Annotated in this window: 47 protein-coding genes and 1 other annotated feature (1 of these 48 running past the window's edge); of the genes, 25 read left to right on the forward strand and 22 right to left on the reverse strand. The window is 40.6% G+C overall.

Features of this window, described 5'->3' with window-relative positions:
• Positions 1–289 precede the first annotated feature (289 nt).
• Positions 290–1,078, forward strand: coding sequence for a pyruvate formate lyase 1-activating protein (gene pflA / locus M998_RS04860; protein WP_068442143.1), 789 nt, complete (start codon positions 290–292; stop codon positions 1,076–1,078).
• A 369-nt stretch (positions 1,079–1,447) separates the two neighbouring features.
• A complete protein-coding gene (locus M998_RS04865; RefSeq protein ID WP_068442140.1) occupies positions 1,448–2,293 on the forward strand; it encodes a BPSS1780 family membrane protein in 846 nt (281 codons plus the stop codon).
• Positions 2,294–3,177: 884 nt separating this feature from the next.
• Here M998_RS04865 and serS read toward each other — a convergent pair.
• The 5 genes from serS to lrp form a co-directional block, all read right to left on the reverse strand.
• A complete protein-coding gene (serS, locus tag M998_RS04870; RefSeq protein WP_068442132.1) occupies positions 3,178–4,470 on the reverse strand; it encodes a serine--tRNA ligase in 1,293 nt (430 codons plus the stop codon).
• A 206-nt stretch (positions 4,471–4,676) separates the two neighbouring features.
• Complete coding sequence (locus M998_RS04875) at positions 4,677–6,020, reverse strand: replication-associated recombination protein A (protein ID WP_068442128.1); 1,344 nt, start codon at positions 6,018–6,020, stop codon at positions 4,677–4,679.
• Positions 6,021–6,040: 20 nt separating this feature from the next.
• Positions 6,041–6,655 (reverse strand): outer membrane lipoprotein periplasmic chaperone LolA, encoded by a 615-nt coding sequence (gene lolA, locus M998_RS04880; RefSeq protein WP_068442125.1) that lies wholly within the window; start codon positions 6,653–6,655, stop codon positions 6,041–6,043.
• 107 nt (positions 6,656–6,762) lie between these two features.
• Complete coding sequence (locus tag M998_RS04885; protein WP_068907976.1) at positions 6,763–10,443, reverse strand: DNA translocase FtsK 4TM domain-containing protein; 3,681 nt, start codon at positions 10,441–10,443, stop codon at positions 6,763–6,765.
• A gap of 410 nt (positions 10,444–10,853) precedes the next feature.
• Positions 10,854–11,348: a leucine-responsive transcriptional regulator Lrp gene (lrp, locus tag M998_RS04890; protein WP_004918089.1), complete on the reverse strand. Its 495-nt coding sequence runs from the start codon at positions 11,346–11,348 to the stop codon at positions 10,854–10,856.
• Positions 11,349–11,884: 536 nt separating this feature from the next.
• On the opposite strand from lrp, the gene trxB reads away from it, so the two are divergent.
• The 6 genes from trxB (at position 11,885) to infA (ending at position 19,727) form a co-directional block, all read left to right on the forward strand.
• The gene (gene trxB / locus M998_RS04900; RefSeq protein ID WP_068442118.1) at positions 11,885–12,844 is read left to right on the forward strand and encodes a thioredoxin-disulfide reductase; all 960 of its coding nucleotides are present in this window, start codon (positions 11,885–11,887) and stop codon (positions 12,842–12,844) included.
• A 374-nt stretch (positions 12,845–13,218) separates the two neighbouring features.
• Positions 13,219–14,799 (forward strand): DUF7057 domain-containing protein, encoded by a 1,581-nt coding sequence (locus M998_RS04905; RefSeq protein ID WP_232007513.1) that lies wholly within the window; start codon positions 13,219–13,221, stop codon positions 14,797–14,799.
• A gap of 328 nt (positions 14,800–15,127) precedes the next feature.
• Positions 15,128–16,894, forward strand: a complete 1,767-nt coding sequence (gene cydD / locus M998_RS04910; protein WP_068907857.1) for a heme ABC transporter permease/ATP-binding protein CydD — start codon at positions 15,128–15,130, stop codon at positions 16,892–16,894.
• 2 nt (positions 16,895–16,896) lie between these two features.
• Complete coding sequence (gene cydC, locus M998_RS04915; protein ID WP_068907859.1) at positions 16,897–18,639, forward strand: heme ABC transporter ATP-binding protein/permease CydC; 1,743 nt, start codon at positions 16,897–16,899, stop codon at positions 18,637–18,639.
• An 8-nt stretch (positions 18,640–18,647) separates the two neighbouring features.
• Positions 18,648–19,352, forward strand: a complete 705-nt coding sequence (aat, locus tag M998_RS04920) for a leucyl/phenylalanyl-tRNA--protein transferase (RefSeq protein WP_068442108.1) — start codon at positions 18,648–18,650, stop codon at positions 19,350–19,352.
• Positions 19,353–19,508: 156 nt separating this feature from the next.
• Positions 19,509–19,727 (forward strand): translation initiation factor IF-1, encoded by a 219-nt coding sequence (gene infA / locus M998_RS04925; RefSeq protein ID WP_004244560.1) that lies wholly within the window; start codon positions 19,509–19,511, stop codon positions 19,725–19,727.
• 73 nt (positions 19,728–19,800) lie between these two features.
• On the opposite strand, the gene clpA is transcribed toward infA, so the two are convergent.
• Positions 19,801–22,086 (reverse strand): ATP-dependent Clp protease ATP-binding subunit ClpA, encoded by a 2,286-nt coding sequence (gene clpA / locus M998_RS04930; RefSeq protein ID WP_068442105.1) that lies wholly within the window; start codon positions 22,084–22,086, stop codon positions 19,801–19,803.
• Between the two features lie 31 nt (positions 22,087–22,117).
• Positions 22,118–22,438, reverse strand: a complete 321-nt coding sequence (gene clpS / locus M998_RS04935; protein WP_068442101.1) for an ATP-dependent Clp protease adapter ClpS — start codon at positions 22,436–22,438, stop codon at positions 22,118–22,120.
• 387 nt (positions 22,439–22,825) lie between these two features.
• Between clpS and cspD the strand changes: the two genes are divergently transcribed.
• On the forward strand, positions 22,826–23,077 hold the full coding sequence (cspD, locus tag M998_RS04940; RefSeq protein ID WP_068442098.1) for a cold shock domain-containing protein CspD: 252 nt from the start codon (positions 22,826–22,828) through the stop codon (positions 23,075–23,077).
• 83 nt (positions 23,078–23,160) lie between these two features.
• On the opposite strand, the gene M998_RS04945 is transcribed toward cspD, so the two are convergent.
• The 5 genes from M998_RS04945 to M998_RS04965 form a co-directional block, all read right to left on the reverse strand.
• Positions 23,161–24,105 carry a DUF1177 domain-containing protein gene (locus tag M998_RS04945; protein ID WP_068442094.1) on the reverse strand — a complete coding sequence of 315 codons (945 nt, stop codon included), beginning with the start codon at positions 24,103–24,105 and terminating at the stop codon, positions 23,161–23,163.
• A 186-nt stretch (positions 24,106–24,291) separates the two neighbouring features.
• The gene (locus M998_RS04950) at positions 24,292–25,038 is read right to left on the reverse strand and encodes an IclR family transcriptional regulator (protein ID WP_068442091.1); all 747 of its coding nucleotides are present in this window, start codon (positions 25,036–25,038) and stop codon (positions 24,292–24,294) included.
• Positions 25,035–25,868, reverse strand: a complete 834-nt coding sequence (locus tag M998_RS04955; protein WP_068442087.1) for a nitrilase-related carbon-nitrogen hydrolase — start codon at positions 25,866–25,868, stop codon at positions 25,035–25,037. Before M998_RS04955 ends, M998_RS04950 begins: the two co-directional genes overlap by 4 nt.
• 10 nt (positions 25,869–25,878) lie before the next feature.
• A complete protein-coding gene (locus M998_RS04960) occupies positions 25,879–27,225 on the reverse strand; it encodes a purine-cytosine permease family protein (RefSeq protein WP_068907861.1) in 1,347 nt (448 codons plus the stop codon).
• Between the two features lie 462 nt (positions 27,226–27,687).
• Positions 27,688–28,383 (reverse strand): FadR/GntR family transcriptional regulator, encoded by a 696-nt coding sequence (locus M998_RS04965; RefSeq protein ID WP_068907863.1) that lies wholly within the window; start codon positions 28,381–28,383, stop codon positions 27,688–27,690.
• A gap of 200 nt (positions 28,384–28,583) precedes the next feature.
• On the opposite strand from M998_RS04965, the gene M998_RS04970 reads away from it, so the two are divergent.
• From M998_RS04970 to M998_RS04980, 3 genes are all read left to right on the forward strand, one after another.
• Positions 28,584–29,267, forward strand: coding sequence for an RraA family protein (locus M998_RS04970; protein WP_068907865.1), 684 nt, complete (start codon positions 28,584–28,586; stop codon positions 29,265–29,267).
• 72 nt (positions 29,268–29,339) lie between these two features.
• Positions 29,340–30,602, forward strand: coding sequence for an MFS transporter (locus tag M998_RS04975; RefSeq protein ID WP_068907867.1), 1,263 nt, complete (start codon positions 29,340–29,342; stop codon positions 30,600–30,602).
• 29 nt (positions 30,603–30,631) lie between these two features.
• Positions 30,632–31,696 carry a mannonate dehydratase gene (locus tag M998_RS04980; protein ID WP_068907869.1) on the forward strand — a complete coding sequence of 355 codons (1,065 nt, stop codon included), beginning with the start codon at positions 30,632–30,634 and terminating at the stop codon, positions 31,694–31,696.
• A 69-nt stretch (positions 31,697–31,765) separates the two neighbouring features.
• Here the strand turns inward: M998_RS04980 and macB are convergent, their stop codons facing one another.
• The 3 genes from macB to M998_RS04995 form a co-directional block, all read right to left on the reverse strand.
• On the reverse strand, positions 31,766–33,709 hold the full coding sequence (macB, locus tag M998_RS04985) for a macrolide ABC transporter ATP-binding protein/permease MacB (protein WP_068907978.1): 1,944 nt from the start codon (positions 33,707–33,709) through the stop codon (positions 31,766–31,768).
• Between the two features lie 2 nt (positions 33,710–33,711).
• Entirely contained in the window at positions 33,712–34,818 is a 1,107-nt protein-coding gene (gene macA, locus M998_RS04990) for a macrolide transporter subunit MacA (RefSeq protein ID WP_068907870.1), read from the reverse strand.
• 307 nt (positions 34,819–35,125) lie between these two features.
• On the reverse strand, positions 35,126–36,787 hold the full coding sequence (locus tag M998_RS04995) for an ATP-dependent nuclease (protein WP_068442079.1): 1,662 nt from the start codon (positions 36,785–36,787) through the stop codon (positions 35,126–35,128).
• Between the two features lie 457 nt (positions 36,788–37,244).
• Here M998_RS04995 and M998_RS05000 point away from each other — a divergent pair, with 457 nt between their 5' ends.
• The 6 genes from M998_RS05000 to artM all read left to right on the forward strand — a co-directional run bounded on the left by M998_RS05000 (position 37,245) and on the right by artM (position 42,734).
• Entirely contained in the window at positions 37,245–38,144 is a 900-nt protein-coding gene (locus M998_RS05000) for a LysO family transporter (protein WP_068442074.1), read from the forward strand.
• A gap of 51 nt (positions 38,145–38,195) precedes the next feature.
• A complete protein-coding gene (locus tag M998_RS05005; RefSeq protein WP_068442073.1) occupies positions 38,196–39,677 on the forward strand; it encodes a DUF2867 domain-containing protein in 1,482 nt (493 codons plus the stop codon).
• Between the two features lie 97 nt (positions 39,678–39,774).
• Entirely contained in the window at positions 39,775–40,503 is a 729-nt protein-coding gene (gene artP / locus M998_RS05010; protein ID WP_068907872.1) for an arginine ABC transporter ATP-binding protein ArtP, read from the forward strand.
• 69 nt (positions 40,504–40,572) lie between these two features.
• Complete coding sequence (gene artJ, locus M998_RS05015) at positions 40,573–41,316, forward strand: arginine ABC transporter substrate-binding protein (protein WP_068442067.1); 744 nt, start codon at positions 40,573–40,575, stop codon at positions 41,314–41,316.
• Positions 41,317–41,328: 12 nt separating this feature from the next.
• Positions 41,329–42,069: an arginine ABC transporter permease ArtQ gene (artQ, locus tag M998_RS05020; RefSeq protein WP_068442063.1), complete on the forward strand. Its 741-nt coding sequence runs from the start codon at positions 41,329–41,331 to the stop codon at positions 42,067–42,069.
• On the forward strand, positions 42,066–42,734 hold the full coding sequence (artM, locus tag M998_RS05025) for an arginine ABC transporter permease ArtM (RefSeq protein ID WP_068442060.1): 669 nt from the start codon (positions 42,066–42,068) through the stop codon (positions 42,732–42,734). Before artQ ends, artM begins: the two co-directional genes overlap by 4 nt.
• Positions 42,735–42,786: 52 nt before the next feature.
• Here artM and rlmC read toward each other — a convergent pair whose 3' ends face one another.
• From rlmC to M998_RS05040, 3 genes are all read right to left on the reverse strand, one after another.
• Entirely contained in the window at positions 42,787–43,920 is a 1,134-nt protein-coding gene (gene rlmC, locus M998_RS05030; protein ID WP_068907873.1) for a 23S rRNA (uracil(747)-C(5))-methyltransferase RlmC, read from the reverse strand.
• Between the two features lie 176 nt (positions 43,921–44,096).
• A complete protein-coding gene (locus M998_RS05035) occupies positions 44,097–44,612 on the reverse strand; it encodes a YbjN domain-containing protein (RefSeq protein WP_068442054.1) in 516 nt (171 codons plus the stop codon).
• A gap of 181 nt (positions 44,613–44,793) precedes the next feature.
• Positions 44,794–45,126: a YbjC family protein gene (locus tag M998_RS05040; protein ID WP_068907875.1), complete on the reverse strand. Its 333-nt coding sequence runs from the start codon at positions 45,124–45,126 to the stop codon at positions 44,794–44,796.
• Positions 45,127–45,349: 223 nt separating this feature from the next.
• On the opposite strand from M998_RS05040, the gene M998_RS05045 reads away from it, so the two are divergent.
• Positions 45,350–45,613, forward strand: a complete 264-nt coding sequence (locus tag M998_RS05045; protein ID WP_068442049.1) for a GrxA family glutaredoxin — start codon at positions 45,350–45,352, stop codon at positions 45,611–45,613.
• A gap of 281 nt (positions 45,614–45,894) precedes the next feature.
• Here M998_RS05045 and M998_RS05050 read toward each other — a convergent pair whose 3' ends face one another.
• Positions 45,895–46,314, reverse strand: a complete 420-nt coding sequence (locus M998_RS05050; protein WP_068442046.1) for a secondary thiamine-phosphate synthase enzyme YjbQ — start codon at positions 46,312–46,314, stop codon at positions 45,895–45,897.
• 308 nt (positions 46,315–46,622) lie between these two features.
• Between M998_RS05050 and ybjG the strand changes: the two genes are divergently transcribed.
• The 3 genes from ybjG (at position 46,623) to M998_RS05065 (ending at position 50,848) form a co-directional block, all read left to right on the forward strand.
• The gene (gene ybjG, locus M998_RS05055; RefSeq protein ID WP_068442044.1) at positions 46,623–47,231 is read left to right on the forward strand and encodes an undecaprenyl-diphosphate phosphatase; all 609 of its coding nucleotides are present in this window, start codon (positions 46,623–46,625) and stop codon (positions 47,229–47,231) included.
• Between the two features lie 856 nt (positions 47,232–48,087).
• On the forward strand, positions 48,088–49,404 hold the full coding sequence (locus tag M998_RS05060; protein ID WP_068442041.1) for a serine/threonine transporter: 1,317 nt from the start codon (positions 48,088–48,090) through the stop codon (positions 49,402–49,404).
• Between the two features lie 76 nt (positions 49,405–49,480).
• A complete protein-coding gene (locus M998_RS05065) occupies positions 49,481–50,848 on the forward strand; it encodes an L-serine ammonia-lyase (protein WP_068907877.1) in 1,368 nt (455 codons plus the stop codon).
• 58 nt (positions 50,849–50,906) lie between these two features.
• On the opposite strand, the gene M998_RS05070 is transcribed toward M998_RS05065, so the two are convergent.
• Positions 50,907–52,505, reverse strand: a complete 1,599-nt coding sequence (locus M998_RS05070; protein WP_082913000.1) for a coiled-coil domain-containing protein — start codon at positions 52,503–52,505, stop codon at positions 50,907–50,909.
• A gap of 249 nt (positions 52,506–52,754) precedes the next feature.
• Positions 52,755–53,960, reverse strand: a complete 1,206-nt coding sequence (locus M998_RS05075) for a serine hydrolase (RefSeq protein WP_068442034.1) — start codon at positions 53,958–53,960, stop codon at positions 52,755–52,757.
• A gap of 191 nt (positions 53,961–54,151) precedes the next feature.
• Here M998_RS05075 and M998_RS05080 point away from each other — a divergent pair, with 191 nt between their 5' ends.
• Complete coding sequence (locus tag M998_RS05080) at positions 54,152–54,775, forward strand: glutathione S-transferase family protein (RefSeq protein WP_068442031.1); 624 nt, start codon at positions 54,152–54,154, stop codon at positions 54,773–54,775.
• Here the strand turns inward: M998_RS05080 and M998_RS05085 are convergent, their stop codons facing one another.
• Complete coding sequence (locus tag M998_RS05085; protein WP_068907879.1) at positions 54,776–55,603, reverse strand: SDR family oxidoreductase; 828 nt, start codon at positions 55,601–55,603, stop codon at positions 54,776–54,778. It abuts the gene before it with no gap.
• A gap of 247 nt (positions 55,604–55,850) precedes the next feature.
• Positions 55,851–55,978: a sequence feature (His leader region), on the forward strand.
• A 40-nt stretch (positions 55,979–56,018) separates the two neighbouring features.
• Here M998_RS05085 and hisG point away from each other — a divergent pair.
• Both hisG and hisD read left to right on the forward strand, forming a co-directional pair.
• Positions 56,019–56,918 (forward strand): ATP phosphoribosyltransferase, encoded by a 900-nt coding sequence (gene hisG / locus M998_RS05090; RefSeq protein WP_068442026.1) that lies wholly within the window; start codon positions 56,019–56,021, stop codon positions 56,916–56,918.
• A 5-nt stretch (positions 56,919–56,923) separates the two neighbouring features.
• A protein-coding gene (hisD, locus tag M998_RS05095) for a histidinol dehydrogenase (protein ID WP_068907881.1) crosses the window boundary here: on the forward strand, positions 56,924–57,671 show its 5' portion. 569 nt of this gene lie beyond the right edge of the window; only the first 748 of its 1,317 coding nucleotides appear in the window; its start codon is at positions 56,924–56,926; its stop codon lies beyond the right edge, outside the window.

The following is a 57,671-nucleotide window of genomic DNA, read 5'->3' on the forward strand; positions in this document are numbered from 1 at the left end:
TACAGCCCGAAGAATTAATGAGTCATATCCTAAATAATTCGAGTTGTAGGTAGGCGGCAAGTGAAGATATCTTGGGGAGCATACATAAGTATGTGACCCAAGTAGCTAAATGTAGCCAACACCCCTACAGCTCGAAGAATTAATGAGTCATATCCTAAATAATTCGAGTTGTAGGTAGGCGGCAAGTGAAGATATCTTGGGGAGCATACATAAGTATGTGACCCAAGTAGCTAAATGTAGCCAACACCCCTACAGCTCGAAGTATGACGGATATTTTGGAGTACCTGCTATGTCGACAACAACAATTCCTACTACTAATATTTCAACCACATCGCCTCCCGCAACGCTCGGTCGAATTCACTCATTCGAATCCTGCGGCACTGTTGATGGTCCTGGCATACGCTTTATTGTTTTCTTTCAAGGCTGCTTGATGCGCTGCCTGTATTGCCATAACCGCGATACATGGGATACACATACAGGTAAAATTGTTACTGTTGATGAATTGATGCAAGAAGCTGTCACCTATCGCCATTTTATGAATGCCACAGGGGGTGGTGTTACTGCGTCCGGTGGTGAGGCGATTTTACAAGCTGAGTTTGTGCGTGATTGGTTTCGTGCCTGTAAAAAAGAGAATATCCATACCTGCTTAGATACCAATGGCTTTGTCCGCCGTTATGATCCCGTCATTGATGAATTACTGGATGTCACTGACTTAGTGATGCTTGATTTAAAACAAATTGATGATGAAATACATCAAAAATTAGTTGGCGTCTCTAACCATCGCACTCTTGAATTTGCACGCTACATAGCAAAACGCAATCAAAAAACATGGGTACGGTATGTTGTTGTTCCCGGTTGGAGTGATGATGACCACTCCGTGCATTTACTCGGCGAATTCACCAAAGAGATGAGTAATATCGAAAAATTCGAATTATTACCTTACCATGAGCTTGGTAAACATAAATGGGAAACCATGGGTGAAGAGTATAAGCTCGATGGCGTGAAACCCCCATCAAAAGCGGTGATGGAGCGCGTTAAAAGTATTCTTGAAAGCTACGGCCATAAAGTTATTTATTAATAAACTTCATACTAATAGTAAAACTGCAATCATTAATGGTACGAATATACCCCCCATATTTGTACCATTATTTGATTTACAGTAATTACCAAACATAGAACCGCCATATAAATAGAATATAAAGCTAGCTGTCCCGCCATAGTGTTCATAAAATCTCCATTTCTATATAAACAACCTGAAGAAATTGTTTATGTAGAAATATTTAATCAAAAATACCTTACCAGAATAGTCTGCTTTATAATGTGTCGCACTTTCTGCATAATCGCGTCTATAAATCGATTATTGATAAATTTATTAAAAATATTGATATCTAGAATAATTACATTGTTTTTACACTACAACTCATTACTTATAGGTTCCTTCTCTATCATGAATAACGAAAATTTTAATGCGGGTAACACACCTGCACCGACAAACAATGCACCATTAGATACGCTTACCTTCCTTAAAGAACCTCGTGCCGTTGATGCCGGCGAAGGTGTTAACTGGATTAGCCAATCATGGGCGCTGGTTAAAGAAAAGCTAGGTATGTGGATCCTGATAAACATCGTGTTATTTGCATTGATATTTATCATTTCAATGATCCCATTTTTAAATCTACTAATCACTTTTATTACCCCAATTTTTCTTGGTGGTATTATTGCGATTTGTGAAAATCAACGTAAAACAGGCCAAGCTGAAATTGGACTACTGTTCGCTGGCTTTCAACAAAAATTTAGTACGTTATTTGCCGTCGGTGCAATTAACTTTGCCGCTAATCTTGTTGGTATGATCATTGCCTTTATTATTGGTGGCTCTGCTATTTTCGGTCTATTAATGGAAAATAACCAATATGGTGGCCCATCTGATGCAGCAATATTAGCGTCTTCAGGTACATTCATCTTGGCGGGTATTGTAATGGCAATTGCAGCCCTTGTCGGTACTGCGCTAACTTGGTTTGCACCTGCACTGGTTATGAACCATGAATTCAAAGTAGGTGAAGCTATTTCAGCAAGCCTTCAAGCCGTTAAGAAAAATATTCTTCCTGGTATTTTATTCTTTATTGTGATTGCTATTCTACTTGTTGTTTCAGCGATTCCTTTAGGCTTAGGTTTACTTATCTCTATGCCAATTATGTATGCAACATACTACAGCACTTACCGCAGCTTGTTTTTTTCTGAAGTAAAACAGAATCAAAATACGCAAGCACCACAAAATAATTCTATTATTCAATAAGTGTTATTTGGTTCGTAAAAACCAATCACTCAATTAAATAATATTGATTAAAAAGCGGGTGAAAATTTATTTTCCCCGCTTTTTCTTATCAAAAACTGAGTCAAAATAACTACCGTCTATTTTAGGATCGAGTAGGAGACGGGATCGCTCCCGTCGTCCTCTCACACCACCGTACGTACGGTTCCGTATACGGCGGTTCCTGTCTGTATCGAACGTGTTCAATACATGAGTCTGTTTCGTGCATCGTGTCGCCGGTTAACGTTGAGAACACCGCAAACATCGCCCAGGTTTCCGACCCTTCTTGTTTATTTGTCGGCACAATGATTATTCATTGCCTTGTGTTCCGATAACTCGAGAGCACGCGTGACTTGCCGCTCGTGACAGGTTCAGCCCTTCATGATGTCGGTTTTACATCACTACTACGGCCTCTGCTGACTTCTGTTGCCCCATTCCGACACTTCACAGCGCCAGTAGCTCTTGGCAGGGCTACAGATCTCCCGAGGTAATTCGCGCGACCTTCCTGCCTATGTCTGTCGGCTCTACGTCACAGCGTTCCGTATAAGTATTGGGCGTTGACGATATTGGCCGCCTTACCCCGCTGCACCGCCTAAACCGCTTCCTGTTCGTCAGACCGGCATTTTGCTTTCAGCTTCCTTCAGATTTCACCTCGCGATGAACACCCTTGCCGTTCAGCTAACACTTCCCCTTATCGGGCGTGTAGAGGACTTTCACCTCCAAGTCGCCTGTTTGCCACCACAGCGAACAGACAGAGCCAATCAAGGCGCTACGCGCCATGCTCGGCGCACCAAAAAAAACCGCCACTAAAAGTGACGGTTCGATTCGGATTAGACAATTAACAGGCAATGATTCAATCATTACTTCTATTAACCGATATATTCTAACCCTTTCATGTATGGACGTAATACTTCAGGCACTTCTATACGACCATCGGCTAACTGATAGTTCTCCAGTACCGCAACCAGTGTACGACCAACCGCAAGACCTGAACCATTCAAAGTGTGAACCAGTTGAGTCTTCTTATCGTTCTTACCACGGAAACGTGCTTGCATACGGCGAGCTTGGAAATCCCACATGTTTGAGCAAGAAGAAATTTCACGGTAAGTATTTTGAGCTGGCAGCCAGACTTCTAAGTCATAAGTCTTACGTGAACCAAAGCCAATATCACCAGTACACAAAATCACTTTACGGTATGGAAGATTCAGCAATTGCAGTACTTTTTCTGCATGGCCAGTTAACTCTTCCAGTGCATCCATTGATTTTTCTGGGTGAACAATTTGTACCAACTCGACTTTATCGAACTGGTGCATACGGATAAGACCACGCGTATCGCGACCATAAGAACCCGCTTCAGAACGGAAACACGGTGTATGCGCCGTCATTTTAAGAGGAAGCGTATCTTCATCTAAAATTTCATCACGTACCAAATTAGTGACTGGCACTTCTGCTGTTGGGATCAACGCATAAGTACTGCTATCCGCTTCTTCTTCAAGAGGCTTAGTATGGAAAAGATCTTCACCAAATTTAGGCAGTTGACCTGTACCATACAGCGTATCGTGATTGACCAAATAAGGCACATACAGCTCTTGATAGCCATGTTGTTCGGTGTGCAAGTCAAGCATAAATTGAGCCAATGCACGATGCATACGCGCTATTTGCCCTTTCATGACAACAAAACGTGCGCCAGTCAATTTCACCGCGGCGGCAAAATCTAAGCCACCCGATAACTCACCTAAGCTTACATGGTCTTTAACATCAAAATCGTACTGACGAGGCTCACCCCAGCGTGCGACTTCAACGTTATCAGAATCATCTTTACCGTCTGGTACTTGGTCATCAGGCATATTCGGGATACTCAATGTAATATCGCGAATTTCTTGTTGCAACTTATCTAGTTCTGCCTTGGCAGAATCCAATTTCTCACCCAGCTGATTAACTTCCAGACGTAATGGCTCAATGTCTTCACCACGAGCTTTAGCCGCACCGATAATTTTCGATCGCGAATTACGGTCTGCTTGCAGGGTTTCAGTTTCAACTTGTAAAACTTTGCGGCGTTCTTCTAATTCACGCAGCTTTTCCACATCTAGGGTAAAACCCCTGCGAGCCAGTTTTGCAGCAACCGCGTCTAGCTCCGTACGCAGTAAATTGGGATCGAGCATTGCTTATCCTGTGATTCTTGTGAGTTAATGATACACCCTTAATCCTTCAATTTTCTTGAGCATTGTATTCACTCAGCTACCTGAATCACACTGTTTATGGTGGTTTTCAGCTATTTTCTCGCTTTGTATCTACAAGCAAATTGAATTACTTCGGGTATAGATAAATATAATCTATTTGATATTACAACCTTACCGCATTGCCCACATTAGCGATAGCGTTTTGTGGCGCTAATTTGATCCTGTTGGGCTAACCAGTCGAGTTTTTCTGCAATTTTAGTTTCAAGCCCACGGCGGGTTGGATAGTAATATTGCGTATTTTTCATTGATTCAGGAAAATAATTTTCACCCGCCGCATAAGCATTTATTTCATCGTGGGCGTAGCGATACTCTTTTCCTGCGCCAAGCTCTTTAAGTAGCTTAGTCGGTGCATTTCTTAAGTGCTCTGGCACGTCGTAATCAGGCTGCATTTGTGCATCTTTAATTGCTGCTTTATACGCGGTATAAACCGCATTGCTTTTTGGTGCGCAAGCTAGATAGACAATCGCTTGGGCAATAGCGCGTTCACCTTCGGCTGGTCCAACTCGCGTAAAACAATCCCATGCAGAGATTGCAACTTGCATTGCACGTGGATCAGCATTCCCCACATCTTCGGATGCAATCGCTAGCAAACGGCGAGCAACATACAAAGGATCGCCGCCTGCGGTAATTATTCGAGCATACCAATATAATGCAGCATCCGGTGCTGACCCTCTCACCGACTTATGCAGAGCAGAAATCAAATCGTAATAACGATCGCCTTTGTTATCAAAGCGCGCAGTACGTTCCCCACTCACTTCTTTAAGTAAATCAGCTGTTAAGATACGTTGCCCTTGGCTATCTGCTTCGGCCATATCGGCCATCATTTCCAGCAGATTGAGTGAACGCCTTGCATCACCATTAACCAGTTGTGCAATCATTTTTCGCGTACTATCGGGTAGGATTATGTTTTGCCCACCCAAACCACGCGCTGTATCTGACATGGCTTGCAGCAATACTTCTTCAATATCACTCTCTTCCAATGATTTCAGAAGATAAACTCTAGCGCGAGAAAGTAATGCTGAATTTAATTCGAAAGAGGGATTTTCTGTCGTGGCACCAATAAAAGTAATAGTGCCATCTTCGATATGCGGTAAAAAAGCATCTTGCTGGCTTTTATTGAAACGATGGACTTCATCAACAAATAAGATGGTTCTGCGTCCTGCACTTCGATTTTGTCGTGCCTTTTCTATCGACTCACGGATTTCTTTAATACCCGATGTGACTGCGGATATTCGTTCAATATCCGCCTGTGCATAATTGCCAATGATTTCAGCTAATGTTGTTTTACCTGTCCCTGGAGGTCCCCACAGAATCATTGAGTGTAAGTGGCCTGCTTTAATCGCTCGTGGTAATGGCTTACCTTCGGCAAATAAATGCTTTTGACCAATATATTGCTCAAGAGACTCAGGCCGCATACGTGCAGCCAAAGGTTGAAATTCATTCTGTGAAAAATCGAGCGACAGATTACCCACGATACCCTCTTACGGCTTAATTACTTAGCGCGTTGATCATCTAAGGTGACACCTTTTGGCGCTGTAAACTTAAATTTGTTTGCATCCACCTTGCCATTTTTTTGCTCTTTTAATTGATAGGCACTGGTTTGCCCATCTTGCTCCACCGCAGCAAATTTTTCGATTGTGCCTTGTGGTGAAACGGTAATAGAGAAACGTTTTAAGGTTCCATTTGTCTGCTTAGGCTTTAGATCAAACGTATTGCCTTGCTGAATAATCGAGTACTGCTTCCAGTCTTGTGGATTATTCCGTGTAATTAATAAAAATGGCGTGTCTTGTGTGGCGTCCGATAGATTTGTTACTGTTACTTGCTCAACAAATGGGTTATAAAACCACAGATTTTTACCATCAGAAACTAAAACACTTTCGTCCGGAGAGGTCATATTCCAATTGAATAAATTCGGGCGCTCAAGCCATAACTCACCAACACCCTCTTGGATTAGATCGCCTTCAGGACTGGTGACTTTTTGTGAAAAACTGGCTTGAAAACTATTGACCTTATTCAGGCGTTCTTGAAGGTCTTGGCTCGCATCTGCTAGCACTTGTCCGATACTTAAACTAAAGGCTAATGCGCCTAATAACATCATTTTTTTCATTGAAAAAAGACCTTAAATTTATACCTCAAGAGGCGTTACGACTTTATACACTGCTTAAATTAAGCCGGCAATTAGCACATTAATTTATTAATGTGCTAATTGTATTTTTAGTGCCCCATTGAAGGTGGAGCAAGTACCTCGCGATTACCATTGTGTCCCGGTTCGCTAACAATTTGTTGCGCTTCCATCTGTTCGACAATGCGAGCCGCGCGATTATACCCAATTCGAAATTGGCGCTGAACACCTGAAATTGACACTCTTTGTTTTTCAACCACAAACTCTACGGCTTGATCAAATAGTGGGTCGAGCTCTTCTTCTCCGCTATCATAGCCACCACCGCCTTCGCTATCATCGCTACAGCTCGTGATGCTATCAATATATTGAGGTTTACCCCGTGCTTTCCAATCATTAACCACGGCATGAACCTCTTGGTCACGCACAAATGCACCATGTACACGCACTGGAATTGAGGAGTTTGGTGGTAGATAGAGCATATCCCCCATTCCTAATAACGATTCTGCACCGCTTTGATCAAGGATAGTACGCGAGTCAATTTTGCTGGAAACGGTAAACGCGATACGTGTTGGAATATTGGCTTTAATCAGCCCAGTAATAATATCGACTGAAGGTCGTTGAGTCGCCAATACCAAGTGAATACCTGCCGCACGAGCCTTTTGTGCCAAGCGAGCAATCAGCTCTTCCACTTTTTTACCCGCAGTCATCATTAAGTCTGCGAACTCATCAACCATAACCACAATGTAAGGTTCTTTTTTCAGCATTGGATGTTCTATTGCCATGCTGTCACTTGGTTTCCAATGTGGGTCTGGAATTGGACGCCCCATCTCTTCAGCCGCTTTAATTTTTTCATTGTAGCCGGCAAGATTACGGACACCAAGCGCTGACATTAATTTGTAGCGGCGTTCCATTTCATTGACACACCAGCGCAAAGCATTTGCCGCATCTTTCATGTCCGTTACAACATCAGTCAATAGATGTGGGATACCTTCATAAATAGAAAGTTCCAACATTTTCGGATCTATCATGATAAAACGAACATCTTCAGGTTTCGATTTATACAAAATACTCAGGATCATGGCATTGACCCCGACTGATTTACCCGAACCGGTCGTACCTGCAACTAATAAGTGAGGCATCTTAGCTAAATCAGCAACAACAGGATCCCCTTCAATATCTTTACCTAAAACGATAGTTAGTGGGGATGGATTTTTCCTGAAATCATCACAATCTAAAACTTCGCTTAAATAAACCGTTTGGCGCTTATCATTTGGTAGCTCAAGCCCAACATACGGTTTACCTGGTATGACTTCAACAACCCTGACCGCCGTGGTAGAAAGTGAACGGGCAAGGTCTTTGGATAATGTTGAAATACGCGCTGCTTTTACCCCTGGTGCTAAATCTAGCTCAAAACGCGTGATAACAGGTCCCGGAGAAAAACCGACCACTTCAGCTTTGACGCGATAATCATTTAAACGCGCCTCAATAAGACGGGCAGTTTGCTCTAATTTGAACATATCTACCGGCTCTTCCTGCTCTGGTGGGCTGGCGAGCAAGTCCAAAGAAGGCATAGGTGTTGTTGGTTTAGGTAATGGCTGATCATTACGCACCAAAAATGGATGGAATAGACTATCCTGCTGTGGCTGCTGTGGCTGCTGTGGCTGCTGTGGCTGCTGTGGCTGCTGTGGCTGCTGTGGCTGCTGTGGCTGCTGTGGCTGCTGTGGCTGCTGTGGCTGCTGTGGCTGCGCAAAAGTATGAGACGGAGTAGAAACATTGCCAAGCTCTGTTTCAACTTTATTTGTTGTATTCACAGACTGTGATTGTTCAGGCACCGCATTAAATGATGGCATAAATAGTGGTGTTGCTGGTTCATCATTCACTAGATCGTCGACGGGTGAGAAGCTATCTAACACGGAAAATTCTTTGCTCAAATCGATTCTAGGTTCGAAATCATGAATATCATCATCAGATTGAGCTGAAAATGTGAGATTATCGACAGTGTCTGAGTACTCAATTGGCGCCGCTGGTGGGATTGTATGTGTCGTCGTTGAAAACGCAGAGGTTGCCGATGGCCAACGATGTTCAATTTGCGGTTGGTTCAGTCGTGTATCCGGTGCTTTTTCGGGTTCTATTGGCTCATTTTCCGTTGCCTGTACTGACGTTAAGGGTTGAGCTTCATAGTCAGTTTCATCTATCTCACCATAGCGACCGCGCTGCTGCTCCATAAACTGAGCCCGCAGCATGTCATCTTGTTCATTTTCATCAACCTGCTGCTGTTGATTATCATCACTTGAAGACCATTGCTGATAAGTTTGCTCACGCAGTGAGGCTTCTTCTTGGCGTCGTTGCATTTCTGCATCGCGTTGTGACGGAATGTGGATCCCATACAGTTCTCGACGTGTTGGTAAGCGCACCGGATTTGGACGTGGTAATTCCGGCTCTGCATTTTGTTTAACTTGCGCATGACGTTCAAGAGCAGAAATAGAAATACCCGCAGCGGCTAAAGCGGCGGGATCTGCAATTCGATCCGTCACTGAAGGTATACTCATTTCTGGGATGACATCATTGACCATTGGCGCAGGGACAAATGCTGAAGGTACTCTTGGCGACTCGATTGTATTTGGCTGAGAGACCTCATTGGAAAAATGATTTTGTTCAGGGTGTATTACCGGCTCAGTCGTAGCGTGTGGCTGAAATTGCTGATTAAACTCATTTTTTTCTGTAAATAATGGCGGCTCAGTAAAATCATTATGCGGTTTAACTTCAGCATTTTCACTGTAGTGATTATCCGCTTGTGACTGGTGAGCTTGTTCAGCGCGATAATCATCTGGAACTTCAAAATGGTAGGTACTTTGTTCTTCTACTGCAGAGAATGCGGGTATTTGTTCTTCTGATGCAGTCCACTGCGGTTGAGTTTCTGTTGCTACTTGAGCAAGTGACGACTCGTTGGGGATATTTTCACTGACCACAGATTGTGTATTATCGACTTGAGAAATGACTTCATCATTAACAAGTTCCGCAACCGTAGGTGCAGAAAATAGCACATCATCTTCATCAATAAGATGTGCATCGTGATTAGCTTGGCGTTCCGCCTCTTGAGCACGTTGCAGCGCATCTTCCGTTTCCTCTACATCGTAATCGTCGAGGTCATCCCCTCTCGCACGGTTCGTTATTAAGGTGATAGGAAGCAAAATAGCAGCACCGATTTTTTCAGCGATGGTGAGCCATGACCACCCTGTAAACAATGTAAAGCTGATTGCCCATAAAAATAAGAGCGCTAACGTCGCACCTAACGAATTAAACCAAGGCATTATAGCGTTACTAAAGACACTACCAATAACGCCACCAGAGGCAAAGTTAGGCAGGTCATCAAAGTTAAGAGCCGCTAAACCACAAGAGGATAGGATCAGGGCTAAGCCACCAATTAAGCGTAATGATAACGAGAAAAAATCAATATAACGGCGCTGGCTTTCATAATGGTAAATCGCCCAACAACCGAGTAGCAACAACGGCGGGATAGCAAAAGCAAGAATACCAAACGCTGAAAATAGGATATCTGCACTCCAAGACCCTACACTACCCCCTAAGTTTTTAACTGGCGCATTCCATGTTGTTTGTGACCAGCTTGGGTCTGACGGGCTAAAACTCATCAAAGCAACCATTAAAAAGATGGCACAGAGGCAAATCGCGAGCAAAATAACCTCTAATAGCCGTCTTCCGCTACTTAGCTTTTTAAATTTAATGTATTTATCTTCTGTATATTCTTGGCTCATTATTGCTTCTTTACTGACTAATGTTCTTTGTTCTCTTGGGGTTATTCTAGCATTAATCACCGTCATATGCGTACTTTGCAGCAATTAAGGTAAATTCCCCTACCCGAGACACGATTGGATTCAGTATTTCATCTTACGAATGATGATTCAAATTCTATTTGTCATCAAAACTCCTAAATATTTATAGCTTTATAATCAATAAATTGAAATGAAAATTTATTGATAGCCATAAGATAAACGTAAAAAAACGTCAATCATACTAAGTTTGTCGTCTAGATAAGGGTTCAGTAACAAATACAATAGGAAAAAACGGGGACTTAAAACGGAACAACGCTGAGTAAACTCAGCGTTGAAACTGCAGTGCGACAACAAATTGGATTGCTGTGCTGAAAAAGGTTATCAAAGTACGATTAGCGAGTTTTGATCACTAAACGGTTGCTTTGTTTAACTTCTTCCATAACGACATAGGTACGAGTATCGTTGACGCCAGGCAGACGTAACAATGTTTCACCTAGCAGTTTACGATATGCGGACATATCAGGCACACGCGTTTTCAACAGGTAGTCAAAATCACCAGAAACAAGGTGACATTCTTGAATTTCTTCAAGCTTTTGTACCGCAGTGTTGAATTGTTCGAAAACATCAGGTGCGCCACGGTTTAGTGTGATTTCAACAAACACTAACAGTGATGCATCAAGGTAATGTGGATTTAATAATGCCGTATACCCAGAAATAAATCCTTGTCTTTCCAAACGACGAACACGCTCTAAACACGGTGTTGGTGAAAGCCCTACACGCTTAGATAATTCTACGTTAGAGATACGCCCGTCTTTTTGTAATTCGTTTAATATATTCCTGTCGATACGGTCAAGGTCTTTGCCAGGACGCTTTTTATTGTCAATCATCTCTTTAATCTCTCTTTCTCTAATTGTTATTTTCTACATCTATATAAAATAGCACCATCCAAGCTCATACTTTTGTATAGATGTTCAGGCGCAAATTTTATTTGTAATGCTGAAACACACGTGAATGTCATTAGCGTTCACAATTAATACTTATTATTTAAGTTTGTAAGTAGTGTAAAATTAACTTTCCAGTAAGAACAAAAATGCGCCATTTCCATTGACCTGCTAGATAATTAACTCTTACATAGATGTTTTCGCAAATGCGCAGCCGATTGTCAAAGTAAATGAATAAAAATCAGTACAAGATTTCGCTTTTTTTCCAGTAAAACGTTTCGCAGCAACAAATCAAGATAATTCCTAAAAATTATATTCCGTGACTTACTCTCTTTTTTAACCCATTTTTTAACATTTAGTAGGTATTGCCTATTACAGCAATTAATGGCATGGAATGCACTCAGCATTTAAATCACTTTTGTTAACTATCCATTTCTCCTACAATCGTGGCAATGCTTTTTTTTAGATTAAAAGAGGAATTCATGAGCACAACCACACATCGCAAGCTAATTATTTTAGGTTCAGGTCCCGCAGGTTATACTGCCGCGGTTTACGCTGCACGTGCAAATCTAAGCCCTGCGCTGATTACTGGAGTGGAAAAAGGCGGTCAATTAACAACCACAACAGAAGTGGAAAACTGGCCAGGCGACCCGGAAGGACTGACAGGTCCAGGACTCATGGATCGCATGCATGAGCATGCTGCTAAATTTGAAACTGAAATTATTTCTGACCACATCAATAAAGTCGATTTGCAGCAACGCCCTTTCCGTTTATTTGGCGATGAAAGTGAATATACCTGTGATGCCTTGATTATCGCAACTGGCGCCTCAGCACGGTATATTGGTCTACCCTCTGAAGAAGCCTTCAAAGGCCGTGGTGTCTCTGCCTGTGCAACTTGCGATGGTTTTTTCTATCGCAACCAAAAAGTTGCTGTTGTGGGTGGCGGTAATACTGCCGTTGAAGAAGCGCTCTACCTATCAAACATCGCGTCTGAAGTTCATTTGATCCACCGCCGCGATAGCTTCCGCGCAGAAAAAATTCTGATCAACCGTTTAATGGATAAAGTACAAAACGGCAATATCATTCTACATACTGACCGTACCCTTGAAGAAGTTTTAGGTGATGATATGGGTGTTACTGGGGTTCGCCTAGGTAATACTAAAAGCGAAGAAACAGAAGAGCTTGCAGTAATGGGTGCCTTTATTGCAATTGGACACAGTCCCAATACCGCTATTTTTGATGGTCAGCTAGATTTAGATAATGGCTACATTAAAGTGCAATCAGGAACGCAAGGCAATGCGACCCAGACCTCCATTGAGGGCGTTTTTGCTGCCGGTGATGTTATGGACCACATTTATCGCCAAGCCATTACTTCCGCAGGTACAGGCTGTATGGCAGCATTAGATGCAGAACGTTATCTCGATGGTCTAGCCTCTAAATAATTAGACTCATCATACTTCAGTTGCATGGTTGTTGACCGCGCACAACTCGCCGATGAACATCGTTATCTATGTTCATCGGACTATCTTTGTTTATTACCTACTTTCACCTTGAATGATTAAGTGTATGTCACTCCCCCCTCAATAATTTTTACCCATCCCCCTTAATATTGAGTTTAAAGCCTTTTTTGCTGCCATTTTTCAGAGCAAGTTTATATTTCAGGATGCTTATGCCGCTTATACTCTTTTTATCATAATGAGAAATTAAGCAAGGAAACTTTATGGGTCAGCCGTTACAGTAAGAATCTATTCGTGGCTATTCCTACCTAATTGTTGTCATATTATCTATCATCCAAGGCATTGTTATTTATGCCTCAATGGATTATTCCATTCGTGTAACGAGTGAGTTCGGACCTGCCTTTATTTATTTGCCAATGATGCTGGCTATTTATGTTCCTGCAATCGTGAGTTATTTAATCACTGATGCAAAATCTCTCGCTTTTTATATCAATGTTTTTATTGCCATTGCACTAACCGCATGGGTCACTATATGGAATGCGTTGGGTATCGAAGATGCTGCCGATGCCAGCCCAGTTGTCGCTTTTGCTACTTTAACTGTTTTATTTTTCTTTTTGTTACCCTGGATGCAAATGCGCCAAATAACAGGAACATGGAAGATTGATTACAGTTGTCTGATGGGTTTCTACATTAAAAATACGTTTTTAGGTATTTTAGCGTGTTTTATTGGTGGGTTACCGACTGCCATTATCAAATTAGCCAGCTTCCTGTTTGGCATTGTTAATCTAGAATATCTCAGCAATCTACTTGATAGCGAGATGACCTATTGGGTTGGGTTTACACTCGGCTTTAATATTAGCCTTGTTTTTTTACGCTCAGTTCTTGATATTCAACTTGGAAATTTCGCCAGCTATATTGCACGCTTTTTCTTACCGTTACTCAATATTGTTGGCGCTATATTCTTAGTTGGATTTATCATTTCCTTAGTTTCAGGCATACAATCTGCGGGACTTGGTTCTGGCGTTATGCTTTGGTTCCTCACATTAAACATTGTTTTTATTAATTTTGTTTATGGTGATGGCAGCAATCAGTATCAGTTTCGCTCTTGGTTAAATAGTTTTGTCTTGACCAGTATTATATTGCTTAATGCGTTTTCTGCCTTATCACTGTATGGAATTCTAACCCGAGTACACCAATACAGTTGGAGTATCGGACGTCTTTATGCATTTGCTATTGCACTATTCTTAGCATTAATTGTTTTGGCATATACTGTCGCCATACTCCGTAAAAGACAGCGCTGGATGTTATCGTTAGGCTCAATCAATAAAGTGGGGCTTCTTGGCCTTATCACCCTTATTTTAGTCATCAACAGCCCTATCGCTAATTTTAAGACAATAACCGTTAACAGCATTCTGTCAGGTATTGAGCAAGGTAAAATAAAAATCGATAGTTCCCTCGCTTATGACTTAAAAAGTTTAGGGGCTCAAGGTAAGGACGCATTCAATAAACTTAGCCAAAACCCAGAATACAAAACATTATTAGCCACAAGCGCATATTCAGAAGATAAACAAAAACCGCTCAAAGAAGTTTTAATTCAAGCCAAAGGCAGCCCGCAAATACCCGATAGCTGGTTCACTCTCGGCAATAATAACAGTAACGCATGGTACTGCACATCTAGCTACAACCCTTATGATTGCCTCGGTTTTATGGCCGATGTGAATCAAGATGGAACCGATGAGGTTGTCATGTGCCATTCATATCCTACAAGTACCTCATTTGAATGCTTTATCTGGCAAGAAACAACAGATAATTGGACATTAGCGGATACACAAGCCAGTTCATTTGAAAGCATCGAAAAACGTGATGAACAATGGACTAAACTGCTAGAAGGAAAGTTTAAGTTAATATCAAAAGAATGGTTACAGGTTAGCCCTAATTAGTCTCATTCATTAACATCTTAAATGATGGAATAATTCATAAAATGCAGATGGCTTAACAATTCTAGGTTAAGCCATCTTGTTATCTGTTAATAAAAACCTCAAAATCACTGCCTTCTACATAGCACACAACTTGTACTATCATTCCGCTTTACCTTTATAAAACAATTTAATAACAATCAGTTGAAGATTTAAATAACCTGCTTTTATTATGTAACATATCGTAAGGAAGCTGCTATGATAGAAGAAAATTCTGTTAGATTTGTCGCTTTAAGAACATAATCTAACTGTACTCAATGACATTAAAACTACACCTGCAAGCTAAATCATTATGGATAAATCAAGACAGACTGAATTGGTACGTTGGTTAAAGCAACACAGTGCCCCAGCGAAACGCTGGCTGCGAATTTCTATGCTCTTAGGCCTTGTTAATGGCTTATTGATTATTGCTCAAGCTTGGATTTTAGCAGTGATCCTACAAGCGCTAATTATGGAGAATGTTCCGCGAGAGCAGCTTCTCACTCCCTTTATTATTTTGATTGCCGTTTTTGTTTTCCGAGCATTAATCATTTATGTTCGAGAACGGGTTGGGTTTCGTTGTGGTCAAGTAGTACGTCAAGAAATCCGCACCATGGTACTTGATAAACTACAGGATTTAGGCCCTGTTTGGGTTAAAGGAAAACCTGCGGGAAGCTGGGCAACCATTATTCTTGAACAAATAGAAGATATGCAAGATTACTATTCTCGCTATCTGCCACAAATGTATTTAGCCGGGATCATACCGATTATGATCTTGATTGCCATCTTCCCATTCAACTGGGTCGCGGCATTAATTCTCTTTGTCACTGCACCATTGATCCCTATTTTCATGGCCTTAGTGGGCTTAGGTGCCGCGGATGCAAACCGCCGTAACTTTATCGCGCTGAGTCGTTTAAGTGGAAGTTTCCTTGATAGGTTACGAGGACTCGATACTTTACGCCTGTTTTTCCGTGAGAAAGCTGAAATACAGCAAATTCGTGAATCGACTGAAGACTTTCGCTCAAGAACCATGGAAGTTCTGCGTATGGCATTTTTGTCATCAGCTGTCTTAGAGTTTTTTGCCTCTATCTCTATTGCTGTTGTGGCCGTTTACTTTGGTTTTTCTTATCTGGGCGAAATTAATTTTGGTAGCTATGGCTTACCTGTTACGTTATTTGCTGGTTTTCTTGCGCTTATTTTATCCCCTGAATTCTTTCAACCACTACGTGATTTAGGGACTTATTACCACGCAAAAGCGCAAGCCGTAGGCGCAGCTGAAACCTTAGTGACTTTGCTCAATAGTGAAGGTGAAGAAAAACCTCAGCAAGGGGATCAGGTTTTAAACGGTGAGTCGATTAAAATCGAAGCTAAACAACTCGAAATTTTCGCGCACGATGGTACCTGTCTTGCAGGTCCTTTAGACTTTAATATTGAGCCTCAGCAACGTATCGCACTTGTCGGCCAAAGTGGCGCAGGTAAAAGTTCATTACTCAATCTATTACTTGGCTTTTTGCCTTACAAAGGTTCGGTTAAAGTTAACGGTATTGAATTAAATGCACTGTGTCCTGAAAAATGGCGTGAATTACTGGGTTGGGTCGGACAAAATCCGCATTTACCTGAGCAAACGTTAGTTGAAAATATCTGCTTAGGTAAGCCTAATGCCACTGAATCAGAAATTCAGCAAGCCATGGACAAGGCCTATGTCTCCGAGTTTTTGCCTATGCTACCTGATGGGTTGAATACTCGACTGGGCGATTATGCTGCGAGGTTATCCGTCGGTCAGGCTCAACGTGTTGCCGTTGCTCGTGTACTTTTAAAGCCATCGCGTTTATTACTTTTAGATGAACCAGCCGCGAGCCTTGATGCACACAGTGAGCAACGCGTTATGCAAACGCTTAATCAGCTATCTGAACAACAAACGACACTTCTAGTGACCCACTTGTTGGAAGAAACCATTGATTACGACCAAATATGGGTGATGGCGAATGGCCAAATCATTCAACGCGGTGATTACAAACAATTGAGTCAGTCTGAAGGGGCATTTGCCCAATTACTGGCGCATCGTAGTGAGGAGCTTTGATAATGAAAGTACTATTACCCTTCTTAGCCCTCTATCGTCGACACTGGTTTTTAATTACCCTTGGGATCATTCTGGCTATTGTCACCTTACTCGCCAGCATTGGGTTATTAACGCTTTCCGGCTGGTTTTTAGCGGGTGCGGCGATTGCTGGGTTTCCCGGTATTTACTTCTTTAATTATATGCTGCCGGCAGCCGGCGTTCGAGGCGCAGCGATTTTCCGTACTGCAGGGCGCTACTCTGAGCGCTTAGTCAGCCACGATGCAACCTTTAAAGTACTCGCGCATTTACGTGTATTTGCTTTTAGTAAAGTATTACCCCTTTCACCGGGCGGGATTAGTCGCTTTCGCCAAGGGGAACTGCTTAACCGATTAGTTGCTGACGTTGAAACTTTAGATCACCTCTATTTACGAGTGTTATCACCGATCCTCACCGCCTTTGCGGTCATTTTTGTTTTGATTTTTGGGTTGAGTTATCTCGATCCTCGCCTCGCATGGGTTCTCGGTGGTGCCATGCTGTTTTTATTATTCACCATGCCCTGGGTGTTTTACCGTGCTGGAAAACCGATTGGCCGTGAATTAACTGAATTACGAGGCAGTTATCGCGCCATATTGACCTCTGCACTGCAAGGGCAAGCGGAATTAACCCTGTTTGGCGCCACGGCTCGTTTTCGTCAAAATTTATCTGACATCGAAGATAAATGGCAAGCTCGTCAACGACAACAAGCGGGGCTGACGGGGCTATCTCAAGCTATTATTTTACTTGCATCCGGTTTGACTGCCACGGTTTTACTCTGGATGGCGGCGGAACATGTCGGTGGGAATACTCAGCCCGGCGCACTGATTGCATTATTTGTGTTCTGCGCCCTCGCCGCTTTTGAAGCATTAGGCCCGGTTGCCGTGGCTTTTCAGCATATGGGGCAAGTGATCGCTTCTGCGACTCGTGTATCCCAGCTAATGGAAGCCAAACCCGAAGTCACCTTCCCGAGCGACGGCAAGCAAATTTCTCAGCTAGAAAGTCTTAAAATTGACAATGTCACATTTAGCTATCCTAACCAGCCATTTGCTGTATTAAAAAATGTCTCACTCTCATTAAAAAAGGGGCAACACCTTGCATTACTGGGTAAAACAGGGTGTGGGAAATCAACGCTACTTCAGCTGATCACTCGCGCTTGGGATGTGGATCATGGTGCAATTACCATCAATGGTCAGTCAATTACAGCGTTCAGCGAAGAAGCGCTACGCTCGGTAATGTCCGTTGTCCCTCAAAGGGTGCATGTGTTCAGTGATACATTGCGCAATAACCTTTTGTTGGCTAATGAATCAGCAACTGATGAGGCCCTTTGTGAAGTATTAGAGCAAGTTGGGTTGGAAAACTTACTTGAAAACAAATTAAAATTGAATGCCTGGATGGGGGAAGGTGGTCGCCAATTATCCGGTGGTGAGCAACGTCGATTAGGTATTGCCCGTGCATTGTTGCATAATACACCGCTGGTTTTAATGGATGAACCCACTGAAGGCCTAGATGCGCAAACTGAACAGCAAATTCTCACGCTGTTGAAAGACAAATGTGCAGATAAGACACTCATCGTGATTACCCATCGTATGCAGGGTCTAGAGTACATGGATGAAATATGCGTTATGGATAATGGTGAAATTGTTGAGCAAGGTTCTCATCAAACTTTGTTAGCTGAACAAGGACGCTATTATCAATTTCGCCAACGCCACTTATTTCAGCAAGCCCTCTAAGGCACATCATGTACCAGTTAGATGATGATTCTTACCTATTTCCGCCCGTGTCCGAAGCGATGCGGGAGCCTAATGGCTTATTAGCGATTGGCGGCGACCTTTCATCAAAAAGGCTGCAAGCCGCTTACTATGATGGTATCTTTCCGTGGTTTAATCCTGAAGAGATGCCGTTATGGTGGTCGCCTGATCCTAGAGCCGTCTTAATGGTTGGCGACTTACATATTAGCCGCTCTATGAAAAAATGCTTAAAAAAACAGGTTTATCGTATTACCCTTAATCATGCATTTAAAGAGGTGATCGAAGCTTGTTCTATTCGTGAAGAAGGGACATGGATTGTGCCGGAAGTTCGAGCCGGTTATCTGGCTTTACACAAAGCAGGATTAGCCCATTCAGTTGAAGCTTGGTATGGCGATAAACTGGTCGGCGGTTTGTATGGCGTGAACGTGGGACACCTATTTTGTGGGGAGTCAATGTTCAGTAGAATGAATGATGCATCCAAATTTGCTTTTATTACATTCTATTTTCATTTTTTGCGCTATAATGGGCAACTTTTTGATTGTCAGGTACTTAACCACCATACCGCCTCGATGGGCGCGAAAGAAATTCCTCGCTGGGATTTCTTACATATTTTGTATCGGTGGCGAGACAAATCAATTGATTCGGACTGTTGGTTACCACAAACACTCAGATTGCCACAATCAATTGAAATATAGCCATTTTTCAAACAATGAATTTTGGTTTTACAGTAATTTAATGCCTTCACTAATGATGAAAAGTCGCTTTAAAATGCGACACTTCTTTACTTAGTGCGGGTTTTTGGGCATTATCATGCCCGTTAAAAATCACGGTTATGAGACTTAGAGGATTAGATGGCCAAAGAAGACAATATTGAAATGCAGGGCACAGTTTTGGATACCCTGCCAAACACAATGTTCCGCGTAGAACTAGAAAACGGTCATGTTGTGACTGCTCATATTTCTGGAAAAATGCGTAAAAACTATATCCGCATCCTGACAGGCGACAAGGTGACTGTAGAGTTAACCCCATATGACCTGAGCAAAGGCCGTATTATTTTCCGTAGCCGCTGATTAATTCGTCAGGCAAGGCCTGACATTACCACAGGTGATGTGCACAAAGTACAACACACCTGTGGTTCATTTGTCAGAATACCGCATCCTCCGGAGAGGCCTTGTGTACGCTACTGAAATTATATGTCAGTGTGTTACTTTTTTCATCAAGCCCGATACTTACAGAGCCACCATTAGTTAACGAACCAAATAGTAACTCATTTGCTAATGGTTTCTTCAGGTTATCCTGAATAATGCGCGCCATAGGTCGGGCTCCCATTGCTTTATCGTAACCTTTCTCACACAACCAACGGCGAGCCTCTTTGCTCACTTCAATCGATACCCCTTTCTCATCCAACTGGGCTTGTAATTCAACAATGAATTTATCAACCACTTGCGTAATGATTTCAGGTGTTAATGAATTGAACCAAATAATGCCGTCGAGACGGTTGCGGAATTCAGGTGAAAAAGTTTTTTTGATTTCAGCCATCGCATCAGTACTGTTGTCTTGATCGGCGAAACCTATTGCACGACGATGTGTTTCTTGCACGCCTGCGTTAGTAGTCATCACGACAACCACATTACGAAAATCCGCTTTACGCCCGTTATTGTCGGTTAATGTGCCGTGATCCATTACTTGCAGTAAGATGTTGAACACATCAGGGTGCGCTTTTTCTATTTCATCTAATAAAACAACTGAATGCGGATGTTTAATCACTGCATCGGTGAGTAACCCACCTTGGTCGAAACCAACATAGCCTGGCGGCGCACCAATTAAGCGGCTCACCGTATGACGTTCCATATACTCTGACATATCAAAACGCAGTAATTTGATATCCAGCGCTTTTGCCAACTGTACCGTCACCTCGGTTTTACCCACCCCCGTTGGCCCAGCAAACAGAAATGAGCCGACAGGCTTGTGTTCCAATCCTAGTCCAGCACGATTCATTTTAATCGCTTCTGACAGCGCTTCGATGGCATTATCTTGCCCGAAGACTAGCATCTTCAAACGTGAATCAAGGGTTCTTAGCTTGTCTTTATCACTCGACGATACTGTTTTTTCAGGAATACGGGCAATCCGGGCAACCACTGTTTCAATTTCAGGTACGCCAATGGTTTTCTTACGTTTGCTTGGGGCGATTAAACGGGTGCTTGCCCCTGCTTCATCGATGACATCAATGGCCTTATCTGGAAGATGTCTATCTGTAATGTATTTAATCGACAAATCTACCGCCGCCTGGATTGCTTTCGCGGTGTAGCGCACATCATGGTGAGCTTCATATTTCGGTTTTAATCCGCTAATAATACGGACGGTTTCTTCCGGTGTTGGTTCAACAATATCAATTTTTTGGAAGCGGCGTGCAAGCGCTCTGTCTTTTTCAAAAATATTGCTGAATTCTTGGTAGGTTGTTGAACCAATAACCCGAATACGCCCACCCGATAATAGAGGTTTGATTAAGTTTGCTGCATCAACCTGACCACCCGATGCGGCACCAGCACCAATAATGGTATGAATTTCATCAATAAATAAAATACTTTTTGGATCTTTTTCGAGCATTTTAAGCAGCGCTTTAAAACGCTTCTCGAAATCACCACGATATTTCGTACCCGCAAGGAGTGAACCGATATCTAATGAATAGAGGGTGCAGCCTTTCATCACTTCAGGCACATCATCTTGTTCAATACGCCATGCCAAACCTTCAGCAATGGCGGTTTTACCCACGCCTGATTCTCCCACTAAAAGTGGATTATTTTTGCGGCGACGGCAAAGGACTTGGATAGTTCTTTCTAATTCGGCCTGACGTCCCACCAGCGGGTCGATATGACCTTTCTTAGCCTGTTGGTTTAGATTGGACGTAAAGTTGTCCATATGGTCTTCTGAGAGCGGTTGCTCTTCATTTGGTAAGCTATTATCAGGTAGATCTTGCTCTGACGATTGAGACTCTTCGCCTTTGACTGTTCCATGAGAGATATAATTGACAACATCTAACCGGCTCACATCGTGTTTACGGAGTAAGTATGCCGCTTGAGATTCTTGCTCACTGAAAATAGCCACAAGCACATTCGCACCGGTGACTTCGTTACGGCCTGATGATTGAACATGGAAAACCGCTCTTTGTAATACACGCTGGAAACTCAATGTAGGCTGAGTTTCTCGGTTATCATTTTCAGGTAACAATGGTGTAGTTTGCGCGATGAAGTGTTCCAGTTCTTGTCTAAGCGCGACAAGATCAACCTTACAAGCATCTAATGCTTCACGTGCAGAGATATTACTCAATAGCGCCAGCAATAGGTGCTCTACAGTCATAAATTCATGTCGACTGTCTTTCGCTTTGGTAAAAGCTACGTTTAGACTAAGCTCCAGTTCTTGATTGAGCATAAGCACCTCCCAAAATTGATATTAAGCCGGATCAGACTTTTTCTATAGTGCACAGCAAAGGGTACTCATTTTCTCGTGCAAATGTATTCACTTGCGCCGCTTTTGTTTCAGCAACCTCGGCTGTAAAAACACCACAAACTCCCTTTCCTTGAAAATGTACATCTAACATTATCTGTGTAGCGCGTTCTTCATCAAAAGAAAAGTATTTTTGTAACACTTCGACAACAAATTCCATCGGAGTGTAATCGTCATTATTTAATAGTACCTGATACATCGATGGCGGTTGCAGCGTTTGCTCAACTTCATCCTTAAAAACGACATCTGTTTTAAATGTGCCAAAAAAATCACTCATTACTTTCTTGCTCAGTCTGCTTGCTCAGTGTTTAACTTCAATTTAAGCATAGTCTTTATTATCAATGATTTCTATCAATCAAATAAATCGCTAATAAAGCCTAAGCCAATAGATTTAGTGACTGCTTGATTTAGTAAGCGATAGTGTATCATGCCAGTAAACGCAACTCATCTGCCTAACAATCTGTGAGCTATATCAAATATCATATAGGTTAACATTTGAAGCCCATCGAATTATTAACACTTTTTTAGAATTACGTAAACTCACCACTTGACCTGAGAATGCAATTAACTACAGTATGTTTTACGACCAATTATTATTGGTATTTATACTTAGTGATTGCGTATATTTTAGACATTTCTAGCAATAATATTTAAAGGATAAAATATGGAGACAGGTATCGTTAAGTGGTTCAACAACGCAAAAGGTTTTGGTTTTATTTGCCCTGCCGATGGTGGTGAGGATATTTTCGCACATTATTCCTGTATCCAAATGGAGGGTTACAGGACACTAAAAGCAGGTCAAAAAGTTAGCTTTAGCATTAATATTGGCCCTAAAGGAAACCATGCAGATCTTATTGTATTAGTCGAGGATAGTACAGAAGATGTCCAAAAAAGTGATGCTGAATTAAATCAATAGCCTAGTGTAATAGAGCACAGTTAATTATTTTTATCATATTGATAATCATCATAATTAACTGTGACTATTTTTATAATTTCATCTTATTTTTTAGGTGTCTTACCGGCAGTCTGTAAGTGAGACATATCGCCATACAATGAGGTTAATAAATTAAATTGTGCCTCATCATAAAACTGACAAGTCCCCTCGCCGAATTCTTTAGCAACCTCGATCATAAATTTCACGGTAGCCGCGATATCTATCTCATGGCTTGCCCCTGTCGAACAGCCAGGCACTACCGTTTCAGTGCAAATCGCAACGCCGACTACCGGTACAGAGGTAGAAACGGAAGGTTGTAAGATACTATTAATATGATGAAGGCCATTACCATATGGCGTGATATCTTGAACCGATAATGGAAATGTCACCGCTTTTTGGCCACTGCTCCATTCCATTAAACGAATTAAATCTTCAGAAACCGGCAATATATAGCCACCTTTTACCGTCGGTGACAATGCATAACCTTTATGATTTAGCAGCCGATTTCCTTTGGTTGTGTCTACGGATAAAATTGCATCCGCTTCCATAATGGCTTCATGTTCATTCATGGTCGCATCTTCAAGTGGCGAATCCATAAAATCAACAGGCGTATGAGGACGAGTAGGTGCTGTTGGGCAAATATGGGTTGTAATAACCACATCCCCTGACAGTAAATCGCCTTTCTCTCTCATTTGAGCTAATTTAAGTGCGGCAGTAATTGCGGCTATCGCACCATCAGCATCGGAAACGACACCAATACGGGAGGGCCTTGCACCAATTCCACCTAACCGGCCGATAATACCGAGTGTTGGTGCTTCTTTACCTTGTGATTTACCCTTTGAGCCAGGGATCACGATACGGACAAAATCACTTTGCCCTTTATTATCTTTTACGGTTTTGGATGAGGCATGAATTCCTGGGAAAGTCTTAAATAATGCAATAACATCTTCCCCCTTAACATTTGCGCAATCGATTAACTCGTAAACGCAAAGGGTTTGCTTTAGACTCATTGTACTTCCTTTAACTCTAATTATTTTTTTAGATAGCATTGGGCTACTCAGGTTTTGTTCTAAATAAAAACCCTTTCGCCCGAATAACCTTTAACTTCACATCATTAAAGGCTATTTTTCCTGGTGAAGGCGTATTCACGCACTTGAAATTTTATATTAATTATATTGACTACTTGAACTACACAACTACTTAGTACTACGTTTTAGCCAATAAGGGTCACCGACCATACAGCCAAGGTAAGACGCCTTATGGCAAAGATTAGTGGATAAGCTCTCCATAACCTCTTGACTCATTTGTGATTCTGGCAAACTCAGGCACAATGCATACAGTGTGTTTTGTGCAGGGTCATAAACCGTACTCGATACAGAAGCAACTCCTGGCACAGCCTCATTCACCGAAAATGCCCAGCCACGCTGTTCAATTAAATCAAGTTGTGAAGAGAGTTGCGCTTGTTTGTCTTCTGGCTCCTGACTGATTATTTCAGCTTTTTCATGGGGCGATAACCGAGACAATAAGGCGCGACCCGTTGACGTCCCAATAATAGGGAGTCGAGTTCCAGGTTGAGTAATCACTTGCAACATACTATTACCAATACGTGCATGTACCACTCTGACTTTATCGCCATCAAGCGCTGAAACATAACTGGTAAAACCTGTATTTTTTGTTAGCTCATCAAGGGCTTCTAAAGTCATATCAATCAGTGGATTCATACCACGAGCACGATGCGCTAGCTCCATGATCAATAAACCTGGCCTATAAATTGGGGCATTATCTTTCTTTTCCAACAAGCCCAACTCCGCCATTTGTTTCAATAAACGAGAGGCAGAACTTTTTGGCATTCCCAATTCATTAACCAGTGTTGTCACTGTTAGCTCGTTACCCGAACGCAGAAACAAACGATAAACATCAACAACACTCGATAAGATACTCATAGCGGGGGATCCTGAGCTAATAAGTGATAACTTTGCGGCTTTCTATCCCTTAGATAGGGAACACTTAAGCGAGTATGCGCCTGTGCAAGGAAATCAATTTCACCCATTAGTAAGGCTTCGCCATCACAGTGAGCCTCGCAAAGTACTTGTCCACGAGGCCCTAACACTTTACTACCACCGAAAAGATGTAAATCACCCTCATGACCCCAGCGATTAACAGCCATCACATGCGTGCCATTTTCTAAAGCACGGCAGGCGCTATTGATGTCCCAGACATCTCTATCTTGTACACACCATGCTGAAGGGGCTAACAGTAGCTCCGCCCCTTGCAAAGTTAAGATGCGTGCAACTTCTGGGAAGCCCATGTCATAACAGATCATGACACCAATCTTGCCGATTGGTGTCTCAAATACCGGAAAGCTGTTACCACAGCTAAACCATTGTTTTTCTATACCAAATGCATGTACTTTACGAAATACACCACTAATGCCATTACAGCCGGGGTTCCATACTCCAACGGAGTTATAGATATCCCCTAAATAGTGACCGCGCTCGACAAACCCACTCACTATGGTTATATTCAATCGGGTTGCTAGTGCGCTAAACAGGGTATAAGTCTCACTGCCTTCACTGTCACTCAGATCCCACAATTTGGTTGATAACAGATCGCCGCGGTAGCCCGTTGTCGCTAATTCAGGAAAACAAATCAATTTTGCCCCCTGCTTCGCCGCTTGTTCGCAAAATTCAGCCATTCGCTGTAAGTTACCCTGTTTATTGCCTAATTCAGCGTTGAATTGAGCAAGAGCAACCTTAACCGTGTTATTTTTCATCGCAAAACCCTTAGTCTACGTGTTTTACTTTGCGAAAATGAACGGTATCTACACCTTTAACTTTCGCTTGCCAGCGCATAGCAATCCAATAAATTACCGCACCAGTCAGCAACGAGTTCAATGCAGGTACACCAAAGTCAGCATTAAATGGCCCCAACTCAGAGGTTGCCCAACCAACGATAACCGCCAATAACCACACAAAAAGAGTAATCGGGTTATAAGCTTCACAGCTTGGCGGTAAAATGCCTTGTTCGCGAGTGATATCTAATTCTTTTCTATCACGTTTTAGTAAATAATAATCCACGACCATAATGCCGGCAACCGGTGGAATTGCGATACCTAAGTAGATTAAGAAACCGATGAAATTATCTAAAATGCCTAACATTGATGCGATTGTACCGAAAATACCGATAACCCAAGTCAGGTAACGACGGTCAAAATGCTTATTAAAAATCGCATTAAGTAAGGTAGAAAAGCCTAATGATGATGAATATAGATTGATATCATTCATCTTGATTGTTGAGAAGATAACAATTGATGCGCCAAGTAAGCCTGTCAACGCCATCATCAAATCGAACACTTGGCTAGTTCGTAATGCCAGTGCCATCAAAACAGCAATCATATTAACGAAAAGTTCACCAAAAAATGTGCCGATAAGCGTCATCCAAAACACATCTTTGGGTCCCTTCATAAAGCGGCTAATATCTGGTGTTGTCACAGCCGCGATAATAAACCCACCAGCAACCATCGTAATTGCGGCAGGCATTGTCATAAGTGGTCCGGCAGGTTCGGTTGCATTAATCAATGTGCTAATGTCATGACCCGATAATAAATTATAAGTTACCCAACCTAATGCAAATAAAAATAGCGGCGTTGAGATATTGGCAGTAATAGATAAAAATCGATACCCATATACTGTTATAACTGTCACCGCAATACCTGTAATAAGTGACCAAGTCCCTGGTGTTAGCACGTTAGTCGCTTTATACATACCATCCGCAAAGAAGCCATTTTGTACGCCAAACCACCCCATTAAGGAGATTGCAATCGCACCTCCAATTAATGCAGAGCCTAACTTACCAAATCCAGCCCATCTCGAAAGTAGACTGATTGACATTCCTTCACGGCAAGCAGCCGCTCCAAGACCCCAGCTAACGACCTGTAAAATTACAGAACCTAGCATAGTGGCCCAAAACGCCTGCCAAAACGTTAATCCATAACCGAGAGCTGCACCTAACATCACTTGCGAAACACAAGCTAGCGCCCCAATACGTAGAATCAACACTTCATAAAATGGTCGACGAGCACTTTGAGGTACTCGAGCCAAAGAATAATCTTCACCTACTTTATTCGCCATATATTGCACCTGCTGTGTGGTTGTCTTTGCTTTATTTAGCTGGCTTATTATAAGTTCCATTAGATGGAACTAGGTTTCATTTATTCTATATGCAAATAATATCCATGATCGATACCAAATCGCAAGTAGAATTTATCTTTTCAGATGTTTTTTTATTATGAGTTAATTAATTGAATGTTGAAATACAGAGAAGTAAAAAAAAATAGACCGATAAATGAACAGGTTAAAATTCACTCATTAGATTAGCAGAATTTGACAAAAAAAGACGTGTTCCATTAAATAGGACTATTCTTGAGTGAAATTTTCATGAGAAAATATAAAACTTAAGGAATTATTATATAGAAAGTGAGCTATTATTTTGAATATATTCCTATTGATAACAAAACATCAGCGAAGGAAATAAGCATTCCCTTCGCCATACCGAAACAATTGAATACATAAAATCTCTATGGGTACCTGTTCTTAAAAACTATCCATTGTTAATTTAAAGTGAGTATCCATTTTCAATCCTGTACCGACATGATCTTTTCTTTCAATTGCATATAAAATATCAAAATGTATGTCGATTATTTTTTTATGCTCTTCATGGTTGTTTTGATTCAATAATCCTGCGGATATAGAACCACCTAACGCACCTCTAAGCGCTTTTAGCATCAGTCCATATAACGGATTTTGAGATATTTCAGCTAATGCCAAGTGAAAAGCAATATCACTTTGAATAAACAGATCCCAATCATTCGAAACCAAAAGAGATTGCTGCATTTTATCGGTAATTTTTCTTAAATGAATATAATCATTTTTATTACCATGGATTGCCGCTAATACGGCAGAATCAACTTCAATGGCACGCCTAAGCTCTAAAACTTGGCGATAGTTAACCTGCTGTGTAACTATCGCATGATTAAAAATAGTTTCTAACGGGTTTGAGTTTAATTTTTGTATCTTTGGTTTTTTTCCACTACTGATATCTAAAATACCTAATATTGAAAGACTTTGAAAAGCCTCTCTAACAACCCCTCGGCTAACACCTAAACGTTCAATTATCTCTTTTTCACTTGGTATTTCATCACCTGGATTGAGATTAGATTGAGAAATTAAAGATAAAACATAGCTTCTAACTTGCTCTGAAAGAGTTTGTTTTTCAATTAAAGGATGCAATTTAAAACCCTCAATAACATCATTATCTATTTAATTTAAAATAAAAAATAAGACAATCACTCTATTTTAAGAAAATAATAAAATTAGAGTCTTATCACAGATCCTATATTACCCCTCTTTCAATATTAAAGCCAGACTGTTAGCCTGTATGACAGGTTGATAGTAAGATAGATGAATGTGGATATTAATAGGAGAATGATATGAATGTCGATAACGAACTATTTAATAAGATTAAAAGTACCCTACCAGTGGCTCTGCTAGGTGATATTTTGGACGAATTAGGATTACAGCATCAGTTCTTACCACCTATACTGAAGCCATTATCTGAAGATATGAAAATTGTGGGTAGAGCTATGCCCGTACTTGAATCCGATTATATGCTACCTCCAGATGTGAAATCTAATGGCCCATTAGGAAATAAAGATTTTGGTATTATGTTTGAAGCATTAGATAGCTTAAAAGATGGTGAAGTATATATCGCGTCAGGATCCTCACATAATTATGCTTTATGGGGAGGATTAATGACAACACGGGCAAAAAAACTTAATGCCGCGGGCGCCATTATTTATGGCTATTCAAGAGATAAAAGAGAAATACTTGATCTAGACTTCCCTGTATTTTCTCTAGGTAGCTACGCACAAGATCAAAAGATTAGAGGAAAAGTATTAGATTATCGAGTCCCAATTAAAATTAATAATATTTTAATTGAACCTGGAGATTTAATTGTTGCAGATGAAGAAGGAGTATTAATCATTCCTAAAAATGTAGAAACCTACGTTATTGAAAAAGCATTTGAAAAACAAAAAATGGAAAATAAAGTTCAGCAAGAAATAGCTAAAGGAATGAGTGCGGTTGAAGCATATAATAAATTTGGTGTTATGTAATAAAAACATAAATTTATATATTTTATTTTCAAATAATCATAAATGGGCATGTTATTATTTTAAAGGTGATTTATGTTTAAAAAAATAAGATGGAATTTAGTTTTATTCATTTCTCTTGGAGGAATGATAAACTATATGGATCGCTCTGCATTTGCTATTGCAGCACCCGTTTTTTCTAAAGATTTAAATCTAACACCAAGCGAAATGGGAATACTCTTTAGCAGTTTTTCAATTGGATACGCTCTATTTAATTTCATTGGTGGATATGCATCAGACAAATACGGTCCAAAAAAAGTTTTTGCAATAAGCATGGCACTTTGGTCTATATTTTGCGGTATGATCGGAATAACTGTTGGTTTTATTTCAATGCTCGTTATTCGTACGTTATTTGGTGCTGCCGAAGGTCCCTTTGCCGCAACACTTAATAAAATGGTTAATAACTGGTTTCCCAAAAAAGAAGTTGCTACAGCTATCGGCGTAGCAACTGCAGGTAATCCGATCGGTGGTGCTATAGCTGGTCCAATAATGGGAATGTTAATAATCACGACAGGATGGCGTGTTGCATTTTTCATACTTGCCGCAATTGGTTTTATATGGCTAATTGGATGGTTGAAAATTGCTAAAGATAAACCAGAGCAACATAATAAAATTTCGAAAGAAGAACTGGATTATATTTTAAATGATGATAAAGATACAACTTCAAAAAATATAAACAATATTTCCAAACCATTATCTTTTTATATAAAAAGCCCAACGATATTAGCGACCACACTTGCATTCTTTAGTCTAAACTATATTTTATTTTTCTTTCTATCTTGGTTTCCAAGCTATTTATCTAATGTTCAAAACCTTAGTATAAAAGATATGAGTATAGTAAGTGTTATACCTTGGCTATTAGGAGCAATTGGGATGGCCTTAGGAGGTATTCTTTGTGACTATGTTTTAAAGAAAACAAATAAACCTTTGTTTTCAAGAAAAATTGTTTTAGTGAGTTGCTTAGGAATATCCGCAATTCTTGTGTTTCTTGTTGGCAATGTTACTAGTGTTGAAAGCGCCGTAGCATTAATGGCATTTGGAATATTCTTTCTATATCTATCTGCCACAACCTATTGGGCAATATTACAAGATACCGTTGCAAAAAATAATATAGGGGCTGTAGGTGGATTTGTACACTCCATGGCTAATATTGCCGGCATAATAGGTCCAATTATTACAGGCTATATAATTGAATGGTCTGGAATGTATAGCATTGCATTTTTTGTCGCAGGTGGAATCGGTGTAGTCGGTGCTATTAGTGTCGCACTGTATGTTAAACCTCTCAATCTCAATAACTAAGAAATATCTAATCAAAAAGGTTAATGATTATGAAACTAGGATTTGGTTTATATAGGCATATGCTTAATGATGAACACTACGCTTTTGCAAAACAATGTGGTGCAACACATATCGTTGTCCATATGGTCGATTACTTTAATAACAATGATAGATTCTCGCGTAGTGACCAACCGATCGGTGACAATGAAGGTTGGGGAACCGCTATTGGCGATATTTGGTCAATCGAAGAATTAATCAAAATCCGAGATCGAATGCAAGAATTTGGCTTAACATTTTACGCCATCGAGAATTTCGATCCTTGTCATTGGGATGATATTTTATTTGATGGGCCTAAAAAATTAGATCAACTTGAGATCGTCAAAAATATCATTAGAAATGTCGGAAAAGCTGGTATTCCTGTCTTTGGATATAATTTTAGCTTGGCAGGGGTTGCTGGTAGAGTCATAGAAAATAAAGCGCGAGGTGGCGCACAAACAGTTGGCTTGTCAGGGATCACTGAAGATATTTTAAAACCCATGCCTAATAATATGGCATGGAATATGAGCATTAGTAGCCAAGGTGATGGTTACCGCCCTGAAACAACAACAAAACAACTCTGGGAAAGATTAACATGTTTTTTAAACAATATTATTCCTGTCGCAGAAGAGTCGGGTGTTCGTTTAGCCGCTCACCCAGATGATCCGCCATTAGACTTCGTTAGAGGGCAACCAAGGCTGGTTAATCAGCCCCATTTATATCAGAAATTACTTGATATAAATCCAAGCAAATCAAACGCATTAGAATTTTGCCTTGGAACCATTGCTGAAATGTCAGAAGGTAATGTTTATGAGGCTGTGCAACAATATGCGAGTCAAGATGCGATGGCTTACGTGCATTTTAGAAATGTTAAAGGTAAAGTCCCCCACTACCATGAAACCTTCATTGATGAAGGGGATATTGATATGTTAAAAATATTAACTATTCTCAAAGAAAATAACTATACAGGAGTATTAATCCCTGATCATACCCCTCAAATGGCATGCGATGCCCCATGGCACGCAGGAATGGCTTATGCCATGGGCTATATGCAAGCGTTACTTAAGGTTCTGAAATAACATAATGAGCTATCTCATCCTCAACCAGTAAAAGGTCGAGGATGAGATTTTTGGCAAATAATATATTGATTACTCTCTTGCTAATGCATCAATTGGATTCAACTTTGCCGCATTACGTGCTGGAAGAAAACCAAAAATAACACCAATAGCAGTAGAGCAAAGAAAGGCACTGAGTAAGGCAATAGGATCAAACGAAAATGTCCACCCAGGCAATGCCATTTGAGCGATTAAGCTGATGCCATAGGATAAACCAATCCCCATCAATCCCCCCATTAAGCACACTAAAACGGCTTCAATAAGGAATTGTTGCATCACATCGCTCGTTCGCGCCCCAACCGCCATGCGAATACCTATCTCGCGAGTTCGTTCAGTCACAGAAACGAGCATAATATTCATCACGCCAATACCACCAACCACCAATGAAATAACAGCCACTAACGTGAGGAATAACTGCATGGTACGGGTGGTTTTTTCTGCGGCTTTAACATAAGTATCAAGGTTAAAGGTAAATGTATCTTTCTTGCCATGACGTAAAGCTAGCAAACGATTCAACTGCTGCTCAGCCACCTGCGCATCAGCCCCTTCGTTCACTCGCACAACAATCGTATCGTAATAAGGGCGATTTAGGATTTTACTGTTCACTGTCGTATCGGGTAGCCAAATAGAGAGGCTATTATTGGAACCAAAGGCTGATTTTTGCTCCTCTAGCACGCCAATGATAGTTGCGGGCATATTACCAATAAGCAAGGTTTCACCAATCACTTTATCCTGTCGTGGAAAGAAACGTCGCTTAGTGTTCGCATCAATCACAACAACTTGCGATCGTCTATCGACCATATCTTTTGAAAAGCTCATTCCTTCTGCAAATTTATTCGCATGGACATTAAAATAGTCTCGCCCTATCCCTGATAATTGAGCGGGCGCATCTAAGTTTCCTTTGCGTAAACGCGTTGTATTTGACAGTACCCCTGAAGCTGCATGCACATAAGGTTGTTTCGCAATAGCGTCAATGTCTGAGGCTTTAAGTGATTGACGGTTTTCAGCATCATCACTACCAAAATCGGTTCCAGGATAGATAGAGATGGTATTTGTTCCAATGGATTTAATATCATTAAGTACCATACCCTGCGCGGCATCACCAATAACCATAATGGAAACCACGGAGGCAATACCGATAATAATTCCTAACATTGTCAACAACGTGCGCATTTTATTGACGACCATTGCTCGCCATGCCATTAGCAAAGCTTCGCTAAAGCGCCCAAAAACTTGCCCTATGGTCAGTTTTCTTACAGATGATTTTGCTATAGATTTAACGCGTTGCGTCGATACACCACCTGAATCACTAATGATTTCACCATCTTTTATCTCCACAATGCGTTCAGCCTGTTGTGCGATTTTTGGGTCATGAGTGACGATAATAACCGTGTGTCCTTGAGCGCAGAGGTCTTTTAAGATTTTCATCACCTCTTCACCAGAGTGACTATCGAGAGCGCCTGTTGGTTCATCGGCCAAAATGACTTGCCCGCCATTCATCAATGCTCTAGCAATACTCACGCGTTGTTGCTGCCCGCCGGACAGCTGGCTAGGCCGGTAATCGATGCGCTCACCAAGCCCGAGTCGATGGAGTAATTTCGCAGCACGTTCTCGTCGTTGCGCCTTACCTGCTCCTGCATAAACGGCAGGAATTTCAACATTTTGTTCTGCTGTTAGATGACTGAGTAAATGATAGCGTTGAAATATAAAACCAAAGTGTTCTCGGCGAAGTTCGGCAAGGCTATCATTATCTAAAGTGGCTGAATTTTGTTCAGCAACAAGATATTCCCCAGAAGATGGCTTATCTAAGCATCCAATGATATTCATCAATGTTGATTTACCGGAACCCGATGCCCCAATAATCGCAATCATCTCACCGGCGTTTATTTTAAGCGAAACATCCTTTAGCACGGTTATTTCGTTTTCACCTTCGCCATAACGCCGAGTTATCCCTTTAAGCTCTAATAATGCCGGCATCATTAGCTCTCCGTACCACTACGGCCAACAATAATTTTTTCGCCTTCATCTAATCCTTTAACGACTTCAACATAAACATCATTGCGGCTGCCTATTTCAACTTGTTTTTTTTCTGCTTTATCATCTTTGAGCACTTCGACCTCATACACTTGGGGTGAAACTTCATCCCCTAAAGCTGAAAGCGGTAATAACAATACATTTTTGCGTGAATCTAGCTCAATGATGACCTGAGCAGTCATTTGTAATTTCAATAAATGCTGAAGATTAGGCACTTCAAAACGAGCATAATAAAAAATGGCATCATTAATTTTTTCTGGGGTGGGTAAAATATCTTTCAATTCCCCCGAGAATTTTTTATCTGGCGCACCTAAAACTGTAAAGGATGCAGGTTGCCCCGGCTCTAAGTAAATCACATCCGCTTCAGAGACTTCTGCTTTCACCAGCATAGTATTGAGATCAGCAAGGGTTAAAATTGTCGGTGCTTCTTGAGCAGCAATGACAGTTTGGCCTTGTAATGTTTTGATAAAAGTAACAATGCCATCCATTGGGGCTGTAATTTGTGTGTATTGTAGATTATTTTTTGCCGTATCTAATGTTGCTTGATTACGCTTAATTTGCGCTTGATACGTCACAACCTGTGCTTTTTTCACTTCAACATCGGTTCTGGCTTTATCTAGGTCTTGCTGAGCGACCGCTTGCATTTTCGCTAAGCTCAGATGGCGTTGATAGGTCACTTCAGCGAGTTTCAGCTCCGCTTTAGCCAATGATAAATTTGCTTCGAGTTCATGGGTCGTTTCTTGTGATTCAGTGACATCATTTTGGGCTTTTTTCGGGTCAATGACCGCCAGCAAGTCACCTTTTTTGACTTTATCGCCTTCTTTCACATATAACGCTTGTAATTGCCCACTAACCTGAGCACCGACGTCAACTTTACGCACAGCATCCAACTTTCCGGTAGCCAGTACCTGTTTATCGAGATCACCCCGAGTAACATCAACAGTCTGAAAGACTTCTTTTTGCTCACCACTTAAAAAAAACCAAGTCGTACCAAGTGCAATCAAAATGATCGCGATATAAATTGACCATCTTTTTTTTGATTTTGACTTCATCAAGAAATTATTCCTATGACAAAAAGAGGGCAACACGCCCTTTCTGAGAAAAATGATATAGCAGGTAATTTATCGTTTAGTTAAACATACTATATATTAATAATTGACTTATGGATTATAACCCATCGTTTTCGATAAGTTTCAATCACCTAGGCTAAACATAATTTGGGAGAAATGCCGCATATGCGATACTATCCAAAGAAGCATACCGCAGTATGCTTCTCAGATAGCTAAGAGAAGTCTCTATAATCAATACCCAACCGCGCTTTTAACAGCCAACACATACTCAAAATAACTCAAGTCACCGCTAAGCTTTGCCCCGCGCTAACCAAGCCACCCGTGAAAACATATTTTTCAGCTGTATTGGAATTGAATCGGGTCCTAATTCTGCTGAACGGTTGACCGTTGCTAATGCCATATCCGGTTTTGAGGTACGGGAAATGGCTTTTAGAATGACCCGACGTGTTGAAACCCTTGCATTTTCAGGGATGTCAGCAATTTCATGATATAAGCTTTTAAACCCTTCACGATACAGAAAGTGTTCCATATCCGGTGCAGGCAACATGGTCAGACGATCCCTATCTGGGTCGTTCATTTTATTAGCATAATGTGTCGCTGTTGCAGCATATTTTCGCCCTGCTTCGTCTCCATCAGTAAGCACATGCCATTCTATACCCATTTTATTGGCGAATTTTAATAATGGCTTCAGCCCACTTTGCGCAAAAGCGATAACTTTTATTCCTTCCGTTTCGAAAAAATAATTACACTGTCTTGCAAACTCACTCATCAGCCAAATTTCCGTTTCGCCTTCAACCAATAGCCAACAACGGGCAAATAATGCAGAGGGGCGATTGAAACGAATATGAAAGGAAATTTTACGCAGTTCTTCTGTACTCAAACCATTTTCATTTAAACGATACGCTGAAACTTTATTTGAGTTTCGAACTAGTCGGCACAGGCTTTCAACAGGGACTTGTGATAACAATTCACCGGAATTCGTGGTTGTAATACGCTGTAATGAAAACAGGTTTAATAAACCCCATGCAATGGATAGCATTATTGGGTGGAGGCGAGTTTCAGGATCTTCGACAATAATTAATGGGCGAGCATATTTATCAAGGGTAATATTCCCTTTGGCTTGAAGTAATGATGAAAACATCCCAAGGATAATTAATCGAATATTGCGTTGGTTTGGCTTTGCCACCAAACGATTAATATTATCGAGTGCTTTCCAGCCACGTTTACGCGGTTCTAAATTAATGATGCTGTCATCAAGCTTAAATACATGACTACTTTGCCCAGTAAAATAATGGCTCAGCAATTGCTGCATTGCATCAACGCCATCACTTAAATCTTCATTGCTTAAACGTTCAGGATTATCCACCAACGCATGAGTTAATTCTTTGATTTGATTATTGAAAACATCGCGTACTTCTTTTTTACCTGAAACAATAGTTTCTGGGTTTAAACTTTGTAAAAAGCGCGCATCCCGTAAACGGATCACCGGGTATAACCGCACAATTTCTTTTATATATTTACCAACACTATCTAAAGATAATTTATTACCACCTGAGTTTAAAAAATTGCGCTCAATTGCAATGCTATCATCATCTTTTAGTTCTGCGCTGACGCGGTAAAAAATATGTTTTAAATCATCATCGCTGTCTATCCATACTGACGCCAAATTTTTAAATCGAAAAGATTGGTGGCGGCCTTTTTTTCTTTCACAAAATTTTAGGATAATCTGCAATGAACGATAACGTGTATCTTCAACACCGGTAGGGTGATGAAAATCATATTTATTGAATTGATAACCTTGATGCTCTGGAGAAAGTAATATATCAAGCGCATCGAGTAAACTTGATTTTCCCCACGAATTTTCACCTATTAATACAGTGTTATTATCGAGTACCAAAGAGAGTCGATTAATCCCTCTAAACCCATATATCTCTACACGTTCTAGATACATATATCCCTCTCCTTGTAATATGTTTTTTAATGTACTCGTCATACTTCAAGTTGCAGGATTGTTGACTACGCTCATTCGCGATAGTCGCAAACCAATCCATCTTATCAAGATAATCCTAAGCGTTGACTAGTAACAACCCCTAGATAATCTTAGGTATCATAGAATAGATAAAGCTTACTCATTAACCTTTAGCATTACTATAAGAGCACCCGCAAAATAAAAAATTCACAACAAAATAGACAACTGTATTGAGCATCTATTTTTAGTGTTATAAAATGGTTAAACTTTATTTTTTAGTGTTTTTACCCTACTTTTAGTTATCTAATAGATAAAAAGACGTTTGTAACTAAAAGCGTTTTAGCATCACACGCTAAATTACTTGCATGTTTCGATCGATATCGTTGAAGATATGCTGCCATAAGTCATTGTTAATGGGATAAATTATAAGGATGCTAAAATGTATTCAGGATTACTAATTATTCTTCTACCGTTAACACTCGGTTATTTAATTTCTATAAAAAATAAAAACATGCTCCATATCGTTCATCGCTCTCTTAACTCGATGGTGTACGTGATTTTATTTTTAATGGGAATTACCCTTGCGTTACTTGAAAACTTAAGTGCCCACTTAGTTTCTATTTTGATTTATGCCGTAACCTTTTTTGGCTGCATTTTTTCCTTAAACCTAATTTCATTATTATTACTGGATAAACTCGATCCGTGGACAATTCCACAACATAAGCAAGAAAAGCCCCCCTCTCGCATTAAAATGGTATTGGAATCTTTGCAACTGTGTGGCGTGCTATTACTCGGTTTTCTTATTGGTTTAACGGGATTTAAATTCCTGCATTATGCAGATAAAGGAAGCCAAATCGCGTTGATGCTGCTGCTATTATTAGTGGGAATTCAGCTTCGTAATAGCGGTATGAGTATCAAACAAATTCTCATTAATCGCCGTGGGACAACTATTGCTGTCGTCATGGGTGTCAGTGCCTTAGCTGGAGGTGCTATTGCTGCGGTTTTACTCGGTTTACCCGTCAAAGTCGGTCTTGCTCTCGCTTCTGGATTTGGCTGGTATTCGTTAACGGGCATTGTCCTCACTGATGCTTATGGTCCCGTCATGGGTAGCGCCGCCTTTTTTAACGATCTCGCCAGAGAACTCGCTGCTATCATGCTGATCCCTTTGATTATTAACCGCTACCGTTCTACCGCGCTTGGCATTTGTGGGTCAACATCGATGGACTTCACACTCCCGGTTTTACAACGTAGCGGTGGTGTTTCGATTGTTCCGGCCGCTATCGTTCATGGCTTCGTATTAAGTCTTATTACGCCAATTCTCATGGCATTCTTTACATAAGTAGAATTTCAGTCACAATAGCCGTTAATTTGCGTGAAACAGGAAATTAACATGACTGACAAACAACGTGTATTAGTGCTAGGCGCTAGCGGCTATATTGGGCAGAATCTTATCCCTAAGCTGATAAATGAAGGCCATGAAGTTACAGCTGCTGCTAGACGTGTAGACTGGATGCTATCTCAAGGGTGGCAAGATGCACGCTGTATTTATGTTGATTTACATGACCCTGAAACACTCAAGGGCGTGATGAAAGAAATCGATACAGTTTATTTTCTTGTCCATAGCATGGCGGATCAAGCAAACCTAATTGAACGTGAACGCACAGCGGCGCGAAACGTACAACAAGCTCTTGATGACTCAGATGTTAAACATGTTATTTATCTTAGTGCATTACAGCATGGTCACAGCTATTCCCCTCACCTTATTGCAAGACGCCTAACCGGTGATATTTTGCGAGAAAGTAAAGTGCCAGTGACCGAGGTTCGCACGTCAATCATTGTCGGTTCGGGATCAGCTGCCTTCGAAATCATGCGAGATATGGTCTATAACCTCGCAATTTTAACGCCACCACGTTGGGTTCGCTCAAAATCATCCCCTATTGCACTGGAAAATATTCTGCATTACTTAACGCAGATTGCTCAAACGCCAATTACTGACGATCGTATTTTTGATGCCGCAGGCCCTGAATATATTAGCTATCAAGAACTGTTTAAGCGCTTTATTAAAGTCAGTGGAAAACGTCGTTTACTGGTGCCGATCCCAATCCCTGTCAGTATGATCTCCGTCCATTTTATTAGTTTGATCACCTCGGTTCCACCGTCGATAGCGAAAGAATTAATTCAAGGATTACAACACGATCTTCCTGCTGATGATAAAGCGCTACGCGAGTTGATCCCACAAACGCTCATTTCCTTTGATGATGCAGTAAGGGCGACATTGGCAGAAGAATCCGCAGCCGTTGATAATGCCGATTGGGGTTATGATCCTGAAGTCAGAAAACGCTGGCGTCCAGGTTATGGGTTCTATCCAAAGCAAGCAGGTTCAACATTAGGAACGACGGCATCTTCAGAGTCTCTTTGGCATGTCATTCAACAGATTGGTGGAAAAGAAGGCTACTTCTACGCCAATGGCTTATGGAAAACGCGCGCTATCATGGATGATATGATGTTGAATAAAGTCAAATATGGCCGACCTGATCGCGAAGAGCTGCAGCTGGGTGATGAAATCGATGGCTGGCGTGTGATTAATCTCGAACCTAACAAGCAACTGAGTTTAATGTTTGGCATGAAAGCACCTGGATTAGGTCGCTTAACATTTACCATTCACGATAGCGGGAGTCGCCGTTCTATCGACGTTAGAGCTTGGTGGCACCCTGCTGGCTTTTGCGGATTATTGTATTGGTTTGCCATGATGCCAGCTCATTTATTTATTTTTAAAGGCATGGCTAAGCGTATTAGTGAGTTAGCCTTCGAGCGGGACAAACAACTTGCTGCACAGCAACAAACAGCGCATCTGTCCTCAAAGTCAGAATAATTTTAGCGTAAAAACCAAATTTTTATGCATATTTTATTGCATAAATATGCTTACAGGATTAATATCGCGGTAGTTGAAAAGGATATTATTGGTAAGCATGAGCATTCAATTAAAAAACATAAACTGTTTCTATGGTTCTCATCAGGCACTCTTTGATATTAATCTTGAGTGTTCTGCTGGGGAAACCATGGTATTACTCGGTCCAAGCGGTGCCGGCAAAAGTTCTTTGCTGCGGGTATTAAACTTATTGGAGATGCCACGTTCAGGTAACCTGAACATTGTGGGTCAACATTTTGATTTTACCTCTGCGCCAGAAGCGAAAGCTATCCGTGAGTTACGCCAAAATGTGGGAATGGTTTTCCAACAATACAACTTGTGGCCGCATCTCAGTGTCATGGATAACCTGATTGAAGCCCCTTGCCGTGTATTAAAATTATCAAAGCAAGAAGCCCAAGCAAAAGCCTCTAAACTATTAGAGCGCCTACGCTTATCGCAGTTTTCCGAACGCTATCCACTCCATTTGTCGGGTGGTCAGCAACAACGCGTTGCGATTGCTAGAGCTTTAATGATGGAACCAAAAGTCCTTCTGTTTGATGAACCAACAGCGGCGCTTGACCCAGAAATTACAGCGCAGGTTGTTGATATTATTCGCGAGTTATCTGCTACTGGTATCACCCAAGTAATTGTAACCCACGAAGTTGAAATCGCACGTAAAACAGCAAGTCGCGTGGTGTATATGGAAAATGGTCATATTGTAGAGCAAGGGGATGCGAGCCATTTCGCCACCCCCCAAACTAAAGCATTTGCAAACTATTTATCCCATTAATGCATTTGTTTCGTTAACGCTTTCAATTTAATAAAAAAGCAGTTTCACTAATAGGTATAGGAATAAGCAATGAAAAAAATTATATTAGCTGCGCTGCTAGGCGCTATAACCCTATCAGCAACTGCTGCGGAAAAAGAAACGATCCGTTTTGCAACAGAAGCGACTTATGCACCCTTTGAAATGTTTGACAGCAATAACCAAATCGTGGGTTTTGATGTTGATTTAGCCAATGCGGTCTGTGCAAAAATGAATGCGAACTGTACATTCACACACCAAGCATTCGATAGCTTAATTCCAAGTTTGAAGTTCCGTCGTTTTGAAGCCTTAATGGCAGGTATTGACATCACCCCAGAACGTCAACAACAAGTTGATTTTACTGATACATACTACCCGAACTCAGCGCAATTTATTGCTGTAAAAGAAAAAATCGCGTCTGTTGATCAGCTAAAAGACAAGAAAATTGGTGTTCAAAATGGTACAACGCACCAAAAATACATCATGGAACAACATAAAGGCATGACCACGGTGCCTTATGATAACTACCAATCTGCCATTTCAGATCTACAAAATGGCCGTATTGATGCGGTATTTGGTGATACAGCGGTTGCAGACGAATGGTTAAAAGCAAAAGGTAACGATAACTTAGCGGCAGTTGGCGATAAAGTCACTGACCCACAATATTTCGGTATCGGCTTAGGTATTGCTGTTCGTAAAGGTAACAAAGAGCTGCTAGATAGAATGAATAAGGCATTAGCCGAAGTGAAAGCTGATGGTACTTATGATGTTATTTATAAAAAATGGTTTGAGCAATAATCGATATAATTAATGAGCAACTTTATATTTTTAACGAGTGCCGCCGGTATCACCGTCGGCCTTGCTGTTTCTGCCTTAATACTTGGGTTAATTCTTGCCATGCTATTTACCGCATGGGAGTCTGTACGCTTTAAACCTCTTGCATTTCTAGGCACTTGCACAGTAACACTGATCCGCGGTCTACCAGAGCTACTGGTTGTCCTATTTGTTTACTTCGGGACATTACAGCTCATTAATATGCTGGGGGATGGTATTGCCATTAACCTTGGCTTTTGGCAAACCACATTACAGGTTGATCCCAGTATCTTCTTCGCTAATAGCGGGGAGTTTGACTTCACGCCATTCATTTGTGGTGTCATCGCCCTTGCGCTACTTTATGCATCCTATGCATCTCAAACCCTAAGAGGCGCTTTAAAAGCAGTCCCTTATGGTCAATGGGAAGCCGGTTTGGCTCTTGGGCTTAATAAGCGCACTATTTTCTTTCGTTTTATTATGCCGCAAATGTGGCGCCATGCGCTTCCGGGTCTCGGTAATCAATGGCTGGTCTTATTAAAAGATACCGCCTTGGTTTCTCTGATCAGCGTGAATGATTTGATGCTACAAACTAAGACTATCGTTAATCGCACCAATGAACCTTTTACTTGGTATGCCATTGTCGGGCTTATTTATTTGGCGATTACATTATTAAGCCAGTTAGTCCTAAAACGTATTGAATTACGCACTACGCGTTTTGAGCGGAGTGAGTCGAAATGATAGATTTAATACTTAAGATTTTACCCGGGTTACCAACAAGTTTATCGCTAACATTTAGCGCATTATTTGTCGCTTTTGTCCTAGCCATATTTTTAACGTTAGTATTATCCCTTAAAACACCGTTTGTATCCCAAGCGGTTAAAGTCTATATCACGCTATTTACTGGAACACCTTTATTGGTGCAATTCTTCTTGATTTACAATGGCCCAAGCCAATTTAAATCTTTACAGAATTACCCAATGCTGTGGGACTTTATCTCTACCCCTTGGGTATGTGCGATGATCGCGCTTGCATTAAACAGCGCGGCTTATTCAACATTACTTTTTCATGGTGCGGTAAAAGCGATTCCATCAGGGCAATGGCAATCTTGCCAAGCGTTAGGAATGAGCAAGCTACAAACTATGCGCATAATCCTACCTTATGCGTTTAAGCGCTCGCTGTCGTCTTACTCTAATGAAGTGGTTCTGATATTTAAAAGTACCTCATTAGCCAGTACCATCACGATGCTCGATATTATGGGCTACAGCCAGCAAGTCTTTGGTCAAACGTGGGATGTCATGGCATTTGTTGCTGCGGGGATTATTTATCTGGTCGTCAATGCGATATTAACGATTGTTATGCGCTTAATTGAACGTAAAGCGCTGGCCTTTGAGCATCGTTCTTAACTGACTTATTATTAACTTTTAAATGTAGAAGCTTGGTGTAAAGGCCAAGCTTTTATTTTTGAATTTTTTCTAATAAAGTTAACACTTCATAGTGTGCAGTATGCGGAAACAAATCAAATAACTGAACTTTAGAGACTTGATAACCACTCAATAATGTTAAGTCTTGAGCCATAGTTTGTGCATTACAGCTTGAATAAAGAATATATTCTGGCTGCATCTGCGATAAGTATTCGCATAATATCTTACCGATACCGCGTCTTGGTGGATTAACTAATACCAACTGGGGTACGTCTTGATGACCGACCGCAAATTGAGTGGAATCTAGTGCTTGAAACTCCACATGTTGTAAACCCAATTCAGAAGCTGATTGACGGGCACAGGCAATTGCGGGGGCACTAATTTCAATCCCCGTTAATTTGGTTTGCTTTTGTGCACAATGAAGACCGAATCCACCGACTCCACAAAATAAATCCCATAAGCTGATAATTTTCAGCGCATTAACCCATTCTCTTGCCGTTTGATAGAGTTTCGCTGCAACCAGAGGATTAGTTTGAAAAAAACTTTGCGGTCGGATAAATAGTGGAACTTGATTAAACTCTTCGCGCAAAACATGTTGCGTGGTGAGCATGATTTCTTGCGCGCCCTCAAGTATCGCCATATGAGTGGGCTGAATATTGGCGGTGATAACGGATAATTCAGGTAATTTAGCTTGTAACCACGGTAATGCATTGGTTAATTGTTCAAGTTTTTTTTCTGAGCGTAAGACAAAACGCAACATAAATTGCCCAGAGTGCCAGCTTTGGGTCAAAAGAATGTATTTCAGCTCTCCACGTTTACGTTCAATATTATAAGGTGTTAAACCTGCTTTAGCGATAAACGGGATTAATTCTGCAAAAACAGTAGCAAACTCGACGGGATATAGCGGACAATCCGTTAAATCAACCGCTTTACCATCACGATTAACAATACCCAGCACCGGTTTTTCAACACTCCCACTCACGACCATTTTGGCTTTATTACGAAACCGTTCGGCTTCGCCAGAGACAGGCGGTTCAAAAGTAGATTGATCGACTAAAGGAAGCAATGCTTGCAAATGATTTTGTTTTTGTGAAAGTTGTTGTTCTGGCGATAATTCGATCCATTGACAAGAACGACACTCCCCAGCGGTATATTTTTTACAATCCATATTCATCACTAAAGATTAATTTCACGAAATATTATATATAAATTTATTATTTCAATGAGCATGATTAATAAGAACCCTATGCCCTAAATAATTCAAGATGCAGGTAGACATAAGTATGTGGCTGACGCTAACGAGCGCAGTCAAGGACACCGTTACCTGAAATATAACGCGTATATCTAGTGAAGAATAACCGATGGTTTATCATCGAGATCAGATTCAGCGTCTTCGTCACTCTCTTCGCCATCTTCGGAAAATTCATCTTGATTTGAATACAGCAGATTATTACTAAAAATCTCAAAGATAATTGCAGCGATTTGGTCTTCTGCTTGTTGTAAGAAATGACAAAACTGACGATAGGTCATTCCCGCTTCAAGCGAAAAGGATTGGCTAACAACAAGTTTTGGCAAGTTTTCATTATTGATTTCAAGAAATACTTTTGCTGTTAATGAGCTGGCGTTGATTTGGCTGATGTTCGCCACTAACGTCACAATGGCAGTTGGCTTTAGCTCCGCAAGAGCAGAAAGCACAAGGACATTATTTAAAATATCGAGTTTTGCATCAAATATACCTTCGATATTTTGCATATGCGGTAAATGTAACGCAGAACATGAATCACACTCGAAATAAGACGTTTTGAGTTGGTCTAGCCATGCACGAAGTTGTGATATGTCTGGGTAACAAATAGAATCCATGAATAATAACCTTTTTAACGCTAAATAATAATTGTACTCACTCAATTTCAATTAGCCAGAGTACCAATCTCCGTAACTGTTAGTCATTTTACATCGAATGAGCCACAGAAAAGCGGATAATTTTCACACATCGTACCGCTAAACGCCAGTAAAACGATGCTTAGTCATGCTTTTCGTCTTTTTAATCCTCTTCCTCTTCCTCTTCATTTTTTCGGGCTTGTGATTTTGAAGGTTGTTTATTATCAATACCAAGGAAGCTTAATCCATGCACAGCACGCCAAATAATATTAATCATTGCAGGGATTAAACACCCAATACCGATAAATATCATTGCAACAATGACGCCTTGCTGCATCAGGGATTCCGGTAGCGTAAGGTAGTTATTCGTCACTAATAAAACAACGATTAACAATATTATTCCAATAGCTTCGAGTACCAAGACAGGTTTAGGCATATCCGCTAGCGAGCGCATCATCCCATTTGAATTTCTAGTTTCCGGTGTATTTTTGTTCATTTTGACTCCCGTAGCACAATAGATCTATTCATTTTTAACTCATCATTCGGATAGCTGAGCGAAGACAATACCCAAGCAACTTGAAGAATAACGGGTATATACTCACGAATTATATGTAATACCTATGGGTATGAAAGGAAAATTCGACTTTTATTTCTGAACTGATGTAGGCATAGTATTGGGCATTGTGATTAGAATCTGAGTTCGAATAAAAGGAGATACTATGTACACTGTTATTTTTGGTCGCCCAGGCTGCCCATATTGTGTTCGTGCTAAAGAGCTTGCTGAAAAACTCAAAAATGAGCGCGAAGACTTTGATTACCGTTATGTTGATATCCAAGCTGAAGGTATTTCAAAAGAAGACCTGTCTAAAACAGTAGGTAAACCTGTTGAGACCGTACCGCAAATTTTCATTGATGAGAAACATATCGGTGGCTGTACAGATTTCGAAGCTTACGCAAAAGAAAATCTGTCGCTGTATAAGTAATTAACCCAACCGGTTTTCTACTCAACAAGTAAGGCTGTATTCAATATTTATAGTCTTACTTGTTCTTTTTGTGCTATTTCCCCACTTTTTCACGACTAAATGCATTTTTTTTCATCACTTCGCGAACTTTCCTTTTTAGGTAGAGTCTTAATCTATGCCACTGCTTTTCTTTGATGTCCCCATGTTGAGGAGCCCGATAGCCAACTCTATGTTTTTAATGCTATCGGGTTTTTTATTGCCATAATATTTTTTATAGCCATAATAATAGCCATAAAAACTGATTACTCTCCTTGCAACGTAACGACAAGTCGGCGTTGTCCACCAAAATTACGATGTTCACAAAGATAAATCCCCTGCCAAATCCCCATATTTAAGCTTCCATTTGATATCGGAATACATAAGCTTGCGCCAAGTATGCTACTTTTCAGATGAGCAGGCATATCATCACTCCCCTCATAATCATGCTGAAAGTAAGGCTCATTTTCAGGTACTGCACGGTTAAAAAAACTTTCAAAATCTTGCCTGACGGTGTAATCAGCATTTTCATTGATGGTCAATGACGCCGATGTATGTTGAATAAAAATATTTAATAACCCTACTTTGACTAACTTTAATTCAGAAATTTGCCGTAAAACCTCATCAGTAATTAAATGAAAGCCTCTTTCTTTTGCGCTAAGTTGGATCTCTTTTTGCCACCACACGGTTCTTTCCTTTTTAAATTTAGGGTATTAAGCCAATATTATTCATATAAATTATTAACAAAATATAAATTTATTGCCAATATTAAGACAAAGGGACTTTACCTACTATGTCAGAGTCTTTAATCTCTCACACCTAGACTCTTCATACTTCAAGGGATACTTTGTTGGCTCGTTTTATTCACACGTCACATGTTGATATAGACGCTTTGTGACGCATTTTTTGCCACCTAGCCACACCTTAAATTATTTTGGGTATATACCGCACACATGTGTTTTACTAATCACCACTATTTCCGAGGTACTGAACCGTGTTGGAACAACTGAATCTGGATATGTTTAACCTGATCAATGCAACACCGGAGTCTGCTAGTGGCACGATTGCTATCGCAACCGTTATTGCTAAGCGCCTGATCCTTATTTTCCCTCTATTCACTGTTATCTGTTGGTTTTGGGGGGCGCCACAAAACATGACTCGCCAACGTGCTTTTGCCTGTAAAGCTGCATTTGCTATCGTGATAGGTTTGGTAATTTCGTGGATTGCAGGTTATGTTGCCCCCCATGAACGCCCATTCATGATGGGTATTGGCACTAATTTTTTAGTGCATGAGCCTACCCCCTCATTTCCAAGTAACCACGGTACGATTGTCTTTACTTTTGCCTTAGCATTTTTATTTTGGCTAAGAACATGGGTTGGGCTGGTCATGCTAATTCCTGCGATCATAATTGCATGGTCTAGAATTTACCTCGGCGTTCACTGGCCTTTAGATATGGTTGGCGCATTCATATTAGCGTTAATCGCTTGCGGTTTATCGCAAATTCTATGGTCAATTATTGGCTATAAAGTCCAAGCACCGATCACGCGTATTTACCAGCTTATTTTTGGCTCTTTAATCCGTAAAGGCTGGTTCCAGCCATAATCATTAAATTAAAAGTACTAGCTATATTTAATACTAGTACTTTTAATTTTCAAATATTGAGATAAATCAATTTTTTTATTTATTTTTCTTTGCCATTAAAAAAATATTCAAACTTACAGAACAGATTATCGAAACAATTAATTAACAAATATTTTGTTACGATTTTTAATTATTTTTTTCATCGAAAAAAAAGTCCCATTAGATTCTTGATCCTTTTAAGTAAATAATTAATACATATCATTGTCAGCATAATATGCTGCTATAATTAGTTGCCCACTAAACCACTTCTTATCATTAAATAAAAAACATAAAAATCAATTGATTACGCGATAAAAAAACAGACAAAAGCAATCACATAAAACACGTCAAAAAAAGTATTCATTCAAATTGTTGATAAATTAAACACGTCAGTAAAAAACATTAATATAATAATGTTTCTTTAAAGATAGATATCTTTCTTAATAACTACTCTTTATTAGCTTAATTAATTGAATATAAAAAAATCTTAAAAAAACATCCTAAGCGGAATTTTATTAACATTTCTATAAAATATAATGAAATCGTTTAATGATAGGAGATATTTCTCTTTTGAGATGGTGATCACGGCATTTTATTCTGGTAAAATGTAGATTCACACACTCAAAATCCATTTTTAAAAATAACTGACAAGATTACAAAACTGATTGAAAATGAATTTACTATTAATTCTAGTTTTATTCTCAATCAGCTTGTTACGTAGAAAAAAATCTAATTTAAATTAGGCGATTAATTGTTCGTACCAAAGATTAAAACAGCATAACAATGGCCCATTGTTATACAGAATAACTATTTTTTGACTTTTATTTCGGAGACTATTATGGATACAACTAAAGTTGGTTCCATCGACACAACAGCCTCACAAACTGGAGATAGCCGCACTTGGCGTAAAACAGACACGGTATGGATGCTTGGGTTATATGGTACAGCCATTGGTGCGGGTGTTTTATTTTTACCGATAAATGCAGGTATGAGTGGGTTACTCCCTGTTCTACTGATGCTGGTTTTAGCCTTCCCAATGACCTTCTTTGCTCACCGAGGCTTAACACGCTTTGTTTTATCTGGTTCTAAAAAAGGTGGGGACATCACTGAAGTCGTAGAAGAGCATTTTGGTCGCACGGCGGGTAACTGGATTACCCTGCTGTATTTCTTCGCAATCTATCCTATTTTGTTAGTTTATGGTGTATCCATCACCAATAACGTAAATAAATTTCTGACCGAATTATTAGGTGTTGCCGCTCCACCACGCTGGTTGTTGGCACTCCTTTTAGTTGGCGGGATCATGGCGATTGTCTCTTTTGGCGAAAAATATATCGTCAAAGTAATGAGTGTATTGGTTTTCCCATTTATTGCCGTTCTTGTCGCATTCTCTCTGTATATGATCCCTTATTGGAGTGCAGATGTACTCAGTACTCTGTCTTTAGCAAGCGTTGCAGAAACCGCTAAAAATACGGGCGGGCAAAGCATCTGGATTACTATCTGGTTAACAATCCCTGTGATGGTATTTGCTTTTAACCATTCGCCAATTATTTCTGCATTTTCAGTGGCAAAACGTGAAGAATATGGTGATGCCGCAGAACCAAAATGTTCACGAATTCTTGCTTCAGCACATATTTTGATGGTATTGACGGTGATGTTCTTCGTCATCAGCTGTGTGTTTACGCTTTCATCCGCTGATCTTGCTCAAGCGAAAGCTCAGAACATCAGTATTCTTGACTATCTGTCAGGTTACTTTGATCAGCCATTTATTAAATTTGCAGCAGCTATTATTGCCTTTATCGCCATCATTAAATCATTTCTTGGCCATTATTTAGGTGCTCGTGAAGGTTTCAATGGCTTAGTTGAACGTGCTTACCGTGCAAAAGGTAAAACTATTGACGTTCGTAAATTAAACCGTGGCACAGCAATTTTCATGCTAGTCACCACATGGATAGTAGCAACATTAAACCCTGGCGTACTAGATATCATCGAAAGTCTCGGTGGTCCAATTATCGCTATCTTACTGTTCTTAATGCCGATGTATGCGATTAACAAAGTACCTGCAATGCGTAAATACGCAGACAAAATCAGCAACGTATTTATTGTAATTATGGGTCTAGTTGCTATCTCAGCTGCAATATATAAATTATTCTTCTAATTGAAGCACCCAGGTAACTCTCTGAAAGGCGAGTTACCTGATTTCAATGACTTTCTACACACAGGAAGCACTGAATATGATAAGTGTATTTGATATCTTCAAAATCGGTATTGGCCCTTCAAGCTCGCATACCGTAGGCCCAATGAAAGCGGGCAAACAATTCGTTGATGACCTGATTAAACAAAACCAACTTAAAGCAACAACTCGTATTGCCGTCGATGTATATGGTTCCCTTTCCCTAACCGGTAAAGGCCATGCCACGGATATGGCAATCATTATGGGACTTGCAGGTAATTTACCCGATACTATTGATATTGATGCAATCCCCGCGTTTATGCGCAATGTAGAGCAAACCGGTAAGCTGCAACTGGCACAAGGCCAACATGAAGTCGATTTTCCGGCTGAAGGTGGAATGAATTTTCACTCAACGAATCTACCCTTGCACGAAAATGGCATGTCAATTACTGCATTTTCCGGTAATGCCGTTGTTTATACAAAAAATTACTACTCTATTGGTGGTGGTTTTATTATTGATGAGGAGCACTTTGGTCAAGCCGATGAACAGGCTGTGCAAGTTCCTTATCCATATAAATATGCCGTTGACCTACAAAAACACTGTAAAGAAACCGGATTATCACTCTCAGCGCTGGTCATGCAAAATGAACTAGCACTGCGTAGCAAGGACGAGATCCATCAATACTTATCCTCTGTCTGGGAAGTTATGAAAGCCGGTATTGAGCGCGGTGTCACTACAGAAGGCTTATTACCCGGGCCTCTGCGTGTTCCTCGCCGCGCAGCTGCTTTGCGCCGGCAATTAGTCACAACGGATAGCACGAATATGGATCCAATGGCTGTGATTGATTGGATCAACATGTATGCACTTGCAGTTAATGAAGAAAATGCGGCGGGTGGGCGAGTTGTTACAGCGCCGACTAACGGTGCCTGTGGCATTATTCCTGCCGTGTTAGCTTACTATGATAAATTCATTCGCCCTGTGAATGAAAATTCCTATACTCGCTACTTTTTAGTTTCTGGTGTTATTGGCACATTATATAAAATGAATGCTTCGATTTCAGGTGCAGAAGTGGGTTGCCAAGGGGAAGTGGGTGTTGCTTGTTCAATGGCAGCAGCAGGTCTTGCAGAATTAATGGGTGGAAGCCCTGAGCAAGTGTGTATCGCTGCAGAAATTGGTATGGAACATAACTTAGGCCTGACTTGTGACCCTGTTGGGGGCCAAGTACAAGTACCCTGTATTGAACGTAATGCGATTGCTGCCGTTAAAGCCGTTAATGCCGCACGCATGGCGCTACGCCGAGTGAGCGATCCGCGCGTTTGTCTCGATAAGGTTATCGAAACCATGTACGAAACAGGCAAGGATATCAACGCAAAATATCGTGAAACCTCACAAGGTGGCTTAGCAATCAAATTAGCGTATTGTGAATAATCGAGCCTGTTAATTGTATAATAATGCCTGCTATAAGCAGGCATTATTAATAACTTAGTTAAATAACGTTATGCAGTGAGGTTTGAGCAAAATTACGGACTACCAATGAACTCTCTTTTAAGTCACTTGACGCATTACTTACAGCGCATTCAATCGATTGGGCTAAGCCATTTATATTTTCAGCTAAACAATCAACCGAAACGGCTAAGGCTTCGCTTCCATCAATTGTGGCGCCATTAACAATAAGAGAATTACTCACACTATCGCCTCCTCTAATGGTTCCTGAATTATCACCTAAATTTTGCGCTGAACCCGCAGACATAGGTTCTGATATTTTTTCACCTTTCGTCGATGTACTCATAGTCGATGTACTCATCGTCAATGTGGTCGTCGTTTTAGAAGGTTCGTTTAAAATACCTTCTCCTTCTGTTGCAAGTATGCCTATTTTAGACAGTACAGGTTTCAATTGATTAAAAGTTTCGCGTTCCGTTTTCACTGACAGTTTGAATTCATGGTACTGTTTTTCCAAATTAACAAATGATTCAAGCTCTTGTTTCAACATATCTTGTAAGCCTTGTTTTTCAACTTCAAGCTTATTAATTTTTTCTTCTAAATCAGCAACCTTGCTACTACATTCCGTTTCTTTTTTAACCTTCTGTTTTAACGTTCCTCTTAGGCTTTCAATATCCGTATTCAAGCGGCTGATTTTAACATTGAGGTCTCCAGTAATTTTACTGTCTTCATGCAACTGCGCTTTTAACACTTCGACTTCTTTGGTTTTTTTATCTATTTTAGACTCGATATCTGCGATTTTTTCTTCTTGTTTTTTATTTCTCTCTTGCTGTAATTTTAATCTCTCATCTAATTTTTGTTTATCTCCATTGGTTTGTTCTAATTTCAACTCTAAGTTCTTAACCTCTTTCTTGCCCGCATCAGCAGCTTGTTTTAGCTTTTCAATCTCAACTCTCTGGGCTTTCATATCAGACTTTAATTGACTAACATTATCCTTCGCCTTAATTAGCTCACCATTTAATTGCAGTTTCTCTTCCTCACTCAGCGCTAATCGTTTTTGAGCTACATCTAATTTGTTTTCAGTTTCTTTCGAAACTAGGCTTTGATCGGCAAGTAATTGCTGTTGTTTTTTGAGTTCTTCTTTTTGAGTTTCTATTTCTTTTTTTAATTTTAACAACTCATTATTCTTACGAATAATTTCGTCACTCGCATCAGCTAATTGCTTTTGCATGCCTTCATATTTCTGAATACCACTTTGTAGTTCTCGAACTGCATTCCCCCCTTTAATGAAAGAATTTTCTTTATTAGTAGACCCTATTTCATTGATCGCCGAGCCACCATTAAGCTCATTATTATTTAAGCCAAAGTTAGTACTGTGCCCGCCTTCAATTCCACCATTATTTAAGCCATCATTTCTTGCAATACCACCTTGCATCAAATGATTATTGGTATGATGATTTAACGTGTTTCCCCCATTTACGGCACCACCGCCTTTACCTGAGTCATAGGCATCACCGGACTTCATTACACCACTATTTTCACCACGATTATCAGCACGGCCGCCATTAACGCTATTCTCACCGATACCTTTATTATTTTTTTGTTGAAATAATTGATGCATTCTTTCTTCCATTGAAATACTCATAGGTTTAATTCTCCATTTAGTCCATTAAATAAATTTATCAAAATAAAACTATTATTGAATGAGTTAATAATTTAAAAATAAAAACAATTAATAAAAATAGTTATAACTCAAACAATTAAAATGATTATTAAATCATCTTGAAAAGATTGCAATTGAAGTTTATCTGTAAGTTACATTAATGTTATTTATCTCAATAAAAAAGACCCCTTTACGGGGTCTTTTTTATTCAACGAAATAACGTATGTTTACTTATCCAAATATGGTATTCCACCAGCCGCTGATGGTTTTCATTACATAATCCCACATACGACCAAAGAAACCCGCTTCTTCGACGGCTTCTTTTGCGACTAAAGGATGCTGTTCAACCACTTCATCATTTAAAATAAAGTTAATGGTTCCAACTTGTTGGAACTTAGCTAATGGGGCTTCAAGAGAATCATTATTCAGTTTGATATCGACTTTCAGGTTTTGCAATTGCCCTTTAGGAATAGTGACAGATACATCGCTTTGTACCCCTAATTCGACTTCCGATTTGTCACCAAACCAAACTCGTTGTTTTTGCAATGTAGCATCTGCTTTGATTGGTGTAACCGTTTCAAAAAAACGGAAGCCCCAAGTCAGTAACTTTTCACTTTCAGAAAAACGCACACGGTCGCTTGGCGCGCCCAGTACGACAGAAATTAAACGCATGTCGCCTTCAGTGGCGGATGCCACTAAGTTGTGACCCGCACCACTGGTGTGACCCGTTTTCACACCATCTACCTTTAAGTTCTGGTTCCATAACAATCGGTTACGGTTAAGTTGTTTGATTTTATTAAAGGTAAATTCTTTTTCTTTATGTAAAACGTACTCATCAGGAACATCACGGATCATCGCTTGGGCTAAAATAGCCATATCCCTTGCCGTACTATATTGCCCTTCAGAATCAAGACCATGTACGGTTTTAAAATGTGTATTTTTTAACCCTATTTGTTGTACATATTGATTCATCAAACTAACAAAAGAATCTTGGCTACCTGCGACATAATCAGCAAGTGCAATACTGGCATCATTACCGGATTGGATCACGATCCCCTTATTTAAATCCAGCACAGATACACGATCTTTCGGCTTAAGGAACATCAACGATGAGCCTTTAAGAATTGGATTCCCCGTTGCCCATGCATCTTCACCCACCGTTACCATATCTTGCGGCGTTATCTTACCCGATTTGACGGCTTGACCGATGACGTAGCTGGTCATGATTTTAGTTAAGCTCGCAGGATCGAGACGCTCATCAGGATTACCGGATGCCAAAATTTTTCCACTCTTGTAGTCCATCAAAACAAAAGCTTTTGCATCAACTTGTGGAGCAACCGGCGTCTGTGCTGCGTAGACACTACCACTCGCAGCAACTAAAAGACTAAACCCAACATAGGCATAACGGGTTTTAAGGGGGAACATTTTTTTCTTCATCGGTTAATCCTTCACAAATTAATTGAATACATTCAAATGATTACTTTAAAAATCATAAAACTATAAATTACTTTAACACACCTTAAATATGATGCACGTCACATTCGCACCCTAAATAAAGATTGTTCCTATCATGGGATCTCATCTATCTTTAACGGGTTCAATAATAAAAAACATTATGGGAGAATCAAATGTTAACTGTCTGGGGACGCACTAACTCATCAAATGTCAAAAAAGTACTTTGGTGTTTAGAAGAACTAAATATTGATTATAATCAGAAAGATGTTGGCGGCCCATTTGGTGGGTTAGAGACACCTGAATATAAAAAAATGAATCCAAACAGCACAATTCCAACTTTACAGGATGATGACTTTGCGCTGTGGGAATCGAATGCAATTTTACGTTATCTTACGGAAAAGTTTGATCATACTCACTTATTGATGTCTAACAACCTGCAAGAAAAAGCTTCAGCCGATAAATGGATGGATTGGAGTGGTGCGAACTTATTTGATCACATTAAACAGATGATGAATAAAATCGTGCGAATGCCTGAAGCCGATAGAGACCCCGCACAAGCAAAAGTGATTTATGACAACATCAATAAGCTGTTACAGATTGCTGATGATGCCTTAGCAACCCAAGCTTATTTTAGCGGTGATAAATTTGGCATTGCAGATATCGCTATCGCGCCACTTTTTTACCCGTGGCACGAAATTGTCACCAACCGTCCTGAGTTTACACATTTGGAACGCTGGTATCAGCAGCTCACCGCCCGTCCGGCATTCCAAAAAATTGTCATGGTACCCATTAAATAACTACAGGCTCATATTCATCGTTCTCGGGTCTGGATATTCATATTCAAACCCGAGCTCTAAACAAATTCGATCGCCATTAATTATTTTTCCCTCTAAACTATTTTCATCCTCTACAAATTCGGGTGGAACCAAACCCAGAGCCAATGATGCTTGGTGATAAAATTCGGCTCTTGTAGGGTGTATGGGTGCGCAAAGATTATAAATATGCCCACCTTGAGGTTGCTGAATTAACAACGTAATCGCAGCAATAACATCATCCTGATGTACGATATTAACCCGCTGATTAGCCCCTTTAACACCGGTTTTCCCTGCTAAAAAACGACCCGCATGGCGTTTATCACCCACCAATCCAGCAAGCCTTAATATATCCACTGAAATATTAGGTAATTTATGTAACCACTGCTCAACCTTGATCAAGGCACTCGCTGACGCGGTTTCAGCTTGTAGTGACGCATTTTCATCAATCACACCATCTTGCTCTCCATACACTGAGGTAGAAGAGGTAAAAATCACTCTAGGGACATTAAAGGCAATTGCGCTGTCAACAAGCTGTTCTATTGCTCGAATATAATGCTCAGTATCCACTTTAGAGGGCGGCAACAAAATCACAATGACATCTGTTTTTGACATTAATTGCTCTAAATCATCCTGTTCACACTCAAGTTCAGGGGTGAACTTTAGGGCATAACAATCAATACCAATAGCACGAGCCGCATCGACACCATCTGGTGTTGTTTTTGTGCCTACTACGTTTACGCCATCCGCCAATAGTGAGCTTGCTAAAGGTAAACCTAACCAACCCAATCCAATAATGGTGACTTTCTTCATTTATCATCTCTCACAACAAAAATAGTTGAATTTATAGATAAGACTAACTGAAAACCATTAAACTTCCGAACCTATTTTCTGTGAGATTAATCACTATGAAATGACTCGATATAGTTATTATTGGTTATTTTAAAAAAAAGAGTTGCATTGATAGGACTAGATCGGATAGGTTGATTAGTAATGAATGTTTAAGCAGTTATCTAAATTATTAAACGGAAACTATTATGACTTGTATTTCACGCAACCACCATCATCACCATCACCCTGATTAGTCTTTTGGGCAATGTGTGCTGGAAGACGATCTACGACTCTTCCGGTGGCTGAAATGCAAATAAAGAGAACCCTCGGAAGATTATCTTCCGAGGGTTTTTTTATTATTAAACAAAAATTTATTGAAAGGATTTAAGGGGTTTTTATGTTAGACAAATCACGTTTACGTATCGCAATACAAAAATCAGGTCGCCTAAGCGATGAGTCAAGAGAACTGCTGGCACGTTGTGGGATCAAAATCAATTTACAGCAACAACGTTTGATTGCTTATGCAGAAAATATGCCTATTGATTTACTTCGTGTTCGTGATGACGATATTCCAGGCTTAGTGATGGATGGGGTTGTTGACCTTGGTATCATCGGCGAAAACGTCCTTGAAGAAGAATTATTAAATCGTCGTGCACAAGGTGAAAACCCACAATATAAAACACTGCGTCGACTCGATTTTGGTGGCTGTCGTTTATCACTAGCCGCACCTTTGGATTTCAACTATACCGGCGCTGAATGTTTAAATGGGGCTCGCGTTGCCACCTCCTACCCACACTTGTTAAAACGCTATTTCGATGAAAAAGGGATCCAGTTTAAGTCTTGTTTATTGAATGGTTCCGTCGAAGTGGCTCCACGTGCTGGCCTATCTGATGCTATTTGTGACCTCGTTTCAACGGGTGCAACCCTTGAAGCCAACGGACTTAAAGAAGTCGAAGTTATCTACCGTTCTAAAGCCTGCTTAATACAGCGTAACGGGGAAATGTCCGCGGATAAACAACAACTTATTGACCGTATGATGACCCGTATTCAAGGGGTTATCCAAGCCCGTGAGTCTAAATACATCATGCTGCACGCGCCGAGTGAAACACTCGATGAAATTATTGCCTTACTGCCAGGTGCTGAACGCCCAACCATTCTGCCATTAGCTGGCGACCAACGCCGCGTGGCGATGCACATGGTCAGTTCAGAAACATTATTCTGGGAAACAATGGAAAAATTAAAAGCATTAGGTGCTAGCTCAATCCTTGTTTTACCCATTGAAAAAATGATGGAGTAAACGCCATGGAACTGGGATTTAATCAACCAATTCGCTGGTCAGCGTGCAGCGAAAAACAGCAAAATACATTGCTTATGCGCCCTGCTATTGCCGCATCCGGTAGTATTACCGCTGCTGTTAGTCAGATAATTGACCAAGTACGCAATGAGGGCGATAGCGCTCTGCAAGAACTTAGCCGACGCTTTGATAAAACAGATATTTCGACTATTCGCGTGGCACAAGAAACCGTTGACGAAGCCCAAGCACGCCTAGGCGATGAAATTAAAATTGCAATGAAAACGGCGATTAACAACATTCGTCGCTTTCATGAAGCGCAGATACCAGTACCTATCACGGTAGAAACCCAGCCCGGCGTTGTCTGTCAGCAAGTCACTCGCCCAATTGACTCTGTCGGGTTATATATTCCCGGAGGTTCAGCGCCGCTGCTATCCACCGTGATGATGCTGGGTACACCTGCAAATATTGCAGGCTGCCGAAAAATTATTTTGTGCTCACCACCACCCATTGCCGATGAAATTCTGTATGCGGCAAAATTATGCGGTATTACCGATATTTTCCAAGTTGGCGGCGCACAGGCAATCGCAGCAATGGCATTTGGAACCCGAAGCATTCCTGCTGTTGATAAAATTTTCGGCCCAGGTAATGCCTATGTGACCGAAGCGAAACGCCAAGTTAGCCAAAGCCATGATGGTGCGGCGATTGATATGCCTGCGGGGCCTTCTGAAGTGCTGGTTATCGCAGATAACCAAGCTG

Source organism: Providencia heimbachae ATCC 35613 (assembly GCF_001655055.1).
In the GTDB taxonomy this organism is placed as follows: domain Bacteria; phylum Pseudomonadota; class Gammaproteobacteria; order Enterobacterales; family Enterobacteriaceae; genus Providencia; species Providencia heimbachae.

Excerpts from the sequence above, each read along its gene's own strand:
- clpS (WP_068442101.1), bottom strand. The coding sequence starts at position 22,438 with ATGAGTGATTTTTTTGGCACATTTAAAACAGATGTCGTTTTTAAGGAT.
- aat (WP_068442108.1), top strand. The coding sequence starts at position 18,648 with ATGTACCAGTTAGATGATGATTCTTACCTATTTCCGCCCGTGTCCGAA.
- M998_RS04960 (WP_068907861.1), bottom strand. The coding sequence starts at position 27,225 with ATGGCGAATAAAGTAGGTGAAGATTATTCTTTGGCTCGAGTACCTCAA.
- serS (WP_068442132.1), bottom strand. The coding sequence starts at position 4,470 with ATGCTCGATCCCAATTTACTGCGTACGGAGCTAGACGCGGTTGCTGCA.
- lrp (WP_004918089.1), bottom strand. The coding sequence starts at position 11,348 with ATGATTGACAATAAAAAGCGTCCTGGCAAAGACCTTGACCGTATCGAC.
- M998_RS05045 (WP_068442049.1), top strand. The coding sequence starts at position 45,350 with ATGTACACTGTTATTTTTGGTCGCCCAGGCTGCCCATATTGTGTTCGT.
- pflA (WP_068442143.1), top strand. The coding sequence starts at position 290 with ATGTCGACAACAACAATTCCTACTACTAATATTTCAACCACATCGCCT.
- artJ (WP_068442067.1), top strand. The coding sequence starts at position 40,573 with ATGAAAAAAATTATATTAGCTGCGCTGCTAGGCGCTATAACCCTATCA.
- clpA (WP_068442105.1), bottom strand. The coding sequence starts at position 22,086 with ATGCTCAATCAAGAACTGGAGCTTAGTCTAAACGTAGCTTTTACCAAA.
- M998_RS05005 (WP_068442073.1), top strand. The coding sequence starts at position 38,196 with ATGACTGACAAACAACGTGTATTAGTGCTAGGCGCTAGCGGCTATATT.
- hisG (WP_068442026.1), top strand. The coding sequence starts at position 56,019 with ATGTTAGACAAATCACGTTTACGTATCGCAATACAAAAATCAGGTCGC.
- M998_RS04995 (WP_068442079.1), bottom strand. The coding sequence starts at position 36,787 with ATGTATCTAGAACGTGTAGAGATATATGGGTTTAGAGGGATTAATCGA.
- artQ (WP_068442063.1), top strand. The coding sequence starts at position 41,329 with ATGAGCAACTTTATATTTTTAACGAGTGCCGCCGGTATCACCGTCGGC.
- M998_RS05035 (WP_068442054.1), bottom strand. The coding sequence starts at position 44,612 with ATGGATTCTATTTGTTACCCAGACATATCACAACTTCGTGCATGGCTA.
- M998_RS05070 (WP_082913000.1), bottom strand. The coding sequence starts at position 52,505 with ATGAGTATTTCAATGGAAGAAAGAATGCATCAATTATTTCAACAAAAA.
- artP (WP_068907872.1), top strand. The coding sequence starts at position 39,775 with ATGAGCATTCAATTAAAAAACATAAACTGTTTCTATGGTTCTCATCAG.
- M998_RS05075 (WP_068442034.1), bottom strand. The coding sequence starts at position 53,960 with ATGAAGAAAAAAATGTTCCCCCTTAAAACCCGTTATGCCTATGTTGGG.
- rlmC (WP_068907873.1), bottom strand. The coding sequence starts at position 43,920 with ATGGATTGTAAAAAATATACCGCTGGGGAGTGTCGTTCTTGTCAATGG.
- lolA (WP_068442125.1), bottom strand. The coding sequence starts at position 6,655 with ATGAAAAAAATGATGTTATTAGGCGCATTAGCCTTTAGTTTAAGTATC.
- M998_RS04950 (WP_068442091.1), bottom strand. The coding sequence starts at position 25,038 with ATGAGTATCTTATCGAGTGTTGTTGATGTTTATCGTTTGTTTCTGCGT.
- M998_RS04975 (WP_068907867.1), top strand. The coding sequence starts at position 29,340 with ATGTTTAAAAAAATAAGATGGAATTTAGTTTTATTCATTTCTCTTGGA.
- M998_RS04955 (WP_068442087.1), bottom strand. The coding sequence starts at position 25,868 with ATGAAAAATAACACGGTTAAGGTTGCTCTTGCTCAATTCAACGCTGAA.
- artM (WP_068442060.1), top strand. The coding sequence starts at position 42,066 with ATGATAGATTTAATACTTAAGATTTTACCCGGGTTACCAACAAGTTTA.
- M998_RS04885 (WP_068907976.1), bottom strand. The coding sequence starts at position 10,443 with ATGAGCCAAGAATATACAGAAGATAAATACATTAAATTTAAAAAGCTA.
- M998_RS04945 (WP_068442094.1), bottom strand. The coding sequence starts at position 24,105 with ATGAGTCTAAAGCAAACCCTTTGCGTTTACGAGTTAATCGATTGCGCA.
- M998_RS04865 (WP_068442140.1), top strand. The coding sequence starts at position 1,448 with ATGAATAACGAAAATTTTAATGCGGGTAACACACCTGCACCGACAAAC.
- M998_RS04970 (WP_068907865.1), top strand. The coding sequence starts at position 28,584 with ATGAATGTCGATAACGAACTATTTAATAAGATTAAAAGTACCCTACCA.
- M998_RS05065 (WP_068907877.1), top strand. The coding sequence starts at position 49,481 with ATGATAAGTGTATTTGATATCTTCAAAATCGGTATTGGCCCTTCAAGC.
- trxB (WP_068442118.1), top strand. The coding sequence starts at position 11,885 with ATGAGCACAACCACACATCGCAAGCTAATTATTTTAGGTTCAGGTCCC.
- M998_RS04905 (WP_232007513.1), top strand. The coding sequence starts at position 13,219 with ATGGATTATTCCATTCGTGTAACGAGTGAGTTCGGACCTGCCTTTATT.
- M998_RS05000 (WP_068442074.1), top strand. The coding sequence starts at position 37,245 with ATGTATTCAGGATTACTAATTATTCTTCTACCGTTAACACTCGGTTAT.
- M998_RS05040 (WP_068907875.1), bottom strand. The coding sequence starts at position 45,126 with ATGAACAAAAATACACCGGAAACTAGAAATTCAAATGGGATGATGCGC.
- cydC (WP_068907859.1), top strand. The coding sequence starts at position 16,897 with ATGAAAGTACTATTACCCTTCTTAGCCCTCTATCGTCGACACTGGTTT.
- cydD (WP_068907857.1), top strand. The coding sequence starts at position 15,128 with ATGGATAAATCAAGACAGACTGAATTGGTACGTTGGTTAAAGCAACAC.
- M998_RS05060 (WP_068442041.1), top strand. The coding sequence starts at position 48,088 with ATGGATACAACTAAAGTTGGTTCCATCGACACAACAGCCTCACAAACT.
- M998_RS05080 (WP_068442031.1), top strand. The coding sequence starts at position 54,152 with ATGTTAACTGTCTGGGGACGCACTAACTCATCAAATGTCAAAAAAGTA.
- M998_RS04980 (WP_068907869.1), top strand. The coding sequence starts at position 30,632 with ATGAAACTAGGATTTGGTTTATATAGGCATATGCTTAATGATGAACAC.
- M998_RS05085 (WP_068907879.1), bottom strand. The coding sequence starts at position 55,603 with ATGAAGAAAGTCACCATTATTGGATTGGGTTGGTTAGGTTTACCTTTA.
- macB (WP_068907978.1), bottom strand. The coding sequence starts at position 33,709 with ATGCCGGCATTATTAGAGCTTAAAGGGATAACTCGGCGTTATGGCGAA.
- cspD (WP_068442098.1), top strand. The coding sequence starts at position 22,826 with ATGGAGACAGGTATCGTTAAGTGGTTCAACAACGCAAAAGGTTTTGGT.
- infA (WP_004244560.1), top strand. The coding sequence starts at position 19,509 with ATGGCCAAAGAAGACAATATTGAAATGCAGGGCACAGTTTTGGATACC.
- macA (WP_068907870.1), bottom strand. The coding sequence starts at position 34,818 with ATGAAGTCAAAATCAAAAAAAAGATGGTCAATTTATATCGCGATCATT.